At 74.4% G+C, this 53,972-nt stretch carries 53 protein-coding genes and 3 pseudogenes (2 of these 56 cut by a window edge); 32 read left to right on the forward strand and 24 right to left on the reverse strand.

The window, feature by feature from the left end; translation table 11 throughout:
• A protein-coding gene (locus tag ACIRBY_RS22735) for a hypothetical protein (protein WP_403903039.1) crosses the window boundary here: on the reverse strand, positions 1–28 show its start. Its footprint begins 209 nt before the window's first position; 28 of the gene's 237 nt are visible here — the first part of the coding sequence; its start codon is at positions 26–28; the stop codon falls past the left edge of the window.
• A 6-nt stretch (positions 29–34) separates the two neighbouring features.
• On the opposite strand from ACIRBY_RS22735, the pseudogene ACIRBY_RS22740 reads away from it, so the two are divergent.
• A pseudogene (locus tag ACIRBY_RS22740) lies at positions 35–269 on the forward strand (flavoprotein); the annotation flags it as partial.
• A 111-nt stretch (positions 270–380) separates the two neighbouring features.
• Here ACIRBY_RS22740 and ACIRBY_RS22745 read toward each other — a convergent pair.
• The gene (locus ACIRBY_RS22745) at positions 381–740 is read right to left on the reverse strand and encodes a zinc ribbon domain-containing protein YjdM (RefSeq protein WP_403903042.1); all 360 of its coding nucleotides are present in this window, start codon (positions 738–740) and stop codon (positions 381–383) included.
• 209 nt (positions 741–949) lie between these two features.
• Between ACIRBY_RS22745 and ACIRBY_RS22750 the strand changes: the two genes are divergently transcribed.
• The 6 genes from ACIRBY_RS22750 to ACIRBY_RS22775 all read left to right on the forward strand — a co-directional run bounded on the left by ACIRBY_RS22750 (position 950) and on the right by ACIRBY_RS22775 (position 4,874).
• Entirely contained in the window at positions 950–1,291 is a 342-nt protein-coding gene (locus tag ACIRBY_RS22750; RefSeq protein ID WP_030860547.1) for a metalloregulator ArsR/SmtB family transcription factor, read from the forward strand.
• A 74-nt stretch (positions 1,292–1,365) separates the two neighbouring features.
• Entirely contained in the window at positions 1,366–3,021 is a 1,656-nt protein-coding gene (locus ACIRBY_RS22755) for a SulP family inorganic anion transporter (protein WP_403903569.1), read from the forward strand.
• On the forward strand, positions 3,018–3,440 hold the full coding sequence (locus ACIRBY_RS22760; protein ID WP_403903046.1) for a pyridoxamine 5'-phosphate oxidase family protein: 423 nt from the start codon (positions 3,018–3,020) through the stop codon (positions 3,438–3,440). The genes ACIRBY_RS22755 and ACIRBY_RS22760 overlap by 4 nt, the downstream gene beginning before the upstream one ends.
• Complete coding sequence (locus tag ACIRBY_RS22765) at positions 3,437–3,862, forward strand: ATP-binding protein (RefSeq protein WP_403903048.1); 426 nt, start codon at positions 3,437–3,439, stop codon at positions 3,860–3,862. The genes ACIRBY_RS22760 and ACIRBY_RS22765 overlap by 4 nt, the downstream gene beginning before the upstream one ends.
• A 16-nt stretch (positions 3,863–3,878) precedes the next feature.
• Complete coding sequence (locus ACIRBY_RS22770) at positions 3,879–4,304, forward strand: STAS domain-containing protein (protein ID WP_403903051.1); 426 nt, start codon at positions 3,879–3,881, stop codon at positions 4,302–4,304.
• A 234-nt stretch (positions 4,305–4,538) separates the two neighbouring features.
• Positions 4,539–4,874, forward strand: a complete 336-nt coding sequence (locus ACIRBY_RS22775) for an ArsR/SmtB family transcription factor (RefSeq protein WP_403903054.1) — start codon at positions 4,539–4,541, stop codon at positions 4,872–4,874.
• A gap of 163 nt (positions 4,875–5,037) precedes the next feature.
• Here the strand turns inward: ACIRBY_RS22775 and ACIRBY_RS22780 are convergent, their stop codons facing one another.
• Genes ACIRBY_RS22780 through ACIRBY_RS22790 form a run of 3 tightly spaced genes read right to left on the reverse strand, consistent with a single transcriptional unit; the run spans position 5,038 to position 5,797 of the window.
• The gene (locus tag ACIRBY_RS22780) at positions 5,038–5,196 is read right to left on the reverse strand and encodes a DUF6126 family protein (RefSeq protein WP_403903057.1); all 159 of its coding nucleotides are present in this window, start codon (positions 5,194–5,196) and stop codon (positions 5,038–5,040) included.
• Positions 5,193–5,390: a hypothetical protein gene (locus ACIRBY_RS22785; RefSeq protein ID WP_403903060.1), complete on the reverse strand. Its 198-nt coding sequence runs from the start codon at positions 5,388–5,390 to the stop codon at positions 5,193–5,195. The genes ACIRBY_RS22780 and ACIRBY_RS22785 overlap by 4 nt, the downstream gene beginning before the upstream one ends.
• Complete coding sequence (locus tag ACIRBY_RS22790; RefSeq protein ID WP_403903063.1) at positions 5,387–5,797, reverse strand: ATP-binding protein; 411 nt, start codon at positions 5,795–5,797, stop codon at positions 5,387–5,389. Before ACIRBY_RS22790 ends, ACIRBY_RS22785 begins: the two co-directional genes overlap by 4 nt.
• A gap of 106 nt (positions 5,798–5,903) precedes the next feature.
• On the opposite strand from ACIRBY_RS22790, the gene ACIRBY_RS22795 reads away from it, so the two are divergent.
• Positions 5,904–6,080: a hypothetical protein gene (locus ACIRBY_RS22795; RefSeq protein WP_403903066.1), complete on the forward strand. Its 177-nt coding sequence runs from the start codon at positions 5,904–5,906 to the stop codon at positions 6,078–6,080.
• Positions 6,081–6,146: 66 nt separating this feature from the next.
• Here the strand turns inward: ACIRBY_RS22795 and ACIRBY_RS22800 are convergent, their stop codons facing one another.
• Complete coding sequence (locus tag ACIRBY_RS22800; protein ID WP_403903068.1) at positions 6,147–6,890, reverse strand: carbonic anhydrase; 744 nt, start codon at positions 6,888–6,890, stop codon at positions 6,147–6,149.
• 181 nt (positions 6,891–7,071) lie between these two features.
• Positions 7,072–8,010 (reverse strand): annotated as a pseudogene (locus ACIRBY_RS22805) (ArsR/SmtB family transcription factor); the annotation flags it as partial.
• Between ACIRBY_RS22805 and ACIRBY_RS22810 the strand changes: the two are divergent.
• Positions 8,009–8,329: pseudogene (locus ACIRBY_RS22810) on the forward strand (MFS transporter); the annotation flags it as partial. The pseudogenes ACIRBY_RS22805 and ACIRBY_RS22810 sit on opposite strands and share 2 nt — an antisense overlap.
• A 162-nt stretch (positions 8,330–8,491) precedes the next feature.
• Complete coding sequence (locus ACIRBY_RS22815; RefSeq protein ID WP_403903572.1) at positions 8,492–9,076, forward strand: DinB family protein; 585 nt, start codon at positions 8,492–8,494, stop codon at positions 9,074–9,076.
• Between the two features lie 158 nt (positions 9,077–9,234).
• Here the strand turns inward: ACIRBY_RS22815 and ACIRBY_RS22820 are convergent, their stop codons facing one another.
• Both ACIRBY_RS22820 and ACIRBY_RS22825 read right to left on the reverse strand, forming a co-directional pair.
• Positions 9,235–10,758, reverse strand: coding sequence for an aldehyde dehydrogenase family protein (locus ACIRBY_RS22820; RefSeq protein WP_403903071.1), 1,524 nt, complete (start codon positions 10,756–10,758; stop codon positions 9,235–9,237).
• A 56-nt stretch (positions 10,759–10,814) separates the two neighbouring features.
• Positions 10,815–12,104: a GAF domain-containing protein gene (locus ACIRBY_RS22825; RefSeq protein WP_403903073.1), complete on the reverse strand. Its 1,290-nt coding sequence runs from the start codon at positions 12,102–12,104 to the stop codon at positions 10,815–10,817.
• Positions 12,105–12,382: 278 nt separating this feature from the next.
• Here ACIRBY_RS22825 and ACIRBY_RS22830 point away from each other — a divergent pair, with 278 nt between their 5' ends.
• Together ACIRBY_RS22830 and ACIRBY_RS22835 are read left to right on the forward strand one after the other, a co-directional pair.
• On the forward strand, positions 12,383–12,565 hold the full coding sequence (locus ACIRBY_RS22830; RefSeq protein ID WP_403903075.1) for a hypothetical protein: 183 nt from the start codon (positions 12,383–12,385) through the stop codon (positions 12,563–12,565).
• A 25-nt stretch (positions 12,566–12,590) separates the two neighbouring features.
• Positions 12,591–13,139 carry an MOSC domain-containing protein gene (locus tag ACIRBY_RS22835; RefSeq protein WP_403903078.1) on the forward strand — a complete coding sequence of 183 codons (549 nt, stop codon included), beginning with the start codon at positions 12,591–12,593 and terminating at the stop codon, positions 13,137–13,139.
• A gap of 82 nt (positions 13,140–13,221) precedes the next feature.
• Here ACIRBY_RS22835 and ACIRBY_RS22840 read toward each other — a convergent pair whose 3' ends face one another.
• The gene (locus ACIRBY_RS22840) at positions 13,222–13,674 is read right to left on the reverse strand and encodes an SAM-dependent methyltransferase (protein WP_403903081.1); all 453 of its coding nucleotides are present in this window, start codon (positions 13,672–13,674) and stop codon (positions 13,222–13,224) included.
• A 68-nt stretch (positions 13,675–13,742) separates the two neighbouring features.
• Entirely contained in the window at positions 13,743–14,531 is a 789-nt protein-coding gene (locus ACIRBY_RS22845) for a hypothetical protein (protein WP_403903084.1), read from the reverse strand.
• A 135-nt stretch (positions 14,532–14,666) separates the two neighbouring features.
• Here ACIRBY_RS22845 and ACIRBY_RS22850 point away from each other — a divergent pair, with 135 nt between their 5' ends.
• A complete protein-coding gene (locus tag ACIRBY_RS22850) occupies positions 14,667–15,581 on the forward strand; it encodes an oxygenase MpaB family protein (protein WP_403903086.1) in 915 nt (304 codons plus the stop codon).
• Positions 15,582–15,634: 53 nt separating this feature from the next.
• Here the strand turns inward: ACIRBY_RS22850 and ACIRBY_RS22855 are convergent, their stop codons facing one another.
• Complete coding sequence (locus tag ACIRBY_RS22855; RefSeq protein ID WP_403903088.1) at positions 15,635–16,252, reverse strand: class I SAM-dependent methyltransferase; 618 nt, start codon at positions 16,250–16,252, stop codon at positions 15,635–15,637.
• A 213-nt stretch (positions 16,253–16,465) separates the two neighbouring features.
• On the opposite strand from ACIRBY_RS22855, the gene ACIRBY_RS22860 reads away from it, so the two are divergent.
• The 7 genes from ACIRBY_RS22860 to ACIRBY_RS22890 all read left to right on the forward strand — a co-directional run bounded on the left by ACIRBY_RS22860 (position 16,466) and on the right by ACIRBY_RS22890 (position 23,384).
• On the forward strand, positions 16,466–17,323 hold the full coding sequence (locus tag ACIRBY_RS22860; RefSeq protein WP_403903091.1) for an MHYT domain-containing protein: 858 nt from the start codon (positions 16,466–16,468) through the stop codon (positions 17,321–17,323).
• A 45-nt stretch (positions 17,324–17,368) separates the two neighbouring features.
• Positions 17,369–20,179, forward strand: coding sequence for a nitrate- and nitrite sensing domain-containing protein (locus tag ACIRBY_RS22865; protein WP_403903094.1), 2,811 nt, complete (start codon positions 17,369–17,371; stop codon positions 20,177–20,179).
• Positions 20,179–20,625 (forward strand): roadblock/LC7 domain-containing protein, encoded by a 447-nt coding sequence (locus tag ACIRBY_RS22870; RefSeq protein WP_403903097.1) that lies wholly within the window; start codon positions 20,179–20,181, stop codon positions 20,623–20,625. Before ACIRBY_RS22865 ends, ACIRBY_RS22870 begins: the two co-directional genes overlap by 1 nt.
• Positions 20,622–21,035, forward strand: a complete 414-nt coding sequence (locus ACIRBY_RS22875) for a DUF742 domain-containing protein (protein ID WP_403903100.1) — start codon at positions 20,622–20,624, stop codon at positions 21,033–21,035. The genes ACIRBY_RS22870 and ACIRBY_RS22875 overlap by 4 nt, the downstream gene beginning before the upstream one ends.
• Positions 21,035–21,679, forward strand: coding sequence for a GTP-binding protein (locus tag ACIRBY_RS22880; RefSeq protein WP_403903102.1), 645 nt, complete (start codon positions 21,035–21,037; stop codon positions 21,677–21,679). Before ACIRBY_RS22875 ends, ACIRBY_RS22880 begins: the two co-directional genes overlap by 1 nt.
• Positions 21,680–21,970: 291 nt before the next feature.
• The gene (locus tag ACIRBY_RS22885; protein ID WP_403903105.1) at positions 21,971–22,369 is read left to right on the forward strand and encodes a roadblock/LC7 domain-containing protein; all 399 of its coding nucleotides are present in this window, start codon (positions 21,971–21,973) and stop codon (positions 22,367–22,369) included.
• A gap of 172 nt (positions 22,370–22,541) precedes the next feature.
• Entirely contained in the window at positions 22,542–23,384 is an 843-nt protein-coding gene (locus ACIRBY_RS22890; RefSeq protein ID WP_403903107.1) for a DUF6397 family protein, read from the forward strand.
• On the opposite strand, the gene ACIRBY_RS22895 is transcribed toward ACIRBY_RS22890, so the two are convergent.
• From ACIRBY_RS22895 to ACIRBY_RS22905, 3 genes are all read right to left on the reverse strand, one after another.
• Positions 23,348–23,749, reverse strand: coding sequence for a YchJ family protein (locus tag ACIRBY_RS22895; protein ID WP_403903110.1), 402 nt, complete (start codon positions 23,747–23,749; stop codon positions 23,348–23,350). The two genes, ACIRBY_RS22890 and ACIRBY_RS22895, sit on opposite strands and share 37 nt — an antisense overlap.
• A gap of 83 nt (positions 23,750–23,832) precedes the next feature.
• Positions 23,833–24,735 carry an acyl-CoA thioesterase gene (locus ACIRBY_RS22900; RefSeq protein WP_403903112.1) on the reverse strand — a complete coding sequence of 301 codons (903 nt, stop codon included), beginning with the start codon at positions 24,733–24,735 and terminating at the stop codon, positions 23,833–23,835.
• Between the two features lie 106 nt (positions 24,736–24,841).
• Positions 24,842–27,424 (reverse strand): DEAD/DEAH box helicase, encoded by a 2,583-nt coding sequence (locus ACIRBY_RS22905; RefSeq protein WP_403903115.1) that lies wholly within the window; start codon positions 27,422–27,424, stop codon positions 24,842–24,844.
• Positions 27,425–27,508: 84 nt separating this feature from the next.
• On the opposite strand from ACIRBY_RS22905, the gene ACIRBY_RS22910 reads away from it, so the two are divergent.
• The gene (locus tag ACIRBY_RS22910; RefSeq protein ID WP_403903117.1) at positions 27,509–28,300 is read left to right on the forward strand and encodes a metal-dependent hydrolase; all 792 of its coding nucleotides are present in this window, start codon (positions 27,509–27,511) and stop codon (positions 28,298–28,300) included.
• 133 nt (positions 28,301–28,433) lie between these two features.
• On the opposite strand, the gene ACIRBY_RS22915 is transcribed toward ACIRBY_RS22910, so the two are convergent.
• The 4 genes from ACIRBY_RS22915 to ACIRBY_RS22930 all read right to left on the reverse strand — a co-directional run bounded on the left by ACIRBY_RS22915 (position 28,434) and on the right by ACIRBY_RS22930 (position 35,685).
• Entirely contained in the window at positions 28,434–30,215 is a 1,782-nt protein-coding gene (locus ACIRBY_RS22915) for an ABC transporter ATP-binding protein (protein ID WP_403903119.1), read from the reverse strand.
• Positions 30,212–32,068, reverse strand: a complete 1,857-nt coding sequence (locus tag ACIRBY_RS22920) for an ABC transporter transmembrane domain-containing protein (RefSeq protein ID WP_403903121.1) — start codon at positions 32,066–32,068, stop codon at positions 30,212–30,214. Before ACIRBY_RS22920 ends, ACIRBY_RS22915 begins: the two co-directional genes overlap by 4 nt.
• A 160-nt stretch (positions 32,069–32,228) precedes the next feature.
• Entirely contained in the window at positions 32,229–35,150 is a 2,922-nt protein-coding gene (locus ACIRBY_RS22925) for an FAD-binding and (Fe-S)-binding domain-containing protein (RefSeq protein WP_403903123.1), read from the reverse strand.
• A 64-nt stretch (positions 35,151–35,214) separates the two neighbouring features.
• On the reverse strand, positions 35,215–35,685 hold the full coding sequence (locus ACIRBY_RS22930; protein WP_403903125.1) for a MarR family winged helix-turn-helix transcriptional regulator: 471 nt from the start codon (positions 35,683–35,685) through the stop codon (positions 35,215–35,217).
• Positions 35,686–35,771: 86 nt separating this feature from the next.
• On the opposite strand from ACIRBY_RS22930, the gene ACIRBY_RS22935 reads away from it, so the two are divergent.
• The 3 genes from ACIRBY_RS22935 to ACIRBY_RS22945 all read left to right on the forward strand — a co-directional run bounded on the left by ACIRBY_RS22935 (position 35,772) and on the right by ACIRBY_RS22945 (position 39,548).
• Positions 35,772–37,664, forward strand: coding sequence for an ABC transporter ATP-binding protein (locus ACIRBY_RS22935; protein ID WP_403903127.1), 1,893 nt, complete (start codon positions 35,772–35,774; stop codon positions 37,662–37,664).
• A 62-nt stretch (positions 37,665–37,726) separates the two neighbouring features.
• Entirely contained in the window at positions 37,727–38,653 is a 927-nt protein-coding gene (gene mltG / locus ACIRBY_RS22940; RefSeq protein WP_403903130.1) for an endolytic transglycosylase MltG, read from the forward strand.
• Positions 38,654–38,723: 70 nt separating this feature from the next.
• A complete protein-coding gene (locus tag ACIRBY_RS22945) occupies positions 38,724–39,548 on the forward strand; it encodes a hypothetical protein (RefSeq protein ID WP_403903133.1) in 825 nt (274 codons plus the stop codon).
• On the opposite strand, the gene ACIRBY_RS22950 is transcribed toward ACIRBY_RS22945, so the two are convergent.
• Entirely contained in the window at positions 39,534–40,610 is a 1,077-nt protein-coding gene (locus tag ACIRBY_RS22950; RefSeq protein WP_403903574.1) for an FAD-dependent oxidoreductase, read from the reverse strand. The two genes, ACIRBY_RS22945 and ACIRBY_RS22950, sit on opposite strands and share 15 nt — an antisense overlap.
• A gap of 75 nt (positions 40,611–40,685) precedes the next feature.
• Positions 40,686–41,540: a helix-turn-helix transcriptional regulator gene (locus tag ACIRBY_RS22955; RefSeq protein WP_403903136.1), complete on the reverse strand. Its 855-nt coding sequence runs from the start codon at positions 41,538–41,540 to the stop codon at positions 40,686–40,688.
• Between the two features lie 101 nt (positions 41,541–41,641).
• On the opposite strand from ACIRBY_RS22955, the gene ACIRBY_RS22960 reads away from it, so the two are divergent.
• Complete coding sequence (locus ACIRBY_RS22960; protein WP_403903138.1) at positions 41,642–43,096, forward strand: MFS transporter; 1,455 nt, start codon at positions 41,642–41,644, stop codon at positions 43,094–43,096.
• 80 nt (positions 43,097–43,176) lie between these two features.
• Here ACIRBY_RS22960 and ACIRBY_RS22965 read toward each other — a convergent pair whose 3' ends face one another.
• Positions 43,177–43,656: an Lrp/AsnC family transcriptional regulator gene (locus tag ACIRBY_RS22965; protein WP_403903140.1), complete on the reverse strand. Its 480-nt coding sequence runs from the start codon at positions 43,654–43,656 to the stop codon at positions 43,177–43,179.
• 67 nt (positions 43,657–43,723) lie between these two features.
• Between ACIRBY_RS22965 and ACIRBY_RS22970 the strand changes: the two genes are divergently transcribed.
• The gene (locus ACIRBY_RS22970) at positions 43,724–45,109 is read left to right on the forward strand and encodes a cryptochrome/photolyase family protein (RefSeq protein WP_403903142.1); all 1,386 of its coding nucleotides are present in this window, start codon (positions 43,724–43,726) and stop codon (positions 45,107–45,109) included.
• A 15-nt stretch (positions 45,110–45,124) separates the two neighbouring features.
• Here the strand turns inward: ACIRBY_RS22970 and ACIRBY_RS22975 are convergent, their stop codons facing one another.
• Entirely contained in the window at positions 45,125–45,835 is a 711-nt protein-coding gene (locus ACIRBY_RS22975; RefSeq protein ID WP_403903145.1) for a YoaK family protein, read from the reverse strand.
• An 81-nt stretch (positions 45,836–45,916) separates the two neighbouring features.
• Between ACIRBY_RS22975 and ACIRBY_RS22980 the strand changes: the two genes are divergently transcribed.
• From ACIRBY_RS22980 to ACIRBY_RS22990, 3 genes are all read left to right on the forward strand, one after another.
• Entirely contained in the window at positions 45,917–46,510 is a 594-nt protein-coding gene (locus tag ACIRBY_RS22980; RefSeq protein WP_403903147.1) for a histidine phosphatase family protein, read from the forward strand.
• Between the two features lie 128 nt (positions 46,511–46,638).
• Positions 46,639–48,159 carry an APC family permease gene (locus ACIRBY_RS22985; protein WP_403903150.1) on the forward strand — a complete coding sequence of 507 codons (1,521 nt, stop codon included), beginning with the start codon at positions 46,639–46,641 and terminating at the stop codon, positions 48,157–48,159.
• Between the two features lie 10 nt (positions 48,160–48,169).
• Entirely contained in the window at positions 48,170–48,610 is a 441-nt protein-coding gene (locus ACIRBY_RS22990; protein WP_403903153.1) for a universal stress protein, read from the forward strand.
• A gap of 13 nt (positions 48,611–48,623) precedes the next feature.
• Here the strand turns inward: ACIRBY_RS22990 and ACIRBY_RS22995 are convergent, their stop codons facing one another.
• Positions 48,624–50,255 carry an FAD-dependent monooxygenase gene (locus ACIRBY_RS22995; RefSeq protein WP_403903155.1) on the reverse strand — a complete coding sequence of 544 codons (1,632 nt, stop codon included), beginning with the start codon at positions 50,253–50,255 and terminating at the stop codon, positions 48,624–48,626.
• A 337-nt stretch (positions 50,256–50,592) separates the two neighbouring features.
• Between ACIRBY_RS22995 and ACIRBY_RS23000 the strand changes: the two genes are divergently transcribed.
• The 3 genes from ACIRBY_RS23000 to ACIRBY_RS23010 form a co-directional block, all read left to right on the forward strand.
• The gene (locus ACIRBY_RS23000) at positions 50,593–52,098 is read left to right on the forward strand and encodes an FUSC family protein (protein WP_403903157.1); all 1,506 of its coding nucleotides are present in this window, start codon (positions 50,593–50,595) and stop codon (positions 52,096–52,098) included.
• Between the two features lie 211 nt (positions 52,099–52,309).
• Entirely contained in the window at positions 52,310–53,449 is a 1,140-nt protein-coding gene (locus ACIRBY_RS23005) for a nitric oxide synthase oxygenase (protein WP_403903160.1), read from the forward strand.
• Between the two features lie 54 nt (positions 53,450–53,503).
• Positions 53,504–53,972: the start of a lactonase family protein gene (locus tag ACIRBY_RS23010; protein WP_403903163.1), read on the forward strand. The gene runs 599 nt beyond the window's last position; the window shows 469 of its 1,068 coding nt (coding positions 1–469); it begins with the start codon at positions 53,504–53,506; its stop codon lies beyond the right edge, outside the window.

The raw sequence follows: 53,972 nt of genomic DNA on the forward strand, positions 1-53,972 counted from the left end.
CTTGGGCGACGGCCTCTTCGAGGGTCACGGCGTCCCCACCTTCCTCGCCGTGACCTGCTCCGAGCACGTGCGTGCTGTCGCCGCCGCACTCGCCGGGGACCGCGAGGCCGCCGAAAGGGTCGAACTCACCCTCCCTGAAACGGGCGTGTGCGGCGGGGCGGGGCCTCTTCGACGAGCCGGAGGCCGTTGAGGAGAGCGGTGGCAGCTGCTGCGCCGCCCCCCGCCGCGATCGCATCGGCGCAGCGACCGTCCCCACCGGCGGCTGCTGAACCGAGGCCGACGCCAAGGCCAGCTGGCCGCGACCGGAACGGGGGACCGGTCCGGTGCCGGCTTGTGCTCCGGGCGGCCAAGACGCCGATCTTGCGTGCGCGATCCGCGGGTCAGGCCTTCTTGACCACGCTCGACTTGAGCTGCATGGCTCCGAACCCCTCGATCCGGCAGTCGATGTCGTGGCCGTCGACGCCGTCGATCAAGCGGATGTTGCGGACCTTGGTGCCCGCCTTGATGCCTGAGGGGCTGCCCTTGACCTTCAACGCCTTCACGACAGTCACGCTGTCGCCATCGCGCAGCACGTTGCCGACGGCGTCCTTGACCACACGCTCCCCGGTGGCGCCGGCGTCGCCTTCAGCGCTCACGGCGGGTACCCATTCGTGGCCGCACTCCGGGCAGACCACCAGAGCGTTCATCTCGTAGGTGTACTCACTGGAGCACTTCGGACACGGAGGCAGGTTGTCGCTCATTCACGCGGGTTTCTGGACGTCGGGAAGCGGGTGCGCCCTGGAGTGGACCGGCTGGCCGACCGACGGGCACCCCTGCACTGGAGTAGCCATAATAGCAAATTGCAAAACTCTGCAATTTCATAGATGCTGCAGGTGCTGTGTCCGTAGGTAGCCGCGGGCACGGCACCAGGCGTTTGCCCCGTCCGGGGTGGTGAGAAGGGTGCGAGACCGTGCCGGTTCCGCTGTACCAGGCCAAGGCCGAGTTCTTCCGGATGCTCGGGCACCCGGTGCGGATAAGGGTCCTGGAGCTGCTGCAGGACGGCCCGATGCCCGTACGCGACCTGCTGGCCGCGATCGAGGTCGAGCCCTCCGCCCTGTCCCAGCAGCTCGCGGTCCTGCGCCGGTCGGGGATCGTCATCTCGACCCGGGACGGCGCGACGGTCGTCTACGAGCTGGCGGGAGGGGACGTGGCGCAGCTGATGCTGGCGGCGCGGAGGATCCTGACCGAGGTCCTGACGGGGCAGAGCGTGCTGCTGGAGGAACTGCGCGAGTCCGAGGTTGCGGCCTCGTGAGTGTGAACACTGCGCTGACGGCCGTGCTCGGCCGGGTTCGCTCCGTCCTGCCCGCCCAGGCCGACTACGCGGTGATGGCCCGCAGCCCCCGCCGAGACCTGCTGGCCGGCCTCACCGTGGCGATCGTCGCGCTTCCCCTCGCGCTCGGATTCGGGGTCTCCTCCGGTCTGGGTGCCGAGGCGGGACTGGCCACCGCCGTCGTCGCCGGCGCGCTCGCCGCCTTGTTCGGCGGATCGAACCTCCAGGTTTCCGGACCGACCGGGGCGATGACCGTGGTCCTGGTGCCGATCGTCGCCCGGTACGGGCCCGGCGGTGTCCTCACCGTCGGGCTGATGGCCGGCGTCCTCCTGATCGGGCTCGCGCTCCTGCGGGCGGGGCAGTACATGCGGTACGTGCCGGCGCCGGTGGTGGAGGGCTTCACCCTGGGGATCGCGTGCGTGATCGGCCTCCAGCAGATACCCAACGCACTCGGGGTCGAGAAGCCTGAGGGCGAGAAGGTCCTGCTGGTGGCGTGGCGGGCCTGCGTGGAATTCGTGGCCTCCCCGAACTGGACGGCGATCGGCCTCTCTCTGGGTGTCGCGGCGGTGATGCTGGCCGGGGCACGGTGGCGGCCGACGGTCCCCTTCTCGATCGTCGCGGTCATGACCGCGACCGTGGTCGCGCGGCTGTTCCATCTCGACTCGGCGGCCCCGATCGGGGCCCTTCCCGCCGGGCTCCCCGCCCCGTCACTGGCCTTCCTCGACGTGTCCGCGGTCGGCTCGCTGCTGGCGCCGGCGGTCGCGGTCGCGGCGCTCGCGGCGCTGGAGTCCTTGCTGTCGGCGACGGTGGCGGACGGGATGACGGTGGGGCAGCAGCACGATCCGGACAAGGAGCTGTTCGGTCAAGGCATCGCCAACCTGGCGGCCCCGCTGTTCGGCGGTGTCCCGGCCACCGCCGCGATCGCGCGCACCGCAGTCAACGTCCGTACCGGCGCCTCCTCCCGCCTCGCCGCACTGACCCATGCCGCCGTACTCGCGGTGATCGTGTTCGCTGCCGCCCCTCTGGTCTCGAAGATCCCGCTCGCCGCGCTCGCGGGGGTGCTGTTGGCGACGGCGGTCCGGATGGTGGAGGTCGGATCGCTGCGTGCGATGGCGAAGGCGACCCGCTCGGACGCTGCCGTCCTGGTCCTGACCGCCGCCGCCACCCTGATCCTCGACCTCGTGTACGCGGTGATCATCGGCCTGGTCGTCGCCGGGGCCCTGGCCCTGAAGGCGGTGGCGAGCCAGGCGCGGATGGAGCAGGTCGACTTCCGGCCCGACCTGCCCGGCGAGCACGGCGACGAGGAACACGCCCTGCTCGCCGAGCACATCGTGGCCTACCGCATCGACGGACCGCTCTTCTTCGCCGGCGCCCACCGCTTCCTCCTCGAACTCTCCGAGGTCGCCGACGTGAAGGTGGTCATCCTCCGGATGGCGCGGGTGACCACCCTGGACGCCACCGGCGCCCTCGTCCTCAAGGACGCCGTGGAGAGGCTGAACCGGCGCGGCATCGCCGTCATGACCTCCGGCATCCGACCCGGCCAGCGCCAGGCCCTGGAAGCCGTCGGCGCCCTGGAACTGCTGCGTCTGGAGGGCCGGGAGTACGGCACCACCCCCGAGGCGATCGTCGGGGCCCGCAAGTACCTGGAACAAGAGGGCCTGCTGCCCCGTACGCACCACCGACCGCACCGCATCCGGAAGGCCGCACGATGACCGTCCCCGCCGACCTCCGCATGATCGAGGTCTCCGGCACCGAAGCCCTGTGGCTCCTGGAAGGCGCCGCTCAGGGCCGCCTCGTCTACGTCCAGCGGGAGGTGGCCGTCGTACGGCCCGCCGCGCACGTGATGGAGTACGGACGCCTCGTCGTCCGAGCCCCGGTACAAGCCGCCACGATCCCCGGCCGGGCGCTGCTGACCTACCAGGTCGACGAGATCCGTACCCCGGCGGGGACCGGCTGGACGGTCAGTGCCCACGGTCCGGCCGACGTCATCGCCGACCCGGACGAGGCCGCCCACTACCGGCGCACCCTGCCCGGCTGGAGCCACGGCCCCCACGACACCCTGCTGCGCCTGCACCCCCAGTCGGTGTCCGGGTTCCGTCTCGCCCGTACGGTCTCGGGGGCGGGCCGGTGAGCGTCCAGGTCGAGGCGATGCCCTACCGGCATGTGCTGGACGTGCCGGCCATGGGCTCGGCCGTGCGTATCGCCCGGGAGACCACCGAGCTGGTCCTTGTGGAATGCGGGGTGGGCCTTCGCCATCCGAGCGTGGGACCGGCGCTGCTGATCGTGGCCGAGCTGGTCACCAACGCCGTCCGTCACGCCGCCGCAGCCTCACCGGTGATCACCGTGACCTACGCCCACGGACCCGGCGCTTTTGCGTTCGCGGTCCACGACCGTCACCCCTATCAGCCCGCTCTGTTCGGTGCGCTCGGCACCGTGCCGGGCAGCGGCCTGGCCATGGTGGTGGAGATGACGATGGAGCTCGGCGGCACCGCCGTCGTTCGGGCGGATGCGGACGGCCGAGGCAAGGCCATCTGGATCACCCTTCCCTTGTGAAGCCGAGGAGCTGACGATGACGATTGAATGGCGCTACACCACCCGTCAGGACCTGGGCGTGTTGTCCTTGGCCGGGTACCTCGGCGCGGAGGCCGCCGACCGGTTCACCGGCGCGATCGGCTGGGCGCTGGCCCGGGGCACCGGCCCGGTCATCCTCGATCTGACCGGACTGCTGGGCTGGTCGGCCGGCGGGCAGATCGCGGTCGCCCAAGCCGCCCGCCGTCTCGGCGAGAGCGGACGCCGGCTCGAGCTCGCCGCGATCCCCGCCGACGGCTCGCTCGTCCCCGATGCGACCTGCCCGCCCGTGCCCGTCCACTGCGACCTCGCCGCCGCTCTGGCCGCCCACGGAGCTCGCGGGACGGTCAAGCAGTGGACCACCGACGACTGGCCCACCGACGACTGGCCCACCGGGCAGTCGCCCCTGGCGCCCGCCCTCATCTGAGACCAGCCCCACCGTCCAGAGGCCTGGTCCTGAAGGCCGGGTTCCTCAGGAAGACCTGACCGGCGAAGGCCCCGCTCCGGGGAGTCGAAGGCCACGAGGGCACCCCGCAAGGACCCGCGAGTTGCAGGGATCTGCAATTGTGGAGGTCGCAAGGTGTGGAGAGGGGCGAACGGGTGCCCCACGAAGGAACGGTTCCGGGTGGATGAGATGGGCAGTCAGGGGAGAGGTGCACGGGTGAGCACGCCGCTGTACCAGCTGAAGGCGGAATTCTTCAAAACGCTGGGGCACCCGGTGCGCATCCGCGTCCTGGAGCTCCTGTCCGTACGCGAGCACGCGGTCGCCGAGATGCTGCCCGAGGTCGGCGTGGAAGCCGCGAGCCTCTCCCAGCAGCTCGCCGTCCTGCGCAAGGCCAACCTGGTGGTCACCCGCCGCGAAGGCTCGAACGTCTACTACAGCCTGACCCATCCCCAGGTCGCCGAGCTCCTGCGGGTCGCCCGCGGCATCCTCTCCGGCGTCCTGGAAGGCCAGGCGGAACTCCTGGCCGACCTCAAGGCCGGCCGCCACACCTGAACGTCACCCCAGCCGGTGCCGGCCCTACGGGCCCGCACCCCACATACGGCGGCCGTCTTCCGTTAGTGCGGGTTCAACGCGCTTCTGACACCGGAAGACGGCCGCTCTCTCTTGTGCCGGACCCGCACCCCAGGCGTGCCTGGATCCCCCGTCGGTCCCGGTCTCACTTCTGGGCGTGCTGCCCCAGGAAGAAGAGCAACCAGATGAACCCGGCGAACACGTGCGTGCCGAAGATGTAGAAGAAGGCACGCATCGCGACGCCCTTCTCCTTCCACTTCTCGTGCTCGGCAGCCGTGTCCTTCTCGGGCGGCTTGTCCGTCATGAGGCATCTTCCTTCCTGGTTCCCGGCTCCCCGGCAGGGCGGCACGGGCGGACGAGAACCTGCATGCCGTGCTCGCCCGCGTACTCGATGACGGCTGCGACCTCGCCGGCCTCGACCGTGCGGACCACCGGCGCAGGGCCGGTGCCGAGGTAAGTGATCTCGTACAACTGGGCGGCCTCGCTGCTGCTGGTCACGGCGTGCCTTCCGGAAGGATGAAGCGGACGACAACCGTCTTGCCGCACTCACCGGCGGAAGGCTCGATACGGACGTCACCGCCGAACGTCCGCGCCAAGTCGGCCACCGTGCGCAGCCCCTGCCCGGCGGTCCGGCCGGCGTCGGCCAGCATGATCGGGCGCGAATCCAGGTCACCGACGGAGACCACAAGCAGGTGCTCGGTCATGTGGAGGGTGACCTCTGCGTCCGGGGAGTGCTGAGCGTGCCGGACGGCGTTGGTCACGAGCTCGCTCACCACCAGGAGCACGGCTCCGAAGAACGCCGAGGAGCTCTCCAGCCCGAAGAGGACCAGAGAGCGTTCGCTGCGCTCGCGCGCGGCCCGCACGGAACCCGGCACCAGCGGCACCGTCCACACGTGCTTGCGCACCTCGACAGCCGCCTGCCCGCTGGGGCCCCTGACCGTCACCGACGCCCCAGACCCGCCGAGGGCACCCCGAGGTTCATCGGCCGTCCCCGGCGTCGGTGGCCACGCCGTGATCGTGGGCCACGCGCAGCGCGTCCTCCAGCTCCTCCGCGGCCTGCGCCTCATCGAAGGCATCGTCAGCCTCCTGCGCAGCCTGGAGGCGAGCACGCGCCACACGGACCCGTTCCAGCGCCGTTTCCTCGAACCCGGCCACACCGCAACCCCCGTCCGCCATATCCAGAACTAGTAAATTGCATAACTCTGCAAGTCTAGCTGGTGCGGGTCCGCCCGGAAGTTCACCGGCCACGGCTGGTCAGGGCACCTTGCGCACCAGCTGGCTGGTCAGCTCGTAGCGTGCGCCGACAATGGCCAGGCAGCCGTCGGCGACCCGGGCGGCGAGGTCCGGCTCGGCGGTGAGGCGCGTCCGGACCCGGCGCACGTTCTCGGTGACCGCCGCGTCGATGCGGGCCTCGCCCTCGAGCCCGTGATCGATCGCCGGCCGGATCCGCTCCGCCAGGTAGCGGATGTGCGCGGGGAGCGCGCCGCCGGCCTCGGCGTGCACAGCGGCGGCGACCGCTCCGCACCGCTGATGGCCCAGGACGACGATCAGCGGGACGCCCAGTTCCAGCACCCCGTACGCGATGCTGCCCAGCACCGCTTCGTCCAGGACCTCGCCCGCCGACCGCACGGTGAGCAGATCGCCCAGCCCTTGGTCGAAGACCAACTCCGGCGGCACCCGCGAGTCGACGCACCCCAGGACCACCGCGAACGGGTGCTGCCCGCCCACCAGCGCCCGGCGCACGTTCCCGGCACGGTCCGGATGGCTCTCGTGAAACGTTCGCCACCGCCGGTTCCCGGCCATCAGCTCACGCCACGCAGACCCCGGCGCGCACGGCTGCGACCCACCGGCGGCTGCCGCCCCGGCTCGCGCCCCCGAGGCGGCCGACCCCCCGCACACCAGCCCCGCACCTAACGCCGCGGCCCCGCTCAACCCTGCACGCACCAGTCGGCGACGCGCGACGGACACCTCCGACCCACAGCCACGATCGACACTCATGTCCGGACAAGCTAGACGCCTCCCATGCCCGGGCGGCGGGTGCAGGCCCGGCCTTGAGCAAGATTTGGCCCTTCCGAGGATCGGGCAGCCCTCTGCGTGGACTGCTGGAGTGCGCCTGCTGCCGGGCGGCGCGTCCTGCTGGCGGCGCGCCAAACAACAGTGGTGATCTGAGCCCCTGGCTCGTACCGGCGACCAGTGCCTCGCCGAGCGGGGTGCGCCGGTACAGCACCGACCGTCCGGACCGGGTGCGGACCAGCAGCCCCGCTCCTCGCAGGATGGCGAGGTGGTCTCCCACCGCGCCGGGTGCCATGGCGAGGCTTCGGGCGAGGTGACTGGTACTCGCGGGAGCGGCCAGCGCCAACAGCAGCCGGGCTCGGGCCCGGCCGACCAGAGCGGCCAGCGCGTCCGGTTGGGGGACGGTCTCCTGTTCGCACCACAGGGCGGCGGTGCCGCGGGCCGAGTAGATCAAGGTCCTGGGCCAGGGGTCTTCCACGTGGGCGGCGACATGCCCGACGAAGACCGAAGGGATCAGCAGGAGCCCGTCGCCGGCGAGCCGGAGTGTTCCGCCTCGGAGGAAGCCGATCTCGATGCCGTCGGCGCGCCAGGCGATGCCCGGGTGCAGGCTCTCGATGGTCGTGGCCCAGCCGTGCTCGCCGATCACGCCCACCCGGTGCACGACGTCGCGCTCACAGATCGCGCGCAGTTGCGGCCAGTCGGTGGCGAGCAGTTCGTGCCACGCCCGGTCCATCGCCTCGGCGATCCTGGAGACGACGTCCGGCGAGTCCAGCACTGCGCGGACGCGGGGATCGCGGGCGGACGGGCCGGTCGCGTTGGTGGCGATCTCGTGGCGGGCCGCTTCCAGCGGTGTGGCCCGGATCGCGGCCAGGTCGTCCGCCCAGGTCTGGCCCAGGCCGCGCGGGGGCGGGGCGACGAAGTTCGGTCCGGAATGCGAGGTGTGCAGGGCGAGGGCGGCGTCCAGTTCAGTCTCGCGGCGAAGCCGTTCAAAGGCCGGCAAGAGCCGCATGGCCCAGGCCTGCGGCAGCGGCTGGCCGCGGCCGGCGAGCGAGCGCAGCAGAAAGCAGAGGTCCATTGCGGGCGACAGCGCGAAGCGGCTGCGCAGCTGTCTGCTGCTGCTCTCCGGATTCGGATTCGCCTACGGTCTCGGCCCGCAACGGCTGTTCCTGGACGCCCTGCCGCAGGATCGCCAGGGCCAGGCCTTGGGCCTGCTCGGCTCCGGCAGCATGACGCTCCAGGGCCTCGGACCGGCCTGCTTCGGCACGGTGGCCGCAGGCACCGCAGCAGGCGGCGCAATCGCACTGGCAGGCGGCGCGGCGGCGCTTACCGCCGGCTGGATCCTCACCTGGCACCCGCCCACCTCCCCGGTCCCTGTCCCGAACCACTCAACGGGATCAGAGACCGGCACCGAACAGCATGCGTGAAGCCTCCTGCGCGCTGACCGTCGCAGGTCGGGACGGCCGCGAGCCGTCACGCACCCGACCCCCACCCCCACGGCTCTCTGACAGGCCCTTGGTTCCGCCAGCCGTTGCTGACCACGTACGGGATCTTGAGACTACGAACAGCCAATGGAAAGGCTCATGCAGATGATCGATGAATTCGCGAAGGACAACCTGCACAGCAGGCTGCGGCGGGACCGCGAGGCGCTGCTCTGGAAACTCGACGGCCTCTCCGAGTACGACGCCCGCAGGCCCCTGACGGCGACCGGGACCAACCTCCTCGGCCTGGTCAAACACGTGGCCACCGTCGAGGCCAGGTACTTCGGCGAGGTCTTCGACCGCCCCTCCCCGGAACCGCTGTGCCGGTGGCAGGACTCCGACGGCAGCGACCTGTGGGCGGCTGAGGGCGAGAGCCGCGACCAGATCATAGGGTTCTACCGGCGCACGTGGGAGCACTCGGACGCGACGATCGACGTGCTTCCCCTCGATGCCCCCGGCCATGTGCCGTGGTGGCCGGAGCCGGCTCCGAACACCAACCTGTTCGCCGTCATGGTCCATGTCCTCAGCGAGTCCGTCCGGCACGCCGGGCACGCCGACATCCTGCGCGAGGGCATCGACGGCCGGACCGGATTGCGCGCCGAACACGAGAAGCAGGTCGACCACGAGGCCAGGGCAACCCACTGGGCGAAGATCGAGTGGGCCGCCAGGTCGGCCGCACCAGTCAAGGCTTAGAGGTGTCTCGCGTGACGTGATGTTCGTGCGGCACGATGCCGGTCGTGCCGCACATACGCGCCATACCGCCGTCCGGTCTCGCCCGGGACCACGCCGACGCCGACCCGTCGAAACTCCGCGCGGTCAAGAGTTGTCGAATGAGACGCCCTCCAAGGCGCTCAGAAGAACCCGAGCTTCTTCGGGGAGTAGCTGACCAGCATGTTCTTCGTCTGCTGGTAGTGCTCCAGCATCATCTTGTGGGTCTCGCGGCCGATGCCCGACTGCTTGTAGCCGCCGAACGCCGCGTGGGCCGGGTAGGCGTGGTAGCAGTTCGTCCAGACGCGGCCCGCCTGGATCGCGCGGCCCGCGCGGTACGCCGTGTTGACGTCGCGGGTCCAGACGCCCGCGCCGAGGCCGTACGCCGTGTCGTTGGCGATGCGGACCGCGTCGTCGAAGTCCTCGAACGAGGTCACCGACACCACCGGGCCGAAGATCTCCTCCTGGAAGATCCGCATCCGGTTGTCTCCCTCGAAGACGGTCGGCTGGACGTAGAAGCCGCCCGCCAGGTCGCCGCCGTGGTCGATGCGGCCGCCGCCGGTCAGGATCTTCGCACCCTCCCGCTGGCCGATCTCCACGTACGAGAGGACCTTCTTCAGCTGCTCCTCGGAGGCCTGCGCGCCGATCATGGTGTCCGTGTCCAGCGGGTGGCCCGGCACGATCCGTTCCGTGCGGGCGACCGCCGCGTCCAGGAAGTCGCCGTAGCGGCCGCGCTCGATCAGCGCGCGCGAGGGGCTCGTGCACACCTCGCCCTGGTTCAGCGCGAACATTGTGAAGCCCTCCAGGGCCTTGTCGCGCAGGTCGTCGTCCTTCGTCCAGATGTCGTCGAAGAAGAGGTTCGGGCTCTTCCCGCCGAGTTCCAGCGTGACCGGCTTCAGGTGCTCCGCCGCGTACTGCAGGATCAGCCGGCCCGTCGCCGTCTCCCCGGTGAAGGCCACCTTCGCCACGCGCGGGCTCGACGCCAGCGGCTTGCCCGCCTCCTCGCCGAAGCCGTTGACGATGTTCACCACCCCGGGGGGAAGGAGGTCCGCCACCAGGCCGAGCCAGTAGTGGACGGAGGCCGGCGTCTGCTCGGCCGGCTTGAGGACCACCGTGTTGCCGGCGGCGAGGGCCGGGGCCAGCTTCCACACCGCCATCAGGATCGGGAAGTTCCACGGGATGATCTGCCCGACCACGCCCAGCGGCTCGTGGAAGTGGTAGGCCACCGTGTCGTCGTCCAGCTGGCTGAGCGACCCCTCCTGCGCGCGCAGCGCCCCCGCGAAGTAGCGGAACTGGTCGACGGCGAGCGGGAGGTCGGCGGCGAGGGTCTCCCGGACCGGCTTGCCGTTCTCCCAGGTCTCCGCGACCGCCAGGGCCTCCAGGTTCTGCTCCATCCGGTCCGCGATGCGCAGCAGGATGCCCGCGCGCTCCGTGACCGACGTACGGCCCCAGGCCGGGGCCGCCGCGTGCGCCGCGTCCAGGGCCCGCTCCACGTCCTCCGCCGTGCCCCGGGCGACCTCCGTGAACGGCTGCCCGGTGACGGGGGAGGGGTTCTCGAAGTACCGGCCGCGGGCGGGTGCCACGTACTCGCCGCCGATGTAGTGGTCGTAGCGGGACGCGTACGCCATGAGGGCGCCCTCGGTTCCGGGCGCAGCGTAACGGGCCATGGTGGTCCTCCCCTTGCCGGGCGCCGGCCGCCGTCGGACAGCGCTCGGGAGGGAGGCTAGGAGCGGGCAGGTTGCGGGAACGTTGCGCGCCCCGCGCCCAGCTCCTCGTCGAGGGAGCGTACGCGGGCCAGCGCGGCCGGCCGGTCCCGCGGCGGCAGCGCCGCGGCCAGGGCGCGCCAGACCGCCGGGTCCTCCGCGCCCCACGGGCTGCACACCCAGTCGGACAGCAGTCCCACGTCCGCCCGCGCGATCACCGCCGCCCGCGCCTGGTCCTCGATCCGGCGCCGGAGCCGGACGATGCCGGGCGCCGAGGAGGACGGCAGCAGCGGGCCGGGGTAGCGGGTGAGGGCGGCCGAGACGGCTCCCGCCGCCAGGTGCCGGGTCACGGCCGCGAAGTCGGCCTCCAGCGGGACGGCCGTGCGGTACGGGCGCGAGAGCAGGTTCCCGGCGCCCAGCAGGGCGCGCAGCCGGGACATCTCCGCCCGCAGCGTCACCGCCGCCACCGACTCGTCCTCGTACAGGGCGTAGGCCAGCTCGTCCCCGGACAGCCCCTCGGGATGCTGTGCGAGCAGGGCCAGGATCTCGCTGTGCCGCCGGCCCGGCGTGATCCGGCGCCCGCCGAGCACGAGCAGCGCCTCGTCGCGGCCGAGGACGGTGAGGGTGTCGGGGGCTGCCGCGTCCGGCTCCGGCGCCAGCAGCGCCAGCTGGGCCTCGGCGGCCCGGGCCACCGCCTGCACGAAGGCCAGCGAGTGCGGATGGGCCAGCCCGTCGCCGCCGGTGATGTCCACCGCGCCCAGCACCCGGCCGGTGCGCGGGTCCCGGACCGGGGCGGCCGCGCAGGTCCAGGGGTGCACCCGGCGGCTGAAGTGCTCGGCTCCGAAGACCTGGACGGGTTCCCCCAGTGCGACCGCCGTACCGGGGGCGTTGGTCCCCATCGCCGTCTCCGCCCAGCGCGAACCCGGAACGAAGCCCAGCTCCTCGGCCCGCCCCAGGGTGGCGGGCTCGCCCTCGACCCACAGCAGCCCGCCCCGCGCGTCGCACACCGCCAGCAGATGGGCCCCGTGCGCCGCGAACGCCCCCACCAGATCCCGGAACAGCGGCATCACCCGGGCCAGCGGATGCCGCTCCCGGTACGCCAGCAGTTCCGGCTCCGGCCGCTCCAGCCGGGGTGCGCACTCGGGGCTGACCCGGGCCCGCGCGCAGCGCCGCCAGGACTTCGCGATCACCGCCCGGACCGGCGGCTCGACCCGCCCGTCCCGGGTGAAGGCGTCGTGGGCCCGCCGCAGGACGCGCGTGCGCTCGACGGGGTCGGCCCCGCCCGGCAGCGCCGGCGACGGATCGCCCATGTCACCCTCCCGAGGGGCCGTGGAGCCGCGGTGAGCGGAGGGCCCCATCGTGGTGCGGGTCCGCGGTCCCGGCAAGCGCCGCGTCGGCCAGTTCTCGCCGAAACCCGGCCGGTCCCGCGCCGGTGCCCGCCGGGGTGCCGCCGGGGCGCCGCAGGGGGCGGCCTCCTCGCCGGTCACCTCGCGCGGGGTGCGTCCCGCGTGGCCGGGAACGGACCGTCGCCGCGGCGCGTTGTGCAGGTTGAGCAGGCAGTGGCCGACGCAGGAGGAGGTGTCCGCAGATGTCGAAGAGCGGAAGGACCGCGGTCGTCGCGATCGCGGGGGCGGTCGTGCTGTTCTGGCTGTTCGGGTTCTGGCCGGCGCTGGCGGTCCTGATCGGGGTCCCGGTGCTCGCCTACCTCCTCCTGGACCCCTCCCAGAGGCGTCGGGTGCGGGGCATGTCGAGAAAGCAGCTCGGCCGCTGAGGGCGGCCGAGGGGGGAGCGGTCACATGAACACCACCGCACAGGTCGCGGCGGTCAGCAGCAACGGCGTCTACTCGTTCACCAAGCCGAACCGGGAGAGCATCACCCTGCTCGCCGGCCTCGGTGTCGAGGGCGACGTGCACGCCGGGGTCACGGTCAGGCACCGCTCGCGCGTGGCGCAGGACCCGACGCAGCCCAACCTGCGCCAGGTGCACCTGATCCACCGGGAGCTCTTCGACGAGGTCGCCCAAGCCGGCTTCAGCGTCGCGCCCGGCCAGCTCGGGGAGAACGTCACCACCGAGGGCATCGACCTGCTCGCCCTGCCCACCGGCACCCTGCTGGGCATCGGGGAGGAGGCGGTCGTGGAGGTGACGGGCCTGCGCAACCCGTGCCCGCAGATCAACGCCTTCCAGGACGGACTGCTCAAGCAGGTCGTCGGCAGGGACGAGGAGGGCCGGCCGGTCCGCAGGGCCGGAATCATGGGCGTGGTCCAGCAGGGCGGTACCGTCCGCCCCGGCGACGCCATCTCGGTCACCCTCCCGCCCCCGCCGCACATACCGCTCGAACGGGTCTGAGCCGTGCGCGGGCACGCGCCCGGCCGGATGCGGCTCTCCCCGCGTGCGGCGGTCCGGTCCGGTCCTGCCCGGCGGCGCCGGCTCAGTAGTAGTCGCGCATCAGGGCCGAAGCCCATTGCGGCTGGCGGACCTCGCCGCGGGGCCCGAACTCCCGCATGTACGGCTTGAGGTCGAGCACCGGGGTGCCGTCCACCGCGTCCAGGCCCTCCACGTGCACGTCCAGGCCGTCGACCTTCACCACCCGGCAGCGGGAGACGCCGAGCCGGTTGGGCCGGTTCTTGCCGCGCTGCGCGAAGATGCCCACCAGCGGCCAGTCCCGGTTCCCCCGAGGATGCCGGGCGCCCGTCTCGACCGCGTCCGCCGGGACCCGGTCGAACCGGTAGACGACCTCGAGGTGCGAGAAGTCCTCCAGACCGTAGAGGGCCTCCGGCCCGAACCGTCCGGCGTCCAGCCGGATCACGGCCCGCTCCCGCCCCCAGTCGTCGTCCACGACCTCGGCCCGTCCGCCCACGACCACGCCCACCGGTTCCACCATCACCGTTCCCCGTTCCCCGTTCCCCGTTCCCCGTTGCCTGTTGCCTGTTGCCTGTTCCGGATCCGTTCTCAGGCCGGCCGCACGGCCGCCCGGTCCAGCGCCGCCAGCAGGGCGGACAGCCCGGGCAGCCCCTCGGCCCCCTCGCGGGGCACCGCCAGCACCCCGCCCGGCTCCTCGTCCAGCAGGACGAAGGCCGCGTCGCCGGTCCGGGCCACCAGCGACCAGCCGGGCCCGTCCGCCCGGAAGGTGCGTACGCCCTCACCCGCGAAGGCAGACCGGACCCGCCCCGGCGGGGGCGCCTGCCGGGCGTAGTCCACGGCCTCCCGCAGCGCCCGCGCCAGCCCCGGGTGCGCCGCGGCCGCCGCCCCGCCGTCCTCCGCCACGCGCCCGCTCCAGTCCGCCCACTCCCGGGCGATCTGGTCCGCGCCCAGCCGCCGCTGCACCGGCCCCCAGGCGTCCGCCGACGGCGGCGCCAGCGGTACCCGCCCGGTGCCGTCCGCCCCCCGCTCCGGGTCGTGGGGCGCCGGGATGCCGGGCGTCGACACCGTCAGTTCCAGCGGCCAGCCCGCCAGCGAGAGCACCACCGTCCGCTCGTCGGGCGACAGGTCGTACTCCATGCCGCAGTCCCAGGAGGCGATGGCGGCGGCCACGAGCGAGACGTCGTCCACGACGACCGTCCAGCGGGCGCCCTCCTCGTCCTGGCCGAGCACCAGCCCGTACCCCTCGGCGGCCGGCGCCACGCCCAGCAGGGCGCAGGCCTCCGGGAAGTCGTCGCCGAGCAGCGCCGGGAACTGCGTGGGGGTCAGCAGCACGGCGCTCAGCACGTACAGCGAACCCCCGCCCTCCTCGTCCGACACGTGGCCTCCCGATCGCAGTCCCGTCGGCGCACCCTAACCAGCGGGTAACTCGCACGTCGAGACCCGGCGGGCGGCGATTTTCAAGCCTGCTACCTGCACGTAGAGTTGACCACCCGCCACAGAGAAGGGAGACCGGTGCAGCGTTACGACCGGCTGAAGGAGATCCTCCGGCTCGACCCCGACAAGGACTTCCTCGCCATCTACCGGCTCACCGCCACCTACGAGTTCCCCTGGGACTTCACCCGCGCCCTGGAACTCGCCCTCTTCCGTACCTACGCCGTCCCGAGCATCGGCAGCCTGCTCGCCGAGACGGCCGAGTTCACCGAGCGCCCCCAGAAGCGCTACGACGACACCGCGCTGCTGCTCGACGCGGTGGTGGAGCACGGCTTCGACCACGACACGGCGCGCACCGCGATCCGCCGCGTCAACCAGATGCACCGCAGCTACGACATCTCCGACGACGACATGCGCTACGTCCTGTGCACGTTCGTGGTGATCCCGTCGCGCTGGATCGAGGCCTACGGCTGGCGCCCGCTGACCCCTCACGAGCGCCGCGCCTGCGCGAACTACTACGCGACGCTCGGCAAGCACCTGGGCATCAAGGACGTCCCCGGCTCCTACGAGGAGTTCGAGGCGATCCTGGACGCCTACGAGGAGGCCCACTTCGGCTGGGACGAGGGGGGCCGCGGGGTCGCCGACGCCACCCTGGGCCTGATGGCCTCCTGGTATCCGGCGCCCCTCGCCCCCGCCGTGCTCCGCGCGAGCCGCGCCCTCCTCGACGAGCCGCTGCTGGACGCCTTCCGCTACGAGCGCCCGCATCCGGCCCTCAGCCGCCTGGTCCGGGGAGCCCTGCGGCTGCGCGGCCGGGCGGTACGGCTGCTGCCGCCGCGGAAGGCTCCGCACTACGCGCGCCAGAACCCGGAGATCAAGGGCTACCCCGACGGCTACGACGTCGGCGAGCTGGGGACCTTCCCGGTGCCCGGGGCGAGCGGCTGCCCCGTGCCCCACCCGCGCCGCCCGGCCGGAGCGGAGGCCCAGCCCCCGGCATAGCCCCCCCGGCGGGCGGGCGGACGGGCCGGCGCGGAGGGGCGGGGAGGCGCGCCTCAGGCGCGGCGTACGGCCAGGACCAGGAAGCGGGCGTCCTCGTCGGCGTACGAGGTCATCTCCCAGCCGGAACCGGACAGCAGCGGGCCGAGGTTGTGCTCGGCCCGCAGGTCGTCGGGGGTCAGCTCGCGGCCGTGGCGCGCGGCGAGCGCGGCTCGCCCGATCGGGTGGAACAGCGCGAGCCGCCCACCGGGGCGGACCACGCGGGCGAGCTCGCGCAGGTTCGCCGCCGGCTCGGGCAGGTGTGCGATCAGCCCCGCCGCGAACACCGCGTCCAGGGCCCCGTCGCGCAGCGGCAGCCGGGCCACGTCCGCGCGCAGCAGCGTCCCGTCCGCCCCGCGCCCCGCCCGCCGGGCGGCGGCCAGCATCCGCTCGGTGAGGTCGGCGCCGAGCACGGTTCCCGAGGAGCCGACGGCCGCGCGCAGCGGGGTCAGCGCCCGCCCGGTCCCGCAGCCCGCGTCGAGCACCCGGTCGCCGGGCCCGATGCCGAGCTCGGCGACGGCCGTCGTGAAGGCGGGCCCGTCCTCCGGGAACTTCTCGTCCCAGGCGTCCGCACGCGCCCCGAAGAACTCCTGTACGCGCGCCTGGTCCTCGCTCCTGCGGTTCACCGTGTCCATGCCCCCATGATTCCGCACCCGGCGCCCGGTCCGGGGCCCCGGGGGCCCTGTGCGGCCCCGCGGGCCGCTTCCTTGGGGTCCCTGCGCACCGTGTGCAAGGTGGCGCGTGGTGTGATCGCAGACGAACGTAGCTTTGTCATATTCCAGCAGTTCCAGCGGCTTTCGAAATGCTCCCCTTGTTCGTGCCCTCACCCGGACTAGCGTCCCGTGGCCATGGGACACCTGGACCACGCCGCCTATGGCTGGCTGACACCCGTGCTGTCGTACGTGATGGCATCGATCGGCGCCGCCCTGGGGCTGCGCTGCACCGTCCGCGCGCTCGCCGCGACGGGCGCCTCGCGCCGCAACTGGCTGCTCACCGCGGCCTCCGCCATCGGCACCGGCATCTGGACGATGCACTTCATCGCCATGCTCGGCTTCCACGTCACCGGCACCGAGATCCACTTCAACGTGCCGCTGACCCTGCTGAGCCTGCTCGTCGCCGTGCTCGTCGTCGGCGCCGGGGTCTTCGCCGTCGGCTACGGCAGGGACCGCGGCCGCGCCCTGGTCCTCGGCGGCCTCACCACCGGCCTCGGCGTGGCGAGCATGCACTACCTCGGCATGGCCGCCCTGCGCCTGCACGGCCGGATCGCCTACGACCCGCTCACCGTCGGGCTGTCCGTGGCCATCGCCGTCGTCGCCGCGACCGCCGCGCTGTGGGCCGCCCTCAACATCAGGTCGCCGCTGGCCGTGGCCGTCGCCTCCCTCGTCATGGGCGGGGCCGTCAGCAGCATGCACTACACCGGGATGATGGCCGTCGCCGTCCGCGTGGCCCCCTCGGACCAGGCCCTTCCGGGTGCCACCGCGCTGCAGTTCGTCTTCCCGCTCGCGGTCGGGCTCGGCTCGTACCTCTTCATCACCGCCGCATTCGTCGCGCTGTCCCCGACGGCGGACGAGTGGGCGGCGTCGGACTCGGCCTCCGCCGCGGCCTCCGCATCGCCGCCCGCGGTGCCGTCCGCCGCCCTGTCCGCGCGGGCCTCGGCGCCGTCCTCCGCCCGGAGCCCGGTGGAGCGCGCCGCACCCTCCCGCTGACCCCCCGCGCCCCGTCCAGACGAACCTCCCCGGAACGAGGAGCCCATGCGCAGACCCCGCAGAAGACCGGAACCAGCGGCGCCGCGGCCGCCCGCGCCCCCGGTGCGCGGCCGCCGCGCCCACGCCGGTCCCCCCGCCGAGGAGGCGGCCGGGTCCGGGTTCCCCGGCGGGGGCGCCGGTGCGGGCGACGGCGGTCCGGCGCGACCGGCGGTCCGGCTGCGGCCCGCCACCGTACGCGCCAAGGTCGTCTCGCTGCTGATGGTCCCGGTGGTCTCCCTGCTCGCCCTCTGGGGGTTCGCCACCGTCGGCGCGGCCCAGGACGTGGCCCGCCTCGACCGCGTCCGGCAGGTCGACGCCGGGATGCGCACGCCCGTGGCCGCCGCCCTCACCGAGCTCCAGGCGGAGCGCCGGGCGGCCGTCCGCTTCCTGGCCGACCCCGCCTCCGACCAGGAGTCCGCCCTCGAACAGCAGGCCCGTCGCACCGACGCGGCGGTGGGGCGGCTGCGCCTCGGCGACCGCCACACCGTCGCCGACTCCGGCGACCACCGCACCGACGTGGTCGTCCGCCTCCGGGCCTTCGTCGCCGACGCCGAGGCGCTCGGCTCCGCGCGCAGGGACATCGCCGCCCGCCGCGCCACCCCGGAGGGGGCCTACGAGACGTACACCCGCGTGGCCGACTCCGCCCTCGCCGTCGAGGGAGCCCTGTCCGGAGGCCGGGACGCCGAGCTCGGACCGGACGCCCGCGTCCTGCTGGAGTTCGCCCGGGCCGCCGAACTGCTCTCCCGCGAGGACGCCCTGCTCGCGCTGCCGGGCACCCGCAACGCCGACGCGCAGCGCCGCCTGGCCGGCATGGTGGAGTCCCGCCGCGCGCTGACGGCGGCCAGTGCGGGGGACCTGCCCCCCGGGCAGCGGGCGGTCTGGCGGTCCGTGGCGAGCAGCGCCGCCTACACCGAGCTGACCGCCGCCGAGGACAAGGCCGTGACGGCCCCGGCGGCGACCGCTGCGGGTTCCGGTTCCGCGGGCTCCGGGGCGTCCTCGGGCTCCGCGGGCTCTGCGGGCTCCGGGGCCTCCTCGGGCTCTGCGGCCTCCCCGGGCTCGGCTGCGAAGGAGCCGCGCGGCACGCCCCCGGGGTGGGACGGCGCGTACACGAGCGTCAGCAGCTCGATGCGCGAGATCCGGCAGGCCGCGCACGCCGAGACCGCCCGAGGCGCCGACCCGCTCGCCGAGACCGCCCTCAGCCCGGCCGGCGCCGCCGTGCTGCTGGGCCTGGCCGCCGTCGCCGTCTCGCTCGTCATCTCGGTCCGCATCGGCCGCTTCCTGGTCGTGGAGCTGGTGACGCTGCGCAACTCCGCCCTGGAGATCGCCCACCGCAAGCTCCCCGACGCCATGGACCGGATCCGGGCCGGCCGGGCCGACGAGATCGACATCGAGGCCGAGGCCCCGTCCGGCCCGCCCGCCGAGGACGAGATCACCCAGGTGGGCCAGGCCCTGTCCACCGTCCACCGGGCCGCCCTCGGCGCCGCGGTCGAGCGGGCCGAACTCGCGAGCGGGGTCAGCGGGGTCTTCGTCAACCTCGCCCGCCGCAGCCAGGTCCTGGTCCACAAGCAGCTCACCCTGCTGGACTCGATGGAGCGCCGGGCCGACGACCCGGGCGAGCTCGGCGACCTCTTCCGGCTCGACCACCTCACCACCCGGATGCGCCGCCACGCCGAGAGCCTGATCATCCTGTCCGGTGCGGCCCCCGGCCGGGCCTGGCGCAGGCCGGTGCCGCTGACGAACGTCGTGCGCGCGGCCGTCTCCGAGATCGAGGACTATCCGCGCGTCGAGGTGCGCGGGCTCGCCGAGACCTCCGTGGCGGGCGGACCGGTCGCCGACCTCACCCACCTCCTCGCCGAGCTGATCGAGAACGCCGCCCAGTTCTCGCCGCCGCACACCAAGGTCCGGGTCAGCGGTGAGCCCGTGGGCGCCGGCTACGTGCTGGAGGTCGAGGACCGCGGGCTCGGCATGGGCCGCGAGGCCCTCGCCGAGGCGAACCGGCGGATCGAGCAGTCCGAGGACCTCGACCTCTTCGACAGCGACCGCCTCGGACTCTTCGTGGTCAGCCGGCTCTCGGCCCGCCACGGCATTCGGGTGCACCTGCGCCCCTCGCCGTACGGGGGCACCACCGCCGTGGTGCTGCTGCCGCTCGCCCTCCTCCAGGGCGCGATCGACGCCCCGCCGGACGCCGCGGCGGAGCCCGCGCAGGCGTACGGCGCGGCCGGCGGTGAGCGGCCGGAGCGGCTGCGGACGGCGGGCGCACGGGAGACCGGGAGCGGCGTACCGGCCCCCGGCCCGGCCCGCCCGCAGGCCGACGCCCTCGCCGACGCCACTGCCGCCCCCGTCGCCCCCGAATCCGTCGCCCCCGAATCCGCCGCCCCCGAGCCCCCGGCCCCGGTCCCCGCTCCCGCGGCCGGACCCGTCGCGCGCCCCGTACCCGTGCCCCGGGAACCGGAACCCGCCCCGGTGGCGGCCCTGCGGCGGCGCGCCCCCGGGGGCGCGGGCATCCGTACCGCCGCGGCGTCCGCGTCGCCGCGTCCGCAGGCGGCACCTCCCGCCGCACCGGCCGGCGCACCCCGCGCCCTCCCGCTCCCCGCCGTCCCCGCGTCCGAACTGCCGCGCCGGGTGCGCCAGGCCAGCCTGGTCCCGCAGCTGCGCGAGGCCCCCGCCGTGCCGCCCCCGGCCTGGGAGCGGCCCGCCGCCGGGCCTCCGGGCCGGAGCCCGGAGCAGGTGCGGGACCGGATGGCGGCCTACCGGGCCGGATGGGCGCGCGGCTCCCGGGACGACTCCCCCCACGCAGGCAGCGAAGGAGAAGTGTGATGACCGAACACCACAGGGCCGCGCTCGGCGGCGTCCGCCGGACGAGCGGGCCGGACTGGCTGCTCGACGAACTGGTGATGCGGGTCCGGGAGGTGCGGCACGCGGTGGTCCTGTCCAACGACGGGCTCGCCGTCGGCTCCTCCAGCGGGCTGAGCCGGGAGGACGCCGAGCACCTGGCCGCGGTGGCCTCCGGGTTCCACAGCCTCGCCAAGGGCGCGGGCCGGCACTTCCGCGCGGGGGACGTGCGCCAGACGATGGTGGAGATGGACGAGGGGTTCCTCTTCGTCGCGGCCGCCGGGGACGGCTCCTGCCTGGCCGTCCTCAGCACGGCCGGCGCGGACGTCGGCCTGATCGCGTACGAGATGGCCCGGCTGGTCAAACGGGTCGGCGAACACCTCCACACCCCGCCCCGGTACGCGGTCCACCACCCGCCGGCCGCCGGGTGAGAGCGAAGGCCCGGCACGTGGACGGCCGGTGGTACGACGCCGACGCCGGCCCGCTCGTGCGCCCGTACGCCCTGACCGGAGGGCGTACGAAGCCGGGGCCGCACGGGGTCCGCTTCGACCTGATCGCCCTGGTCGTGGTCGACGCCGCGGCCGGCGGGGCGGGGGACGGGGCGGGGGGCGGGGGGCTGCTGGGCCCCGAACACCGGGCCCTGCTGGGGCTCTGCCGGTCCGAGACCCAGTCGGTCGCGGAGCTCGCCGCCGAGGCCGACCTCCCGGTGGGCGTGGTGCGGGTGCTGCTGGGGGACCTGCTGGAGGCGGGGCAGGTGAAGGTCAGCCGTCCGGTGCCGCCCGCCCGGCTGCCGGAGCTGCGGATTCTGCGGGAAGTCATCGAGGGATTGCGAGCGCTGTGATGGGACTGCACGACGACGGAACCGCGGGGACGGGGGGCCCGGCGGGCGACGCCGATCTGGCCGCGCTCGCGCTGAAGATCCTCGTGGCGGGCGGGTTCGGGGTGGGCAAGACCACGCTGGTCGGCGCGGTCAGCGAGATCCGTCCGCTGCGGACGGAGGAACTGCTGAGCGAGGCGGGCGAGCTGGTCGACGACACCGGCGGGGTGGAACGGAAGGGCACGACCACCGTGGCCATGGACTTCGGGCGGATCACCATCCGCGCCGGGCTGTCGCTGTACCTGTTCGGGACCCCGGGCCAGGACCGCTTCTGGTTCCTGTGGGACGAGCTGGCGCAGGGCGCGCTCGGGGCGGTGGTGCTCGCCGACACCCGGCGGCTGGAGGACTGCTTTCCGGCGGTGGACTACTTCGAGCACCGCCGGATCCCCTTCGTGGTCGCCGTCAACTGTTTCGCCGACGCCCGCCGCTACGGGGCGAACGAGGTGTCGCGGGCGCTGGACCTGGAGCAGGGGACGCCGGTGGTCCTGTGCGACGCGCGGGACAAGGACTCGGGCAAGGAGGTGCTGATCCGGCTGGTCGAGTACGCGGGGCGGGTGCACACCGCCCGGCTGCTGGAGGCCGTGGGGCCGCAGGCCGGTTCCGCGTGAAGGTCCGGATTCCACCTCTTGACGGTGTCGGCCGCGGTGGTGCACGCGGAGCCGCCGCCGTCGGGAACGGACCGGGTGGGAGGGGTGGGAGGGCGCCCGTCCGCGCGGGGCGCGGAGGGCCTTCCGGCGCGGGCGGAGCGCGGGACGGACGCCCGCCATTCCTCTTGAGTCATCTTCCGTGCCATGCGTCCGTCCTCCTTGCCGGAAAGCCCCTGGTGGGGAAGGCTTGCGGCACGACCACGCGGGGAGGGGCGCGGCCACGTCGGCCGGGTCAACGGGGAGGGGCTGGAAATGGCACTGGACAAGCAGCTCGACTGGTTGCTGGACGATCTGACGCGCAGGGTCCCGCAGGTGCGCCACGCGGTGGTGCTGTCGAACGACGGACTGGTGACGGCGGCGAGCGCGGGCCTGGCGCGGGAGGACGCCGAGCACCTCGCCGCCGTCGCGGCCGGGCTGCAGAGCCTGGCGAAGGGCTCCGGACGGCACTTCAGGGCGGGTGAGGTGCGCCAGACGATGGTCGAGTACGACGAGGGCTTCCTCTTCGTGGTGGCGGCCGGGTCGGGCAGCAGCCTGTGTGCCCTGAGCGCCGCCGAGGCGGACATCGTGCAGGTCGCGTACGAGATGACGCTGCTGGTCAACCGGGTGGGGGAACACCTGGGGGTCACGGAGCGGCGGATCACCGGGGGCTGAGCGGAAGGCGGCCGGGGGAGTCCGAGGAGCCGGCCGGGTCCTCGGATGGGGCGGGGAACCGGCGGGGTCGGGGAGTTGTCCACAGGCCGGGCGCGATGTCGTAGCTCTCGGTTACGGTCTTTACACAGAGTGATCGCCGGGGGGCGGTCGCCAGGTGTGGGGGAGGACCGTGATGAAGGTGGACACGGGAGAGCGCGCGCCCGTCGGGACGGCCCGGGAGGCGGACGCGCGGCCGGAGGCGGACGCGCAGCCGGAGGCCCTGGTCGGTGGGGTCAAGGCCGCGGCGGAACTGGGTCTGCGGCGGGGTGAGTTCGTCCGGGCCGTCCAGCTGGGGCTGGTGCGCCAGGGGCCCCGTACGGCGGGCGCCGCCGCCCGCTTCACCCGGGCCGAGCTGGAGCGGGTCAAGGCGGCGCGGGGATTCCCGGAGGCGCTGCGCGCCCAGGTCGAGACGGTGGCCGGCGCGGACCACGGTGCACGGGTGCTGGGCACCGGGCCGACCCGGTTCACCCGGCTCGCCCGCTGCGGGCACCTGGGCCCCGTCGGCTACCGGGTCAACCGCTACCGGGCCCTGGTCTGGCTCTATCTGACGGCGGAGCTGAGGGAGTTCGCCGCCCGGGAGCCGGGGCTGCTGCGGGGCGCCGCGCCCCCGGCGGACCGCGAGCTGTGGGCGGCCCGGGCGGACCTGCGCCCGCTCAAGTGGCGGGAACGGCATGTGGGGCTGCTGCTGAGACGGACCGCCGACCCGTGGGAGCGGGCCGCCGTGGTGGCCTCCGTGCTCCCGGACGAGGAGGTCCTGGCCGCCGTGCCCGACCCGGCCGAGCGGATCGTGCTCGCCGCGCTCGCACCACCCCCGCCCTACGGCCACCCGCAGGTTCCGGCGGCCGTGGCGGTGGCCCGCCCGCTCCTGCTGGCGCAGCGGCCGGAGGAGGTCGTCCGGTACCGCGCCAGGCTGGACTCGGCCCTGGCCGGGGCGCGGGATCAGTCGAACTCGACGGGGGAGAGGGGGCCGACGTAGACCCACGCGCCGCCCTCCCGGGAGAAGGCGCTGTTCTCGTGGAGCGATCCCGTGTGCCCGCCCTCGCGGTAGTGCGCGCGGAACTCCACCGACCCCTCGGTCTCGAAGATCCCGCCGCGCTCGGTCGCGAGGACCTCCAGCCGCTCCCAGCGCTGGTTCGGATCGAGGTCGAGCCGGCCCGGGCGGGTCGAGGGGTGCCAGGACCGCAGCAGGTAGGCGGTGTCGCCGACCGCGAAGGCGCTGAAGCGCGAGCGCATCAGCAGCTCGGCGGTGGGCGCCTGCTGGGCGCCGGAGTGGAAGCGGCCGCAGCAGGCCGGGTAGGCGGCGGGCAGCCCGCAGGGGCAGGGGAGGACCGGGGTGGTCATGGAGGGGCTCAGTTCTTCGGGACGGGAGGGGTGACGGGAGGAACGAGGAGGGGCGGCGGGCCGGGTGGGCCGGCGGGGCCGCCCTACTGCGGGGACACGGCCGGCATCGCCTTCTCCGCCGGGTAGGGGCGGAACAGGCCCTCCTGGACCACGGAGACCAGCAGCCTGCCCTCCAGGTCGTAGATGCGTCCGCGGGCCAGGCCCCGGCCGCCGTGGGCGATGGGGGACTCCTGGTCGTACAGGAACCACTCGTCCGCACGGAACGGCCGGTGGAACCACATGGCGTGGTCCAGGGAGGCCATGTCGAAACCGCGCATGCCCCACAGCGGCTCCACGGGGATGCGGACGGCGTCGAGGAGGGTCATGTCGCTGGCATAGGTGAGGGCGCAGGTGTGCACGAGCGGGTCGTCGCCCAGCGGGCCGACCGCGCGCATCCACACCGCGCTGCGCGGATCGGCGTCCTCGAGCTCCTCGGGGGTCCAGCGGAGCCGGTCCGCGTACCGGATGTCGAAGGGCTGGCGGCGGGCCATCCGCTCCAGCGCCTCGGGCAGTGCGCCCAGGTGCTCGCGGATCTCGTCCACGACCTTGGGGAGCTCGTCCGGGTGGGGGAAGTCGAGGCGGGGAGGTAGCTGGTGCTCGATGCTGCCCTCCTCCGGGTGATGGAAGGAGGCGGTCAGGTTGAAGATGGTCTTGCCCTGCTGGACGGCGGTGACCCGGCGCGTGGTGAAGGAGCGCCCGTCGCGGACCCGCTCCACCTGGTACACGATCGGGACCCCGGGGATCCCCGGGCGCAGGAAGTACGCGTGGAGGGAGTGGACCGGGCGGTCGCTCTCGGTGGTCCGGCCGGCCGCCACCAGGGCCTGGCCGGCGACCTGCCCGCCGAACACGCGCTGGAGGGACTCCTGGGGGCTGGCCCCCCGGAAGATGTTGACCTCGATCTGCTCCAGGTCGAGCAGGTCGACCAGTCTCTCGGCGGGGTTCGTCATCACGGGCTCTCCACTGTCGTGTCCGGCGGGTCCGGTGGCCCGGGCGGGTCCGCCCGGGCCGGTGCCTTGCGCATCGCGGATCCCCCCGGACACGGTCCGGGGGAGGTCAGAGCGCGCCGAGCTCGCCCACCGAGGTGACCCGGACCACGGCCCGGCCCTCCTCGTCGGACGCGGCGAGGTCGACCTCGGCGCTGATGCCCCAGCCATGGTCGCCGTTCGGGTCGGCGAAGGTCTGGCGGACGCGCCACAGGCCGTGCGCCGGGTCCTCCTCGATCTGCAGCAGCCTGGGGCCGCGCGCGTCGGGGCCGGTGCCGAGGTCCTCGTACTCGTCCCAGTACGCGTCCATGGCCTCGCCCCAGGCGTCGGCGTCCCAGCCGGACTCGGCGTCCAGCTCGCCCAGCTGGTCGACGTGGTCCAGGGCGGCCAGCTCGACCCGGCGGAACATCGCGTTGCGGACCAGCACGCGGAAGGCGCGGGCGTTGGCCGTGACCGGCTTGACCTGGTCGGCCTTCTCCTGGGCCTGCTCGGCCGTCTCCACCTCCGGGTTCGCCAGCTGCTCCCATTCGTCGAGCAGGCTGGAGTCGACCTGGCGGACCAGCTCGCCCAGCCAGGCGATCAGGTCCTCCAGGTCCTCGGACTTCAGGTCGTCGGGGATGGTGTGGTCGAGGGCCTTGTAGGCGCTCGCCAGGTAGCGCAGCACGATGCCCTCGGTGCGGGCCAGCTCGTAGAAGGAGGTGAACTCCGTGAAGGTCATCGCCCGCTCGTACATGTCCCGGATGATCGACTTCGGGGAGACGGGGTGGTCGCGGACCCACGGGTGGCTCTTGCTGTACACGTCGTAGGCGTGCACCAGCAGCTCCTCCAGGGGCTTGGGATAGGTGACCTCCTGGAGGCGCTCCATCCGCTCCTCGTACTCGATCCCGTCGGCCTTCATCGCGCCGACCGCGATGCCCCGCTCCTTGTTCTGCTGGGCCGCCAGGATCTGGCGCGGGTCGTCCAGCGTGGACTCGACGACGGAGACCATGTCCAGCGCGTAGGACGGGGACTCCGGGTCCAGCAGGTCGAAGGAGGCCAGCGCGAAGGTGGACAGCGGCTGGTTCAGCGCGAAGTCCTGCTGGAGGTCGACGGTGAGGCGGATGGTGCGGCCCTCGGCGTCCGGCGTGTCGAGCTTCTCGACGACGCCGCCGTCCAGCAGGGAGCGGTAGATCGCGATGGCCCGGCGGATGTGCCGCAGCTGCGCCTTGCGCGGCTCGTGGTTGTCCTCCAGGAGGCTGCGCATCGCCTGGAAGGCGTCGCCCGGCCGGGCGATGACCGACAGCAACATGATGTTGGTGACCTTGAAGCGGGAGGTCAGCGGCTCCGGGTCGGCGGCGATCAGCTTCTCGAAGGTGGTGTCCGACCAGGCGACGAAGCCCTCGGGGGCCTTCTTGCGCACCACCTTGCGGCGCTTCTTCGGGTCGTCGCCGGCCTTCGCGAGGGCCTTCTCGTTCTCGATGACGTGCTCGGGCGCCTGGGCGACCACGAAGCCGGCCGTGTCGAAGCCGGCGCGGCCCGCGCGGCCGGCGATCTGGTGGAACTCGCGGGCGCGCAGGGTGCGGACGCGGTTGCCGTCGTACTTGGTGAGCGCGGTGAACAGCACCGTGCGGATCGGGACGTTGACGCCCACGCCGAGGGTGTCGGTACCGCAGATGACCTTCAGCAGGCCGGCCTGGGCCAGCTTCTCGACCAGCCGCCGGTACTTGGGCAGCATGCCCGCGTGGTGCACGCCGATCCCGTGGCGGACGTAGCGGGAGAGGTTCTGGCCGAACTTCGTGGTGAAGCGGAAGTTGCCGATCAGCTCCGCGATCTTGTCCTTCTCCTCGCGGGTGCACATGTTGATGCTCATCAGCGACTGCGCCCGCTCGACCGCCTGGGCCTGGGTGAAGTGCACGATGTAGACCGGCGCCTGCCGGGTCTCCAGCAGCTCGGTGATGGTGTCGGTGATCGGCGTGGTCACGTACTCGTACGAGAGCGGCACGGGCCGGGTCGCGGAGCGGACCACCGAGGTCGGCCGGCCGGTGCGCCGGGTCAGGTCCTCCTCGAACCGCTTCACGTCGCCGAGCGTCGCCGACATCAGGACGAACTGCGCCTGCGGCAGCTCCAGCAGCGGGATCTGCCAGGCCCAGCCGCGGTCCGGCTCCGCGTAGAAGTGGAACTCGTCCATCACGACCTGGCCGATGTCGGCGTACTTGCCGTCGCGCAGGGCGATGGAGGCCAGGACCTCGGCGGTGCAGCAGATCACCGGGGCGTCGGCGTTCACGGAGGCGTCGCCGGTCAGCATGCCGACGTTCTCGGTGCCGAAGAGCTTGCACAGGTCGAAGAACTTCTCCGAGACGAGCGCCTTGATCGGGGCGGTGTAGAAGGTGACCTTGTCCTGGGCCAGTGCGGTGAAGTGCGCGCCCGCCGCCACGAGGCTCTTGCCGGAGCCGGTCGGGGTCGACAGGATGACGTTCGCGCCGGAGACGACCTCGATCAGCGCCTCCTCCTGCGCCGGGTACAGGGTGATGCCCTGGTCCTCCGCCCACGAGGAGAAAGCCTCGAAGAGGGCGTCGGGGTCGGCGGTCGGCGGGAGCTGATCAATGAGGGTCACGCCCCCATCTTGCCTGTCTTCCCGCCGGAAGAGGGAACCGGCGGACGGAAAGAAGATCATCGCAGGTACGCTGGGCCGTCGAGGCGGCCCGACCGAAGACGTCGACGGGGCCCCACCACGACAGGACCGGGGCGGGAAACGAGCATGATGGGTCCGGCGCACTCACTGTCCGGGGCGGCGGCCTGGCTGGGGGTGGGTGCCGCGACCGCGGCCTCCGGCCACCCGATGCCCTGGCCCGTACTGGTCGTCGGCGCCCTGATCTGCGCCGGCGCGGCCCTCGCCCCCGACCTCGACCACAAGTCGGCGACGATCTCCCGCGCCTTCGGGCCGCTGTCCCGGGGCCTGTGCGAGGTGGTCGACAAGATCTCGTACGCCGTCTACAAGGCCACCCGGGCCCCGCGCGACGCCCGCCGCAGCGGCGGCCACCGCACCCTGACCCACACCTGGCTGTGGGCGGTCCTCATAGGCGCCGGCTCCTCCGCCGTCGCGGTGTGCTTCGACCGCTGGGGCGTCCTCGTGCTCCTCTTCGTCCACCTGGTGCTGGCCGTCGAGGGCCTGCTGTGGCGGGCCGCGCGGATGTCCAGCGACGTCCTGGTCTGGCTGCTCGGCGCGACCAGCGCCTGGATCCTGGCCGGGGTCCTCGACGAGCCGGGCAACGGCGCCGGCTGGCTGTTCGCCGGCCCGGGGCAGGAGTACCTCTGGCTCGGGCTGCCGATCCTGCTCGGCGCCCTCGTCCACGACATCGGCGACGCGCTGACCGTCTCCGGCTGCCCGATCCTCTGGCCCCTGCCGATCAAGGGCAAGCGCTGGTACCCGATCGGCCCGCCCAAGGCGATGCGCTTCCGCGCCGGCAGCTGGGTGGAGCTCAAGGTCCTCATGCCGGTGTTCATGCTCCTGGGCGGCGTCGGCGGGGCCTCGGCCCTGGGTTTCATCTGACCGCCTGACCGCCTGACCGCCTGACCGCCTGACCGCCTGACCGCCTGACCGCGACGCCCTCCCGAGGGCCAGCGGGGCCCGCCGAGCGCCCGCCGCGCCGGGCGGGAGGACCCGCCCGGCGGGCTGCCGCCGGTCACCCGTGCCAGGACCGCCACAAGGCCGCGTACGCCCCGTCGGCCGCCACCAGCTCGTCGTGCGAGCCGAGTTCGCTGATCCGGCCGCCCTCGACCACCGCGATCACGTCCGCGTCGTGCGCCGTGTGCAGCCGGTGGGCGATCGCGATGACCGTACGGCCGTCCAGCACCCGCGCCAGCGACCGCTCCAGGTGCCGGGCCGCCCGCGGATCCAGCAGCGAGGTCGCCTCGTCCAGCACCAGCGTGTGCGGGTCGGCCAGCACGAGCCGGGCCAGCGCGATCTGCTGCGCCTGCGCCGGGGTCAGCGCGCTGCCGCCCGAACCCACCTCCGTGTCCAGCCCCGAGTCCAGGGCCCGCGCCCAGCCGTCGGCGTCCACCGCGCCCAGCGCCGCCCACAGCTCGGCGTCCTCGGCGCCCGTCCGGGCCAGCCGCAGGTTGTCCCGCAGGGAGCCCACGAACACGTGGTGCTCCTGGTTCACCAGCGCCACGTGCTCGCGCACCCGCTCCGCGGGCATCCGCGAGAGCCTCGCCCCGCCCAGCGTGACCTCCCCGGTCCGCGGTGCGTAGATCCCCGCCAGCAGTCGGCCCAGGGTGGACTTGCCCGCGCCCGAGGGGCCGACCAGCGCCATCCGGGTGCCCGGCGGCACCGACATCGACACCCGGTGCAGGACGTCCACGCCCTCCCGGTAGCCGAACCGGACCTCGTCCGCCCGCACGTCCCGGCCCTCCGGGGCCACCGCGCGGTCACCCGCCGCCGGCTCGATCTCGTGGACCCCCACCAGCCGCGCCAGCGACACCTGCGCGATCTGGAGCTCGTCGTACCACCGCAGGACCAGACCGATCGGGTCGACCATCATCTGCGCCAGCAGCGCCCCCGTGGTCAGCTGGCCGACCGACATCCAACCGCGCAGCACGCAGTACCCGCCGATCAGCAGCACCGCGCCGAGGATCGTCACGTAGGTGGCGTTGACGACGGGGAAGAGCACCGTCCGCAGGAACAGCGTGTACCGCTCCCAGGCCGTCCACTCCCTGATCCGCCGCTCCGACAGCGCGATCCGGCGCCCGCCCAGGCGGTGGGCCTCGACCGTCCGCCCCGCGTCCACCGTCTCCGTCAGCGCCGCCGCGACCGCCGCGTACCCGGCGGCCTCCGAGCGGTACGCCGAGGGCGCCCGCCGGAAGTACCAGCGGCAGCCCACCACGAGGATCGGGAGCGCCACCAGCGCGGCCAGCGCCAGCTGCGGCGCGGTGACCGCGAGCGCGCCGTACAGCAGCCCCGCCCAGACCACGCCGATGGCCAGCTGCGGCACGGCCTCGCGCATCGCGTTCGCCAGCCGGTCGACGTCGGTGGTGATCCGCGACAGCAGGTCTCCGGTGCCGGCCCGCTCCAGGACCCCCGGCGGCAGGCCGACCGACCGCACCAGGAAGTCCTCGCGCAGGTCGGCCAGCATCTCCTCGCCGAGCACCGCCCCCCGCAGCCGGACCAGCCGGACGAAGCAGGTCTGGACGGCGAGCGCCAGCGCGAACAGCATTGCCACGCGCCCCAGATGGAGCTCGCGCGCCCCCGCCGAGAGCTCGTCCACCACCCGCCCCAGCAGGTACGGGCCGACCATGGAGGCCACCACCGCGACCGCGTTGACCGCCACCAGCGCCGCGAAGGCGCGCCGGTGCCGCCGCAGCAGGCCGCGCACATAGCCCCGTACGGTCGCCGACGTGCCGACGGGCAGCGTCGCGGCCGTCTCGGGGGCCGCCGGATCGTACTCCGGCCGTGCCACGCCCATCATGCTGACTCCTCGATCCCTGTGAGTTCCCCGGTGGCGTCCCCGGCGGGGCCGCCGACCCGCCCCTGTTCCCCGACCCGCCCCTGTTCCCCGTCCGGCTCCCGGGTGACGACCGCCCGGTAGCGGGGCTCGGCGCGCAGCAGCTCGCGGTGGGTGCCCGCCGCCACGGCCCGGCCCCCGTGGACGAGGACGACCCGGTCGGCCCGGTCCAGCAGCAGGGGCGAGGACGCCAGCACCACGGTGGTGCGGCCGGCGCGCAGGGCGGCGACCCCGTCGGCGATCCGCGCCTCGGTGTGCGCGTCCACCGCCGAGGTCGGCTCGTCCAGCACCAGCACCTCCGGGTCGGCGACCAGGGACCGGGCCAGTGCGAGCCGCTGGCGCTGCCCGCCGGACAGGGACCGGCCGCGCTCGGTGATCCGGGCGTCCATGGCGTCGTCCACCCCGTCGGGGGCCGCCTGGAGCAGGGCGTCCAGGACGTCCGCGCACTGGGCCGCCGCCAACGCCGCCGGGGGCGGGACGGCGCCCGAGGCCGGTACGTCGAACAGCTCGCGCAGCGTCCCGGACAGCAGCACCGGGTCCTTGTCCTGGACGAGGACCAGCCCGCGCGCCGTCTCCAGCGCGAGCCCGTCCAGCGCGACCCCGCCGAGCAGCGCCGACGGCGGGGCCCCGGCCCCGTCCCCGGGGTGTACGGCGTGCCCGCCCAGGCGCTCCGCGAGCCGGCCCGCCAGGTCCGGGTCCCCGCACACCACGGCCGTGAGACGCCCGGCCGGTGCCAGCAGACCCGTCGCCGGGTCGTACAGGTCCCCGCCCGGCGGCGGAGCCTGCGGCGGCGGAGCGGCGACGGGATCCGCCCCGTCGTCCGTACGCGTCAGCGACAGCACCCGGGCCGCCCGCTGGGCGGAGGGCCGCGAGAAGGAGTAGGACATCGCGATCTCCTCGAAGTGCCGGAGCGGATACAGCATCGTGGCCACCGCGCTGAAGGCGGCGACCAGTTCGCCCACCGCCAGCCGGCCGTCCCGGACGAGCACCGAGCCGTACCAGACCACCGCGATCATCAGGGCGCCCGGGAGCAGCACCTGGACCGCGGCGATCAGAGCCCACATCCGGGCGCTGCGCACCGCGGCCCTGCGGACCTCCTGCGAGGCCTCGCGGTAGCGGTCGAGGAAAAGCTCCTCGCCGCCGATGCCGCGCAGCACACGCAGGCCCGCCACGGTGTCGGAGGCCAGCTCGGTGGCCCTGCCCGCCTTCTCGCGCTGGACGTCGGCCCGCCGCGTGGCGCGCGGCAGCAGCGGCAGCACGGACAGCGCGAGGACCGGTACGCCCGCCGCCACGACCACGCCGATCGCGGGCGCGTAGAACAGCAGCCCGACGCAGATGGCGACGACCGCGAAGGCGGCGGCGAGGAAGCGGGAGACCGCCTCGACGAACCAGCCGATCTTCTCCACGTCCCCCGTGGACACGGCCACCACCTCACCCGCCGCGACCCGGCGGGTCAGGGCGGAGCCCAGCTCGGCGGTCTTGCGGGCGAGCAGCTGCTGCACACGGGCGGCGGCGGTGATCCAGTTGGTGACGGCGGTGCGGTGGAGCATGGCGTCGCCGACCGCGATGGCCGTGCCGACCAGCAGGAGGAGCCCGCCGACCAGCAGCAGCCGTCCTCCGTCGCGGTCGACGGCCGCCTCGACGCCCAGACCCACCGTGTACGGCAGCCCGGCGATGCCGCAGAAGTGCACCAGCCCCCAGGCCAGGCTGCGGGCCTGCCCGCCGAGTTGGCCCCGGCCCAGCCACCACAGGAAACGCGGGCCGGAGCGGGCGTCCGGCACCCCGGGATCCGGATACGGAAGGTCGCTGATCTGCATGACGCCCCATCACGGCTCGGTGAGTGCAAACCACGCAAGGTTCGCCTTCCGGTCGTGGGCCGGGCAATCGAATTTCCGGCGGGGGAGCGCCTCCCGGCGCATGCCCTGCACGCCCGGGGCGCGCCCGGCGCGGGGGCGTGAGCGGGGCGCGCGCGGCGGTTCAGGGCCGGGTGGCGCGCTCCAGTTCGAGCAGGACCGAGGCGTAGGCGTGCCCGGTGGCCCGTTCCATGCCCACCTCGCACATCCGGTTCGCCGACAGGTACGCGTCGAAGGGTCGCACGGCCACCTCCGCCGCCTCCCGCCGCGTGGCCGAGGCCGTCAGCTCCGGGTGCAGCATCCCCCGGTCGCCCGCGAAGGCGCAGCAGCCCGCGTCGTCCGGGACCACCACCTCGTCCGCGCAGGCACCGGCCACCGTGCGCAGCTGCTCCTCGTCGCCCAGGTGCCGCATCGAGCAGGTGGGGTGCAGGACCGCCGACCCGACGGTGCGCCGGACCTCCAGGTGCGGCAGGAGTTCCTCGGCCGCCCAGACGACCGAGTCCACGATCCGCAGTTCCGCGTGCAGGGCCCGGTTGTCCTCGCTCAGGTGGGGGACCACCTCGCGGGACAGGCCCAGGGCGCAGGAGGAGGCGTCGACCACCAGCGGGAGCCGGCCCCCGGCGGTCCAGCCCCAGGCGGCCGCCACGATCCGGTCGGCCATCAGCCGGTTGCCGGCCTCGTACCCCTTGGAGTGCCAGATCGTCGCGCAGCAGGTGCCGCGCACGTCCCCGGGGACCCACACCGGCCTGCCGGCCCGCTCCGCGAGGGCCACCACCGCCTCGGGCAGCGAGGGCCCGGAGCGGTCCCCGGGGCCGCCGAAGATCCGGTTCACGCAGGCCGGGTAGTACACGGCGACCGCGCCCACCCGCCGGGTCGGGGGCAGCCGGCGCGGCGCCGCCCCGGGCATCCGCGGCGGCCACTGCGGCACCAGGTCGGGGCGTACGACCTTGCGCAGGGCCCCGGTGACGGCGGCCGGCAGCCGGTGCCCGACCCGGTCGGCGGCGGCCACGGCCAGCCGCGCGGCGGCCTCCACGGTACGGAACCGCTCGGCGGCCAGGGCGGCGGCGCGCTCCTCGCGCGCACCGTGCCGCCGGTGGCGGAAGTCCCGCATCAGCGCGCCCGTGTCGATGCCGACGGGACAGGCGGGCCCGCAGAGGGAGTCGCCCGCGCAGGTGTCGACGGCGTCGTGGCCGTAGGCGTCGAGCAGCCCGTCGAGGACCGGGGAGCCGGGCGGCTGGCGCGTCATCTCGCGGCGCAGCGCGATCCGCTGGCGCGGAGTGGTCGTCAGGTCCCCGCTGGGGCAGGCCGGCTCGCAGAACCCGCACTCGATGCAGGGGTCGGCGACCGTCTCCACCCGCGGGATGGTCTTCAGGCCGCGCAGGTGGGCCCGCGGATCGCGGTCGAGGAGGATCCGCGGGGCGAGGACGCCCTCCGGGTCGATCAGCCGCTTGGTGCGCCACATGAGCCCGGTGGCCCGGGGCCCCCATTCCAGCTCCAGGAAGGGGGCCATGTTGCGGCCGGTGGAGTGCTCTGCCTTCAGGGAGCCGTCGAACCGCTCCACCGTGAGCCGGCAGAAGGCCTCCATGAAGGCCGCGTACCGGTCGACGTCCTCGGGCCGGGCGGCGTCGAAGGCCAGCAGGAAGTGCAGGTTGCCGTGGGCCGCGTGGCCGGCGACGGCCGCGTCGAAGCCGTGCTCCGCCTGGAGGGCCAGCAGCGCCCCGCAGGCCTCGGCGAGCCGCGACGGCGGTACGGCGAAGTCCTCGGTGATCAGCGTGGTGCCCGGGGGCCGGGCGCCGCCGACGGCGGTGACGAAGGCCTTGCGCGCCTTCCAGTGGCCGGCGATGACGGCGGGGTCGCGGGTGAAGGCGTTGGTGACCGAGGGCACCGGCGCGACCAGCTCCAGCGAGGGCAGGACGGCGGCCGCCCGGCGTTCGTACTCCGCGCGCCCGGCGGCGTCCGGGGCGCGGAACTCCACCAGCAGCGCGGCGGTGTCCCGGGGCAGCCCGGCCCAGTCGGAGGGCACCCCGGCGACGCTGACCGAGGCGCGCAGGGTGTTGCCGTCCATCAGTTCCACGGCGAGGGCGCCGGCCGCGTTGAACAGCGGGACGGCGGCGGCCGCGGCCGGCAGGGAGGGGAAGAAGAGCAGCGCGCCGGTGACTTCGCGGTCGAGGGGGAGGGTGTCGAGGACGACCTCGGCGATGAAGACCAGGGTGCCCTCGGAGCCGACCGCCAGGCCGCGCAGGATCTCGACGGGCGTGGTGCCGTCCAGGTAGGCGTCGAGCCGGTAGCCGGTGGTGTTCTTGATCTCGTACTTGGCCCGGATCCGGGCGACGAGCGCCGGGTCGGCCTCGATGTCCCGCTTGATCTCCATCAGCCCCCGGCACAGGGCGGGCTCGGCGCGGGCCAGCTCCTCGTCGGCGAGCGGGTCGGCGGTGTCCACCACGGTTCCGGTCGGCAGGACGAGGGTGAGGGAGGACAGCGTGCGGTAGGCGTTCCTCGTGGTGCCGGCCGTCATGCCGGAGGAGTTGTTGGCGACGACCCCGCCCAGGGTGCAGGCGACGGCGCTGGCCGGGTCGGGACCCAGGACCCGGCCGTGGCGGGCGAGGGCGGCGTTGGCCCGGAAGACGGTGGTGCCGGGGCGGATCCGGGCGCGGCGCCCCGCGTCGAGGACCTCGACGCCCCGCCAGTGGCGGCGCACGTCGACCAGGATGTCCTCGCCCTGCGCCTGGCCGTTGAGCGAGGTGCCGGCCGCGCGGAAGACCACCTCCCGCTGCCGGCCGCGGGCGTAGGAGAGGACCGCGGAGACGTCGTCGACGTCCTCGGCGACCACCACCACCTGCGGGACGAAGCGGTACGGGGAGGCGTCGGTGGCGTAGCGGACCAGGTCGGAGACCCGCCACAGCACCTTCTCCGCGCCGAGCAGGGCGGTCAGCTCCTCGCGCAGGGTCCGCGGGGTGCCGGCGGCCCTCCGGTCGGGGACCCGGTCGGGGGCGGGGGCGCCGGGGCGCGGGCGCAGGGCTCCCGGCTTCGGTTCGAGCAGCGGCATGTGCGGTCCCTTGTCCGTGCGGACGCCCGGCCCCGCCGCCCGCGGCGCCCTCCGGGGCCCGTTTTCAGCAGCGGCGCTCCGCCGGGACGTCCGCGAGCGCGTCGAGCAGGCCGCCGAGCACCTCGCGCTGTTCGGCGGTCAACGGAGCCAGGATCTCCTCTGCCGCGTCCGTCCGCGCGTTGCGCAGGCGGCGCAGCGTGGCGCGACCGGCTTCGGTGAGCTCGATGCGGATCACGCGCCGGTTCGCGGGGTCGGGTGCGCGGCGCACGCAGTCGGCCGCCTCCAGACCGTCGACGAGGGTGGTCACGGCGCGCGGCACCACCTCGAGACGCGTGGCCAGGTCGGCCATGCGGGGTGGCGTGCCGTCCGCGTAGTGCGCCACGATCCGCAGCAGCCTGCCCTGGGCCGGGGTGATCCCGAGCGGCTCCATGTGCCGCTTCTGGATCCGGTGGAGCCGGCGCGTGAGGCGCAGCAGCTGCTCGGCGAGGACGCCGTCGGTCGAATCGCGGGTGTCGGTCTCGGAACCGGTGCTCATACTGGGAACAGTAGCAGGACGGAATTCATTGTGAGCATAGGTAACAATGAGCTAGGCTCAGTGGAGTCCCCGCCCAAAGGAGGCCCATGCACAGCGACGAGCCGAAGTGGACCCCGTCGAACGAAGCCCTCGACCCCGGCCGCGCGGCCCCCGCCGACCGGCCGCGCGAACTGCGCCGCATCCTCGGCCTGTTCCGCCCCTACCGCGGGCGCCTGGCCGTCGTCGGCGCGCTGGTCGGCGCGTCCTCGCTGGTCGGCGTCGCCTCGCCGTTCCTGCTGAGGGAGATCCTGGACGTCGCGATCCCCCAAGGCCGTACCGGGCTGCTCAGCCTGCTGGCCCTCGGCATGATCCTGACGGCGGTCGTGACCAGCGTGTTCGGCGTGCTCCAGACGCTCATCTCCACCACGGTCGGCCAGCGCGTCATGCACGACCTGCGCACCGCCGTCTACGCCCAGCTCCAGCGGATGCCGCTGGCCTTCTTCACCCGCACCCGGACCGGCGAGGTGCAGTCCCGCATAGCCAACGACATCGGCGGCATGCAGGCGACGGTCACCTCGACCGCGACCTCGCTGGTGTCGAACCTGACCGCCGTCATCGCCTCCGTCGTCGCGATGCTCGCCCTCGACTGGCGGCTCACCCTCGTCTCCCTGCTCCTGCTGCCCCTCTTCGTGTGGATCAGCCGCCGGGTCGGACGCGAGCGCAAGAAGATCACCACGAAGCGGCAGAAGCAGATGGCCGCGATGGCCGCCACGGTCACCGAGTCGCTGTCGGTCAGCGGCATCCTGCTCGGCCGCACCATGGGCCGCTCCGAGTCCCTCACCGCCGCCTTCGCCCAGGAGTCGGAGAAGCTGGTGGACCTCGAAGTGCGCTCCAGCATGGCCGGGCGCTGGCGGATGTCCACCATCGGCATCGTGATGGCGGCGATGCCCGCGATGATCTACTGGGCCGCCGGCATCGCCCTGCAGACCGGTGCCCCGTCGCTCTCCGTCGGCACCCTCGTCGCCTTCGTCACGCTCCAGCAGGGGCTGTTCCGGCCCGCCGTGAGCCTGTTGTCGACCGGGGTGCAGATCCAGACCTCGCTCGCCCTGTTCGCCCGGATCTTCGAGTACCTCGACCTGCCGGTGGACATCACCGAGCGCGAGGAGCCGGTCCGGCTGGGCCGGGCCAGGGGCGAGATCCGCCTGGAGGACGTGCACTTCGCGTACGAGGCCAAGACCGGCCCCACCCTCACGGGCATCGACATCACCGTCCCGGCGGGCGGCTCCCTGGCCGTGGTCGGGCCGACCGGCTCCGGCAAGAGCACCCTCAGCTACCTGGTGCCCCGCCTCTACGACGTGACCGGCGGAAAGGTCGTCCTCGACGGGGTGGACGTGCGCGACCTGGACTTCGACTCGCTGGCCCGCTCCATAGGCGTGGTCTCCCAGGAGACCTACCTCTTCCACGCCTCGGTCGCCGACAACCTGCGCTTCGCCAAGCCCGACGCCACCGACGCGGAGATCACCGAGGCGGCCCGCGCGGCGCAGATCCACGAGCACATCGAGTCCCTGCCCGACGGGTACGACACCCTGGTCGGCGAGCGCGGCTACCGGTTCTCGGGGGGCGAGAAGCAGCGCCTGGCCATCGCGCGCACCATCCTGCGCGACCCCCCGGTGCTCATCCTGGACGAGGCCACCAGCGCCCTCGACACCCGTACCGAGCACGCCGTGCAGCGGGCCATCGACAACCTCTCGCGCGGCCGCACCACCATCACCATCGCGCACCGCCTCTCCACCATCCGGGACGCCGACCAGATCGTCGTCCTGGACGCCGGCCGCATCGCCGAACGCGGCACGCACGAGGAGCTGCTGGGGGCCGACGGCCGCTATGCCTCGCTGGTCCGCCGGGACCGCGACGCCGCACACGCGCCCCAGGGGGTCCGGGCGCCCGGGCGGGAGCAGGGGCGGGACGCGGACGCCGCACCCGCTCCGGTGAACGTGTGATCGTATGACCGCAGCGGGGTGTGATGCCGGGAACCATCCGGTATGAGCGCTAGCGTGCCGGTATGCCTCACGCGTACCAGCCGCCGCAGCGCCGCTCCCGGCTCACCCGCCGAGGCCGTCTGCTGCTCCTGTTCACCGCACTGCTCGGGATCGGGCTCGGGGCGGCGGTCCTCGTCCCCCAGCTGTCCCGTACGCAGGCGCCCGAGGAACCGCGTCGCCTGCTGATCCCCGAGGGGTGGCGCGCCCCGCAGGTCTACGCCGCCGTCGACAAGGAGCTCCGGCTCCCCGCGGGCGCCACCGCATCGGCCGTGGCCGCGGCCGGCCTGCCGCTGCCCGCCGAGGCGAAGGGCAACCCGGAGGGCTACCTGTTCCCGGCGACGTACCCGGTGACCTCCAAGTCCACCCCGGCCAGCCTGCTCACCGCCATGGTGCGGACGGCGAACCAGAAGCTCGCCACCAAGGCGGTCGCCGACGGCGGCCGGGCCCACGGCATGACCGCGTACCAGACGGCCACCCTCGCCAGCATCATCGAGGCGGAGGCCGACAACCCGGCGGACATGGGCAAGGTCGCCCGCGTGGTGCACAACCGGCTCGCCCGGTCGATGCCGCTCCAGATGGACTCCACCCTCAACTACGCGCTGAACCGCACCACCGTGGACACCAGGCTCGCGGACACCCGGATCGACCACCCCTTCAACACCTACGAGCGCCAGGGCCTGCCGCCCACCCCCATCGACAGCCCGGGCCTGCAGGCCATGGCGGCGGCGGTCGCGCCGACCCCCGGCGACTGGCTGTTCTTCGTCACGGTGAAGCCCGGCGACACCCGCTTCTCCGCCACCTACGAGGAACACCGCAAGCACGTGGCCGAGTTCAACCGGCTCCGCGCGGCGGCCTCCGCCGCGCCCGCCGCCACGGCCCCCGGCCGCCCGGCCCGCGCCCAGGCCGGCCCCCCGGCCCGGCCCGCCACCCCGGCCGCACCCCCGAAATGAGGGGCGGCCCCGCCGCCGCCCGCCTAGGATCGGCCGCCGGTCCGGAATGCGGGAAGAGCGGGGGCGGGCGGTGCGATGGCCATGGAGCGCGCGAAAGCGCCGTGAACCCCGCACGGGGGAACCCCGGCCGCAGGAGGCCGCGGCCGCGGCCGAGGCCGGGGACTGGCGGGACTGGCTGGCGCGCTCGCCCGCCGGCGCCGAACTGGTCGGCTGGTGGCACGGGGAGCGCGAGCTCACCGCCCGTTTCGGGGCGGACCACTACCGTGCGCGCCTCGCCGCCCTGCTGTCCCGGGCCGCGCCCCGCGACGTCGCCGCCATGGGCCTGGGCTGCTCCCGGCGCGTGGACCGGCCCTGCCGCACCCCCGGCGTCTGCGGCCGCGACCCGGAACCCGCCGGCGGGCTCCGCCTGCGCTCCGGGCCGGTCCCCGGAGCCTGCAGCCGGTTCATCGACTGCTGGACCCCGCACGAGGTCCGCGTCCACTTCACCTCCGACGACCGCCACCGCGCCGTGCTCCTGCTCCGCGGCGGCCCCGACGCGGCCCGGCTGTGGGTGGACGGCGCGCCCGTCGGCGAGGGGGAGCGGCTCGACAACGGCGGCCACTGGGAGGACGACCGCTTCTACGTGATCCGCATCGGCGGCCCCGCCGACCACCCGGCGCAGGGCCTCGGGGACTTCGGGGACTGGCTGTACCGGATCGTGTCGCTCCTCGTCTACGACGCCGACCGCGCCCTGGCGCACGTCCTGGTCCCCCGTCCCGGCGAGCACTGGACGGATCCGGTCGTCCGGATCCGCGACGGGACCGCCCGGGTGTACGCGACCGGGGACGCCGAGGCGTCCGGGACGGTCGACCGGAGCTTCCCCGTCGACGGCCCGGCGGGGTCACACCGGGGCTGACACCGCCGGCCCCCGGGCCAGCAGGCGGCGGATCTCCCGGACGGCGGCCCCGCCCGCCCGGTTGGCGCCGACGGTCGACGCCGAGGGCCCGTAGCCGACCAGGTGGACCCGCTCGTCGCGCACCGCCCTCGTCCCCTCGACCCGTATCCCGCCGCCCGGCTCGCGCAGCCGCAGCGGGGCCAGGTGGTCGACGGCGGGCCGGAAGCCGGTGGCCCACAGGATCACGTCGGCCTCCACGCGCCGCCCGTCCGCCCAGGCGGCCCCGGACGGGGTGATCCGGTCGAACACCGGCAGCCGGTCCAGCACTCCGGAGGCCAGCCCCGCCCGCACGGCCGCGTCGAGCGGCAGCCCGGTCACGCTGACCACGCTCCGCGGGGGCAGGCCACGGCGCACCCGCTCCTCCACCAGCGCCACCGCCGCCCGGCCCTCGGCCTCGCCGAAGCCGCCGTCGCGGAACACGGGCGGTGTGCGGGTGACCCAGGTGGTCGCCGCCGCCACCTCGGAGATCTCCAGCAGGTGCTGCACCGCCGAGGTGCCCCCGCCCACCACGATCACCCGGGCCCCGGCGAACTCCCCGGGGCCCGGGTAGCGGGCGGTGTGCAGCTGGCGTCCCCGGAACAGCTCCTGCCCCGGGTAGTGCGGCCAGAACGGCCGGTCCCAGGTCCCGGTGGCGTTGACGAGGGCCCGGGCCGCCCAGTTCCCGGCCGAGGACTCGACCAGCAGCCGTCCGCCCCCGCCCGCGCGCACCGCCGTCACGTCCACGGGTCGCCGCACGCGCAGCCCGAACCGCTCCTCGTACGCCGCGAAGTACTCCCCGACCACCTCGGACGACGGCCGCTGCGGATCGGCGCCGGTCAGTTCCATCCCGGGCAGGGAGTGCATTCCGTGCACCCTGCCGTAGGTGAGCGAGGGCCACCGGAACTGCCAGGCTCCGCCCGGCCGGGGGGAGTGGTCGAGCACCACGTGCCCGATGCCGGCCCGGGCCAGGTGGTGGGCGCTGGACAGCCCCGCCTGCCCGGCCCCCACGACCACCACGTCCACGTCCACCGCGTCCCGCACCATGTCGTTCACGGTTCTACCAACTCGCGGGTGGCGCGGGATCTTCCCGGGGGAGAGCGGGCCGGATCCGCCCCCGCCTCAGCCCGCGACCGGCGCCAGGGAGCGGAGTTCCTCCAGGCGCAGGCGGGTCTCCTCGTCCAGCGGGACGAAGGTCGTCAGACGGGGGCCTGCCGCCGGGCCCAGCCACAGGCTGGTGTGCTCCAGGCGGAGCAGGCCCACATGGGCGTTGCGGATGTACTTCCGGTTGCTGCCCAGCCCGACCACCTCGTGCCGCGCCCAGATCTCCCGGAACTCCGGCGAGGCCGCCTCCACCCGGGCCAGCAGGGCCTTCCAGGCCGGTTCGGCCAGGTGGCCGGCCATCGAGGCGCGGAACTTGGCCGCCAGCAGCCGGTTCACGTCCGGCATGTCGGCCAGCGAGGCCCGCCACTCGGGGTGGGTGAAGGCCAGCCACAGGCAGTTGCGGTCCTCGCGCGGCAGCCGGTCCAGGTCGCACAGGAGCCGCCCGTAGGTGGCGTTGTAGGCGAGGATGTCGTAGCGGCTGTTCTGCACGCACGCCGGGATCGGGTCCAGCTGGTCGAGCACGGCCCGCAGGGCCGGGGTCACGCTCGCGCACTGGGTGTTCGGCGCCGGGTCGGTGCTGTCCGCGAGCGCGAACAGGTGCGCGCGCTCGGTGGAGTCCAGCAGCAGGGCGCGCGCCAAGGCGTCCAGCACCTGCGGGGACACCTGGATCTCGCGGGCCTGCTCCAGCCAGGTGTACCAGGTGACGCCGACGGCGGAGAGCTGGGCGACCTCCTCGCGGCGCAGCCCGGGCGTGCGCCGGCGGCTGCCGCGGGCGAGGCCCACCTGCTCGGGGGTGATCCGCTCGCGGCGGCTGCGCAGGAAGTCGGCCAGCTCGTGCCGGCGCAGGTCGCTCGGTGGGGCCACAGTGGTCATGGGTCCAGCCTGCCGCATCACGCAGCCGGTTGCCAGGTACTACCAGTACCAGGATAAAGAGACTCTGGTACCAGGCTCAGCGGCGGAGGATCGTCTCTTCCGTGACCGAAACGACCGTACGAACGCCACCCGTCCCGTCCACCCCCACCCCTGCCGGGGTCCCGGCCGCCGGGTCCGGGGGGATCTCGCCGCTCGGGCTGTTCACCGTGCTGCTGGGCGCGGCCCTGCCGCTCATCGACTTCTTCATCGTCAACGTGGCGCTGCCCGCCATCGACACCGACCTCGCCGCCGGTCCGGCCATGCTGGAGCTGGTCGTCGGCGGGTACGGGGTCGCCTACTCGGTGCTGCTGGTGCTGGGCGGCCGCCTCGGTGACATGGCCGGGCGGCGCCGCCTGTTCCTCATCGGCATGGCCGCCTTCGGGGCCACCTCCCTCGCCTGCGGCCTGGCCCCCACCGCCTGGACCCTGGTCGGGGCGCGGGTGGCCCAGGGCGCCGCGGCGGCCCTGATGCTGCCGCAGGTGCTCGCCACCATCCAGGCCACCACCCGGGGGCCGCGCCGGGCCCGCGCGATGAGCCTGTACGGGGCCACCGCCGGACTGTCGATGGTCGCCGGGCAGATCCTCGGCGGGGTCCTGGTGGCCGCCGACGTGGCCGGCTCCGGCTGGCGCTCGGTGTTCCTGGTGAACGTGCCCGTGGTGCTGCTCGGGCTGGTGCTCGCCGTCCGGGCCGTCCCGGAGACCCGCTCCGAGCACCCGGCGTCGGTCGACGTCCCCGGCACGCTGCTGCTGGGCCTCACGCTCGTGTCCCTGCTGCTCCCGCTGACCGAGGGCCGGGCGGCCGGGTGGCCGCTGTGGACCTGGCTGTCCCTGGCCGTCTCCCCGCTCGCCGCCGTGGCCTTCTACCTGACCGAGCGCCGCGCCGACCGCCTCGGGCGCACCCCGCTGGTACCGCCGAGCCTGCTGCGGCTGGTGTCGCTGCGGCGCGGACTGGTGATGATGGTGCCGTTCTCGATCGGTTTCAGCGGCTTCATGTTCGTCGTCGCCGTCGCGCTCCAGCAGGGGCTGCGGATGGGCCCGGTGCCGGCGGGCCTCGCCCTGGTGCCGATGGCCCTGGCCTTCTTCGCCGCCTCGCTCGCCGGGCCCCGGCTGGTCGGCCGCTTCGGCAGCCGGGTCGTCACCGCGGGCGGGATCATCCAGGCGGCCGGCATCGGCCTGCTGCTGGTGACCGTCTGGCGCGGCTGGCCGGACCTGGGGCTCGCGGCCCTCGCCCCCGGCGTGGCCGTGGCGGGCCTGGGGCAGGGCCTCCAGCTGCCGGTGCTCATGCGGCTGATGCTCTCGGACGTGCCGGCGGACCGGGCCGGGGTGGGCAGCGGGGTCATGGTCACCACCCAGCAGTCCGCGCTCGCCCTGGGCGTGGCGACCGTCGGCAGCCTCTTCCTCGCGCTGGCCGCGGGGTCCGGCATGCGCGACGCCCTCGCCGTGACCCTCCTGGTGCAGCTCGGGCTGATCGCCCTGACGGTCCTGCTCAGCCTGCGCCTGCCGCGGGTCATGGGCTGAGCCCCCGGCGGCGGCCCCGCTCGCCCGGTCCCGAGCGGGTGCGCGCCGGCTCCGGGCGGGCGGCGTTGCGGCCCGTCCGGTCAGGGTGTGCGGGCCGCCCGCCCCACCGATTCGACCAGCGGCAGCAGCCGGTGCGCGACCCGTTCCCGCAGCGCCACCTCGGTGCGGGTGCGGACCACCCCCGGAAGCCGGATCAGCCGCTGGATCACGTCCTCCAGATGGGCGTTGTCCCGCGCGGCCACCCGCGTCAGCAGGTCCCCGCCGCCGGTGATCGAGAAGGCCTCGATGATCTCCGGTACGGCGGCCAGGGCGTCGCCCACGTCGTCCAGGTGCCCCTGGGTGACCTCGATGTGCACGAAGGCCAGCACCGGGTGCCCGAGCGCGGCGGGGGAGAGCACGGGGCCGCTGCCGGTGATCACCCCCGTGCGTTCCAGCCGGTCCAGCCGGGCCTGGAGGGTCCCGCGCGCCACGCCGAGGATCCGGGCGTACTCGCGGACACTGGTACGCGGCTGCTCGATCAGCAGGCGCAGGATCCGGGTGTCGAGCTCGTCCACCGCCATGACAGGAATGTACCAATGGTCCTGTGTACCCGGATCGCCCATGCTTCGGACGGGGGAGACCAGCGCCGTGAAGACCGCCGTGGTCCTGTTCACCAGCGACCTGCGCCTGCACGACCACCCGCCGCTCCGCGCCGCCCTGGCCTCCTGCGACCGGGTGGTGCCGCTCTTCGTCCGCGACGGGGCCGTCGAGCGCGCCGGCTTCGCCGTGCCGAACCGGACGGCCTTCCTCGCCGACTGCCTGGCCGACCTCGACGCCGGACTGCGCGAGCGCGGCGGCCGCCTCGTCCTGCGCTCGGGCGGCGTGGTCGAGGAGGTCTGCGCCCTCGCCCGGGAGGCCGACGCCGGCGAGGTGCACCTCGCCGCCGGGGTCAGCGGCTACGCCCAGGACCGCGAACGGCGCCTGCGCACCGCCCTGCGGGCGCAGGGCGCCGCCCTCCACGCGCACGACGCGGTCGTCACGGCGGTCGCCCCCGGCGCGGTGCTCCCCAGCGGCGCGGGCTCCGACCACTTCGCCGTCTTCACCCCCTACCTGCGCCGCTGGAGCGAGCTGGGGACGCGCCGGGCGGTCGCCGCCCCGCGCGTCGTCCGCGTCCCCGACGGCATCGGATCGCAGGACCTGCCCCGCCGCTCCGCCGTCACCGGGACCTCCCCGGGCCTGGCGCGCGGCGGGGAGGCGGAAGCCCGCCGGCTGCTGACCCGCTGGCTGCGCTCCGGCATCACCGCGTACGAGGACGCCCACGACGACCTCGCCGCCGACGCCACCTCCCGCCTCTCCCCGCACCTGCACTTCGGCACCCTCTCGCCCGTCGAGGCCGTGCAGCGCGCCCGCGCCGCCGGCGGCCCCGGCGCCGAGGCCTTCGTCCGGCAGCTGTGCTGGCGCGACTTCCACCACCAGGTGCTCGCCGCCCGCCCCTCGGCCGCGGCCGAGGACTACCGCGCCCGCCACGACCGCTGGCGCACCGGCCGCGACGCCGAGGAGGAGGTCCAGGCCTGGAAGGACGGCCGCACCGGCTACCCGGTCGTCGACGCGGCCATGCGCCAGCTGCGCCACGAGGGCTGGATGCACAACCGGGGCCGGCTGCTCGCCGCCAGTTTCCTCGCCAAGACCCTCTACGCCGACTGGCGCACCGGAGCCCGGCACTTCCTCGACCTCCTCGTCGACGGGGACCTCGCCAACAACCAGCTCAACTGGCAGTGGGTGGCCGGCACCGGCACCGACACCCGCCCCAACCGGGTCCTCAACCCCGTCCGCCAGGGCCTGAGGTACGACCCCGAGGGACGCTACGTCCACCGCTGGGTCCCCGAACTGGCCGCCCTGCCCGCGCCCCGCGTCCACGAACCCTGGCGGCTGCCCGCCGGGGAGCGGTCCCGGTACGACTACCCCGAGCCGGTGGTGGACCTCTCCGAGGCCCAGGCCCGCTTCCACGACGCACGGCAGGGCGCCGCCCCCTGAGCGCACGCCACCGGGTCAGCAGCACCCGAGGCCGCTCAGGGCCGGCTGCCTCACGTACGTCAGGGCCACCCCCAGCACCACGGCGGCCGCGGGCAGCAGGAGCCAGTTCACCGGGCACCCGGCCCGCACCAGCAGAGCCCCCGTCAGCCCGCCCGCGAACATGGAGGCCACCGCCCGCGCCCGCCGACCCCACGCCCCCGTCCCGTACCCGAAGGCGCTGTCGCGCCCGAGCGCCGACCCGCCGAGCAGGGCCGTCATGGACCGGGTGACCAGGGTGGTCGGCACCCCCGGCAGGTTGACCCGCATGCTGGTGACGTTGCGGAAGCCCATCGCCACCGCCAGGGCGGACGCCGTCATCAGGTGCCGGGCCTCCGGCGCCCCGTACCGCGGCGCCAGCTCCCAGCCGATGGCCGCCGCGACGGTGATCAGCGCCGCCTCGACGGACAGCCCGAGCACGAACCAGGACCGCCCCCGGGCCTGCGCCGCCCCCTCCAGCCGGGCCGCGCACACCGCCCCCGCCGAGAAGGACAGCAGGGACACCCCGGAGGCCAGCGCGGGCAGGTGCCCCGCATGGGCCAGCCCGAACGACAGGAACAGCACGTTGCCCGTCTGCATGGCGGTGAACACCGGCCCCAGGGCCAGTAGGCTGACCGCCTCGATCAGCCCGGTCACCCAGGTCAGCACCAGCAGCAGGAGGGTCAGCCGCCCGCACGCACGCACGTCCATGAAGCCCGACAGTGACACGCGCGCCCCGCTCCACCGGTCCGACATGCCGGGCACGCGCGCCCACCCCGTAGGGTCCGGAGCATGAGTGATCTTCTGCTGGTGAGGCACGGCGAGACGGCGTGGAGTGCCAACGGGCGGCACACCGGGCTCACCGACGTCCCGCTGACCGCCCGCGGGGCCGACGAGGCCCTCTCGCTGGCCCCCTACTTCCGCGACCGGCACCCCGCCTTGGTGCTGACCAGCCCGCTGAGCCGGGCCGTGGCCACGGCCGAACTCGCCGGGCTCACCGGCGGGATCCCCGACCCCGACCTCCACGAGTGGGACTACGGCGGCTACGAGGGCGTCACCACCGCCGACATCCGGCGGACCCGGCCCGACTGGTCGCTGTGGACCGACGGCGTCCCGCCGGGCGACGCCCGGCACCCGGGCGAGGACGCCGAGCAGGTCGGCGCCCGCGCGGACCGGGTACTGGCCCGGGCCGGCGAGGCGCTGCGCGCCGACGGGGGCGACGTCGTCCTCGTCGCCCACGGCCACTTCCTGCGCGTCCTGACCGCCCGCTACCTCGGCCTGCCGCCGACGTACGGCCGGCTCTTCCTACTGCGCACCGGCACCGTCAGCGCGCTCTCCACGGAGCACGGCCTCCCCGTGGTGGCGGGCTGGAACACCCGCCCCTGAAGCCCGTGCGCGGCCGCAGCCGGCACCGCGCAGCCCCCGGCCGCCGCCCCCGCCGGGGCGGCGGCCGCCGCCACCCGGACGACCCGTGCCGCCTCGCGCGCCACCGCCCCCCGCGTGACCATGCGTACATGGACCAGGGCGAACGCGGCCGACCGGAGGGCAGCCTCCCCGACGCCGCCTCCGGCGAGGACACCCTCGAGGCCAACGCGATCGGCTTCCTCGACGCGCTCGTCATCGGCCTGAACTCGACCTCGCCCGCCTACTCCCTGGCCGCCGTCATCGGCCCGATCGTCGCCCTCGTCGGGATCTACGCCCCGGGCGTGATGCTGGCCTCCTTCGTGCCGATGCTGCTCATCGCCGCCGCCTTCTACTACCTCAACAAGGTCGACCAGGACTGCGGCACGACCTTCTCGTGGGTGAGCCGCGCCATGGGCCCCTGGGCGGGCTGGCTCGGCGGCTGGGCCATCACCATGACCGGCGTCCTCGTCATCGGCTCCCTCGCCGACGTCGCCGTCCACTTCGGGCTGCTCGCCGCCGGCCTCGACGGCCTGGCCGCCGACACCGTGGTCCGCCAGACCCTCGCCGTCGTGGTGATCCTCGCGATGACCGCGATGTGCGTCATCGGCACCGAGGTGTCGGCCCACTTCCAAGACATCCTGATCCTCGCCCAGGTCGTGTTCCTCCTGGTCTTCGCCGTCGTCGCCCTCTACCGCGTCTACGCCGGCACCAGCACCCTCGACGCGATCCACCCGTCCGTCACCTGGCTCAACCCCTTCGGCGCCGGCGGCGCGGCGCTCACCGGCGGACTGCTGCTCGGCGTGTTCATCTACTGGGGCTGGGAGTCCGCCGTCAACCTCACCGAGGAGGTCGAGGACTCCGCCACCGCGCCCGGCAAGGCCGGCATCTGGTCCACCCTGATCCTGCTCGTCACCTACCTGGCCGTCGGCTTCGCCATCGTCGCCTACGCCGGGACCGCCTTCCTCGCCGAGAACGCCGGAGAGGAGGAGGCGATCTTCGCCGTCCTCGCGCACGAGGTGATGGGCGGCTGGGACTGGATGGTGCTCCTCGCCGTCTGCACCTCCGCCCTCGCCTCCACCCAGACGACGATCATCCCGGCTTCCCGCACCGCCCTGTCCATGGCCCGCCGCCACGCCCTGCCCCCGCACCTCGCCCACATCCACCACCGCTTCCACACCCCCGACGTCAGCACCTGGTGGGTGGCCGCCATCGCCATCGCCTGGTACCTCGCCGTCAACCAGATCAGCGAGAACGCCCTGCTCGACTCCCTCACCGCGCTCTCGCTGCTCATCGCCTTCTACTACGCGCTCACCGGCGTGGCCTGCGTCGTCTACTACCGCCGCCACCTGCTGGCGAACGTGCACAACTTCGTGCTCATCGGCCTCGGCCCGCTGGTCGGCGCCGGACTGCTGGCCTGGCTGCTCGTGGAGTCCATCGGGGACATGTCCGACCCGGGGAACTCGGCCAGCGGGGTCTCCTGGTTCGGCCTCGGCCCGCCGCTGGTCATCGGGATCGGCATCGCGGTCGTCGGCGTGCTCCTCATGTGCTTCTGGAGGGTCCGCGACGGCAGGTTCTGGCAGGAGCGCCGGGGCGTGGTCGACCCGGCCCTCGTCCGCGGCCGGAAGAACTGAGGAGGTCCGGATGTCCGTGGTCCTCGGGTACGACGAGTCCCCCGGCGCGGAGCGCGCCCTGCGCGTCGCGCTGGAGGTGGCCTCCGCCTTCGGGGAACCGCTGGTCCTCGTCTACGGGGCGGCCGCGCCCGGCGCCGCGGGGGAGGAGTACCGCGCCCACCGCGAGGCCGTCCTCCAGGCGGGCCGCAGCGCGCTCGCGCGGGCCGTCGAGGCCGCCGACGAGGCCGGGGTCCCCTCGACCGTCGAGGTCATGGACGACCGGCCGGCCCAGGCCCTGCTCGCCGCCGCCGAACAGCACCGCGCCCGGGTCATCATCGTCGGCACCTGGGGCGACAGCCCGATCCGCGGCGCCCTGCTCGGCTCGACCCCGCACAAGCTCCTGCACCTCTCCCCGGTCCCGGTCCTGTGCGTCCCGACCGAACCGGCCGGGGACACCCCGGACACCCCTTGACCGCGGACACCCCTCAGGAGAAGACCCCGGCGAGGTAGCCGGCCAGCCCCTCGGCGGTCGGCGGGCACAGCCGCGCCCCCAGGTAGCCGTCCGGGCGCACCACGAAGGCGGTCGGCTCCCGCACCCCGTAGCGCAGGGCGAACTCGCCCCGCGCGTCGCGGTACACGGGCAGCGCCGTGGCCCCGGCGGGCGCGGTCCCGCCCTCGGTGAGGACCGCGTACGCCGTGAGCCGCCCCGCCGGCGACCCGCCCGTCAGTGCGGCGAGTCCGGGAACGTACGCGTCCCACGCGCCGTCGGTGTACACCAGCAGCACGTGGTCGCGGTCCCTCAGCAGGTCGTGGAGCCGCAGCGGATAGGCGGGGACGTCCCCGGCCAGCCCGCCGCAGTCGGGTGCCCGGTCGCCGGGCCCCGGTCCGGCGCCGTCGGCCTCCCCCGGGGCGGGGCCGAGGACGACCGGGCTGCCGCGGTAGCCGACCAGCAGCTGGGCCTCCCGCAGCAGCGCGTCCGTCTCCTCGTCGGCCGCCCCGAGGGCCCGGCGGGCGTGGCGCACGGTCCGGCCGACCACCTCCTCGCCGACCGGCCGGCGCTCGGCGTCGTAGCTGGCCAGCAGCCCCGGGTGCGCGCGGCCGCCGACGGCGAGGGCCAGCTTCCAGGCCAGGTTCCAGGCGTCCTGGATACCGGTGTTCATCCCCTGCGCGCCGGTCGGCGGATGGATGTGCGCCGCGTCCCCGGCGACGAAGACCCGCCCGTCGGAGTACCGGTCCACGATCCGGTGGCTGATCCGGAACACCGAGGACCAGCGCATGGCGGAGGCGGTCACCGGTTGGGGCGCCATCCGGTCCAGCACGGCCTGCACGTCGCGGAGGGCGGGGGCCCGGGAGCCCTCCAGCCCGTGCGCCACCGCGTCGCCCGCCGCCGGCGCGGCGGCCGCGGAGAGCTCCGGCGGCACCGGCATGGACATCCGGTAGCGCCCCGGCCCGGGCAGCGGGACGCAGACCAGCAGGTCGTCGATCCGCCCGTCGGCGTCGTGGTGCACCGCCCGGACGGCGTAGCCGTACGGGAGGTCCCAGCCGACCTCCACGTCGGCCAGCATGTACTCCTCGGGGAAGGCCCCGCCCCCGAAGGCCAGCCCCAGCCCCTTGCGGACGGTGCTGTGCGCCCCGTCACACCCCACCAGGTACCGGGTCCGCAGCTCCTCGCCGCCGCCCGGTCCCGTCAACAGGACGGTCACCCCGTCGTCGTCCTGCGTGAAGGACACCAGCTCCGTGCCCCGCTCGATCCCGGTCCCGAAGCGGGCCAGGAAGGCCTCCAGGATCCGCTCCGTCTCGTACTGCGGCAGCGCCGCGAACCCGTACGGCACCTCCGGCGGCAGCGCCATCCGCACCGGCTCCCGCTCCTCGCCGTCGACGTAGACCAGCTGCCCGCGCAGCGGGACCGCCACCTCCAGCGCGTCGGCGACCAGGCCCGTCCGGTCCCACAGCTCCAGCGTGCGCGGCTGGACGCCCACGGCCTTCGCGTACGGCAGCCGGGCCGGCAGCCGGTCCACGATCCGGCAGGACACCCCGCGCCTGCGCAGCTCCACCGCAGCCGTCAGGCCCACCGGGCCCGCGCCCACGACGAGCACGTCCGCCGCTCCGCCGCTCATGCGTCCATCGTGGCCACCGGCGCCGAGGCCCCGCCACCCGGCACGTCCCGGGACCGATGCGGACGACCCGGCACACCGGCGGTCCGTTGGCCCGCCCGTGGCCGGAAACGTACGCGGAGGGCAGGGCCAATGGCCCAGCGGGGGGAGCCCGCCTTGAGCCAATGCCCCTGCGGATGCTTATCTGTGTCGTATCCATGTACTTTCGGCGCCGCGCAGCGCCGGCCGGCAACGACGCCGGACCGGAGCGCGGCGCCTTCGCCGTGCCCGTGAGCCGCCCACCACCCCCGGGCGGAGACCGGCCCGGCGCGCACCACTCCGAGGGGGGCGGCACACCGCCATGAAGAGGATGTTCACGGCTCCGGATCCGGGGCGCACCAGACTGAGGAACTCGACGCGCGCGGTGATCGGCACCGGCCTCGCCGTCGCGACGGCCGAACTGGCGGGGCTCTCGCTCACCGCCTCCATCACCGGCGGGCTCGCGGCCCTGCTCGCGCTGTTCACCGTCCTCGACGCCGACGTCCGCGCCCAGCGGCTGACCACCGCCCTGCTGCCCGTCGCCGGGTTCCCCGTCCTGGTCCTGGCCACCTCCCTGCACGGCATGCCGCCCGTGCGCGACGCGGCCTGGCTCGCCGTCGTCTTCGCCGGGGTCTACGCCCGCCGGTGGGGGCCGCGCGGGCACGCCCTCGGCGTCTTCGCCTTCATGATGTTCTTCGTCACCCAGTTCCTGCACGCCCGGCCCGCCCAGCTGCCCGAGCTGTTCGCCGCCGTCGCCCTGGCGCTGCTGTCGGCCGGGGCCGTCCGGTTCGTGCTGTGGCCCATCGAGCGCCGCACGCCCCCGGCCGCCGCCCCGCCGCCGCTGCCCGGCACCGGCCTCGCCCGGCCCACCACCCGCCAGGCCTTCCAGGCCACCGCCGCCTGCGCCTTCGCCCTCGGCGTCGGCCAGTTCCTGTCCGAGGACCGCTGGTACTGGGCCGTCGGCACGGCCTGGTGGATCTTCGTCAACACGGCTTCGCGCGGCGAGACCCTGGTCCGCGGCTTCCGCCGGGTCCTGGGCACCGTCGCGGGCATCGCGGCCGGCCTGCTGATCGCCGTACCCCTGCATGGCGCCCCCGCGCCCACCGCCGCCCTGGTCGCCGTCTGCGTGTTCGGCATCTTCTACACGGCCGCCCCCTCGTACTCCTGGATGATGTTCTTCGTCACCGTCATGGCCGGGCTGCTCTACGGGCTCCTCGGCGTGCTCCACCCCGGGCTGCTGCTCCTGCGCTTCGAGGAGACCGCCGCCGGCGCGCTCGGCGCGGCCCTCGGCGTCAGCCTGATCCTCCCGGTCACCACGCACGCCGCCAACGACGCCTGGATCCAGCGCGCCCTGCACTGCGTAAGGGCCTCCACCGCGGCCTCCCTGGACCGCCTCGCCGGAGACCCCGACGCCGACCCCGCCCCGCACGCCGCCGAACTGGAACTGCTCCTGGCCCGGGTCCGGATGGCGCTCGCGCCCCTGGTCCACCCGCTGAGCCCGCTGCGCGCCCGCAAGGCCCGCGCCCGCCAGGTCCTGGCCCTGCTCGACGACTGCGCACGCGAGGTGCGCGGGCTCGTCTCCGTCGCCGCGGACCCCCAGGCCTCCCACGACGCCCGGCTCGCCGCCGCCTGCTGGCGGGTCGAGGCCGCCGTGGAGGCGCTCACCGCCCCGCAGGGCGCGGCGGAGGGCGCCGCTCCCGCCACCCCGGCCGGCCCCGCGGGGGCCGAACCGGCCCTGGCCCACCTGCACGGCCTCGAAACGGCCCTGGCCGCCCTCGCCACCCCGCTGCGCACCGACCCCCGCGCCCCGCTGGTGGTCACGGCCTGACGGCCGGCGCCCCGACTCCCGGAATTCCGGGGATGGTACGGCACCCCACCGCCCCACCGCAGGCCAATGCTCGAAGATCACCCGGAGGGGTGTTCCACCGGCGCCAGGGGCCCGGCGCTGACCTGCGGCATGTACAACGGGTGATTGTTCACTGCACATTCATCCGGCATGCACAGGGTGGATCTGTCCGGACAGGGGGTAACCGCCCGGAATGGAAATTCTGCAGAAGCACTCGAGCGACGCTCAGGTGTGGGAGGAAGCCGAGGAGTTCATCCGGCTCTTCCACCGGGAGAATCCGCAGGCCGGTGATCCGCGCGCCCGGCTCGCCGCCGTACGGGCCGAGCTCGCGGAGACCGGCACCTACCGCCACACCCCCGAGGAGCTGGTCCACGGGGCCCGGGTGGCCTGGCGCAACAGCAACCGCTGCATAGGCCGGCTCTACTGGAACTCGCTGCGGGTCCGCGACCGCCGCGGGCTGACCGCCGCCGAGGACATCGCAGCCGAGTGCTTCGAGCACCTGCGCGAGGCCACCAACGGCGGCCGGGTCCGGCCCACGATCACGGTCTTCGCCCCCGACGCCCCGGGCCGGCCGGGCCCCCTGATCTGGAGCGAGCAGCTGGTGCGCTACGCCGGCTACGGGGACCACCCCTCGATAACCGTCGGCGACGCCCGCAACAGAGCGCTCACCGAAGCCCTGTTGCGCCTCGGCTGGGCCGGCGGCCCCGGCACCCCCTTCGACCTCCTCCCCCTGGTGGTCCAGGGCGTCGACGACAAGCCCCGCTGGTTCGACACCCCCGCCGACGCCGTGCTGGAGGTGCCGATCCGCCACCCCGACGAGCGGGACGACTGGTCGGACTGGGGGCTGCGCTGGCACGCCGTTCCGGCCATCTCCAACATGTGCCTGGAGATCGGCGGCGTCCACTACACGGCCGCCCCCTTCAACGGCTGGTACATGGGCACCGAGATCGGCGCCCGCAACCTCGCCGACACCGACCGCTACCACCTCCTGCCGGCCGTCGCCCGCAGGCTCGGCCTGGACGTCTCCAGCGACCGCTCGCTCTGGAAGGACCGGGCCCTGGTCGAGCTCAACCGGGCCGTGCTGGACTCCTTCGACCGGGCCGGGGTCACCATCGCCGACCACCACACCGAGTCCCGCCGGTTCCTCTCGCACCTGGAGCGCGAGGAGAGCAAGGGCCGCCCGGTGGGCGCGGACTGGTCCTGGATCGTCCCGCCCATCTCCGGCGCCGCCACCCCCGTCTTCCACCGGACCTACGAGGACCGGCCGAGCGCGACCGCGTACGTGCACCACGAGGGCGCGCAGGAGCGGGCCTGGGGGCGAGACTTGGTCTAGACCTTCTGTTACCGTCGGCTCGGAACGGATCCGGGACGGCGGAGAGGGGCACCGGTGGACGGCGCGCACAGCACGGACCACGGCGGCGGACGCCGGGCCTACATCGGCTCGTTCACCTCGGGGGGCGGCCGCGGTGTCATCACCGCGGCCGTGGATCCGGCCACCGGGGCGCTGACCCCGCTCTCGGCGGAGGGCTCCCTGCCAAACCCCTCCTACCTCGCGTTCGACCGGGGCGCGGGCGTGCTCTACGCGGTCAGCGAGGCCGACCGGGGCGCGGCGGGAGCCTTCCGCCCCACCGCCGGGGGACTCGCCGCGATCGGCGGCCCCGTCGCGGTCGGCGGCGCGGGCCCCACCCACCTCTGCCTGGCCGGGCGCAGGCTGCTGACCGCCAACTACACCTCCGGCAGCGTCAGCAGCCTGCCGCTCGCCGACGGCGGCGGAGTCCCGGCGCCCGCCTCGGTCCTGGCCTGCGAGGGCTCCGGCCCCGACCCCGACCGCCAGACGGGCCCGCACCCCCACCAGG

Origin of the sequence: Streptomyces sp. NPDC096136, from assembly GCF_044763325.1 — a bacterium.
GTDB lineage: Bacteria > Actinomycetota > Actinomycetes > Streptomycetales > Streptomycetaceae > Streptomyces.

Bases quoted from the DNA above. Each gene is read 5' to 3' on its own strand.
- ACIRBY_RS22745 (WP_403903042.1), bottom strand. From the start codon at position 740: ATGAGCGACAACCTGCCTCCGTGTCCGAAGTGCTCCAGTGAGTACACC.
- ACIRBY_RS22755 (WP_403903569.1), top strand. From the start codon at position 1,366: ATGGCCCGCAGCCCCCGCCGAGACCTGCTGGCCGGCCTCACCGTGGCG.
- ACIRBY_RS22760 (WP_403903046.1), top strand. From the start codon at position 3,018: ATGACCGTCCCCGCCGACCTCCGCATGATCGAGGTCTCCGGCACCGAA.
- ACIRBY_RS22770 (WP_403903051.1), top strand. From the start codon at position 3,879: ATGACGATTGAATGGCGCTACACCACCCGTCAGGACCTGGGCGTGTTG.
- ACIRBY_RS22780 (WP_403903057.1), bottom strand. From the start codon at position 5,196: ATGACGGACAAGCCGCCCGAGAAGGACACGGCTGCCGAGCACGAGAAG.
- ACIRBY_RS22800 (WP_403903068.1), bottom strand. From the start codon at position 6,890: ATGAGTGTCGATCGTGGCTGTGGGTCGGAGGTGTCCGTCGCGCGTCGC.
- ACIRBY_RS22815 (WP_403903572.1), top strand. From the start codon at position 8,492: ATGATCGATGAATTCGCGAAGGACAACCTGCACAGCAGGCTGCGGCGG.
- ACIRBY_RS22820 (WP_403903071.1), bottom strand. From the start codon at position 10,758: ATGGCCCGTTACGCTGCGCCCGGAACCGAGGGCGCCCTCATGGCGTAC.
- ACIRBY_RS22825 (WP_403903073.1), bottom strand. From the start codon at position 12,104: ATGGGCGATCCGTCGCCGGCGCTGCCGGGCGGGGCCGACCCCGTCGAG.
- ACIRBY_RS22830 (WP_403903075.1), top strand. From the start codon at position 12,383: ATGTCGAAGAGCGGAAGGACCGCGGTCGTCGCGATCGCGGGGGCGGTC.
- ACIRBY_RS22835 (WP_403903078.1), top strand. From the start codon at position 12,591: ATGAACACCACCGCACAGGTCGCGGCGGTCAGCAGCAACGGCGTCTAC.
- ACIRBY_RS22840 (WP_403903081.1), bottom strand. From the start codon at position 13,674: ATGGTGGAACCGGTGGGCGTGGTCGTGGGCGGACGGGCCGAGGTCGTG.
- ACIRBY_RS22855 (WP_403903088.1), bottom strand. From the start codon at position 16,252: ATGGACACGGTGAACCGCAGGAGCGAGGACCAGGCGCGCGTACAGGAG.
- ACIRBY_RS22860 (WP_403903091.1), top strand. From the start codon at position 16,466: ATGGGACACCTGGACCACGCCGCCTATGGCTGGCTGACACCCGTGCTG.
- ACIRBY_RS22865 (WP_403903094.1), top strand. From the start codon at position 17,369: ATGCGCAGACCCCGCAGAAGACCGGAACCAGCGGCGCCGCGGCCGCCC.
- ACIRBY_RS22870 (WP_403903097.1), top strand. From the start codon at position 20,179: ATGACCGAACACCACAGGGCCGCGCTCGGCGGCGTCCGCCGGACGAGC.
- ACIRBY_RS22880 (WP_403903102.1), top strand. From the start codon at position 21,035: ATGGGACTGCACGACGACGGAACCGCGGGGACGGGGGGCCCGGCGGGC.
- ACIRBY_RS22885 (WP_403903105.1), top strand. From the start codon at position 21,971: ATGGCACTGGACAAGCAGCTCGACTGGTTGCTGGACGATCTGACGCGC.
- ACIRBY_RS22890 (WP_403903107.1), top strand. From the start codon at position 22,542: ATGAAGGTGGACACGGGAGAGCGCGCGCCCGTCGGGACGGCCCGGGAG.
- ACIRBY_RS22895 (WP_403903110.1), bottom strand. From the start codon at position 23,749: ATGACCACCCCGGTCCTCCCCTGCCCCTGCGGGCTGCCCGCCGCCTAC.
- ACIRBY_RS22900 (WP_403903112.1), bottom strand. From the start codon at position 24,735: ATGACGAACCCCGCCGAGAGACTGGTCGACCTGCTCGACCTGGAGCAG.
- ACIRBY_RS22905 (WP_403903115.1), bottom strand. From the start codon at position 27,424: ATGATCTTCTTTCCGTCCGCCGGTTCCCTCTTCCGGCGGGAAGACAGG.
- ACIRBY_RS22910 (WP_403903117.1), top strand. From the start codon at position 27,509: ATGATGGGTCCGGCGCACTCACTGTCCGGGGCGGCGGCCTGGCTGGGG.
- ACIRBY_RS22915 (WP_403903119.1), bottom strand. From the start codon at position 30,215: ATGATGGGCGTGGCACGGCCGGAGTACGATCCGGCGGCCCCCGAGACG.
- ACIRBY_RS22920 (WP_403903121.1), bottom strand. From the start codon at position 32,068: ATGCAGATCAGCGACCTTCCGTATCCGGATCCCGGGGTGCCGGACGCC.
- ACIRBY_RS22925 (WP_403903123.1), bottom strand. From the start codon at position 35,150: ATGCCGCTGCTCGAACCGAAGCCGGGAGCCCTGCGCCCGCGCCCCGGC.
- ACIRBY_RS22930 (WP_403903125.1), bottom strand. From the start codon at position 35,685: ATGAGCACCGGTTCCGAGACCGACACCCGCGATTCGACCGACGGCGTC.
- ACIRBY_RS22935 (WP_403903127.1), top strand. From the start codon at position 35,772: ATGCACAGCGACGAGCCGAAGTGGACCCCGTCGAACGAAGCCCTCGAC.
- mltG (WP_403903130.1), top strand. From the start codon at position 37,727: ATGCCTCACGCGTACCAGCCGCCGCAGCGCCGCTCCCGGCTCACCCGC.
- ACIRBY_RS22950 (WP_403903574.1), bottom strand. From the start codon at position 40,610: ATGGTGCGGGACGCGGTGGACGTGGACGTGGTGGTCGTGGGGGCCGGG.
- ACIRBY_RS22955 (WP_403903136.1), bottom strand. From the start codon at position 41,540: ATGACCACTGTGGCCCCACCGAGCGACCTGCGCCGGCACGAGCTGGCC.
- ACIRBY_RS22965 (WP_403903140.1), bottom strand. From the start codon at position 43,656: ATGGCGGTGGACGAGCTCGACACCCGGATCCTGCGCCTGCTGATCGAG.
- ACIRBY_RS22975 (WP_403903145.1), bottom strand. From the start codon at position 45,835: ATGGACGTGCGTGCGTGCGGGCGGCTGACCCTCCTGCTGCTGGTGCTG.
- ACIRBY_RS22980 (WP_403903147.1), top strand. From the start codon at position 45,917: ATGAGTGATCTTCTGCTGGTGAGGCACGGCGAGACGGCGTGGAGTGCC.
- ACIRBY_RS22985 (WP_403903150.1), top strand. From the start codon at position 46,639: ATGGACCAGGGCGAACGCGGCCGACCGGAGGGCAGCCTCCCCGACGCC.
- ACIRBY_RS22990 (WP_403903153.1), top strand. From the start codon at position 48,170: ATGTCCGTGGTCCTCGGGTACGACGAGTCCCCCGGCGCGGAGCGCGCC.
- ACIRBY_RS22995 (WP_403903155.1), bottom strand. From the start codon at position 50,255: ATGAGCGGCGGAGCGGCGGACGTGCTCGTCGTGGGCGCGGGCCCGGTG.
- ACIRBY_RS23000 (WP_403903157.1), top strand. From the start codon at position 50,593: ATGAAGAGGATGTTCACGGCTCCGGATCCGGGGCGCACCAGACTGAGG.
- ACIRBY_RS23005 (WP_403903160.1), top strand. From the start codon at position 52,310: ATGGAAATTCTGCAGAAGCACTCGAGCGACGCTCAGGTGTGGGAGGAA.